This is a genomic window from Streptomyces albus subsp. albus (genome assembly GCF_000725885.1).
GTDB lineage: Bacteria > Actinomycetota > Actinomycetes > Streptomycetales > Streptomycetaceae > Streptomyces > Streptomyces albus.
Window position 1 is genome coordinate 113308 of the sequence record NZ_JODR01000008.1, and the last position, 57671, is coordinate 170978.

Genomic DNA, 57671 nt, shown 5'->3' on the forward strand with positions numbered 1-57671 from the left:
ACCCCCGCACGGAGTCCAGCTCGCCCGCGAGGGCCCGCAGTTCGGTGTGGTCCCGCAGGGTCACCACGGCGCCGCGCCCCGGCACGGGCGAGCTGTTGACCACGATCACCCGCTCGTCGGTCAGATGGACCTCGTCCACCCGCGGCGCCGCACCGGAGAGGGCTTCCGTCAGCTCGCGGGGCAGCCCCAGGCCGGTGACCGGCCGGCCCACGGGGTCCGCCGTCGCGGCCAGGCCCAGCAGTTCCCGGGCCCCGTCGTTGGCGAGCGCCACCCTGCCCCGCCCGTCGAGCAGCAGGAGGCCCTCCCGTACGGCGTGCAGCGTCGCCTGGTGGTAGTCGTACATGCGGCTCAGCTCGGCCGCGTTCATGCCGTGGGTGTGGCGGCGCAGCCGTGCGTTGATCACGTAGGTGCCGATCCCGCCGACGGCGAGGGCGGCGCCGGCGACGGCCAGCAGTGCGGTCAGCTGCTCGCGGACCTGTTCGCCGATGGTTTCCACGGCGATGCCCGCGCTCACCAGCCCGATGATGCGGCTGTGCGGTCCGGCTTCGCGTACGGGGGTGACGACCCGCACCGACGGGCCGAGGGTGCCGGTGTAGGTCTCGTCGAAGGTGCGGCCTTCGAGGGCGGGGCCGATGTGGCCGACGAAGCGCTCCCCGATCCGGTCGGGGTCCGGGTGGGTCCACCGCCTGCCGTCCGTGTCCATGATCGTCACGAAGGTGACGCCCGTGTCGCGCCGTACCCGCTCCGCGTACGGCTGGAGCCGGCGGGTGGGGTCCGCTGAGGCGATGGCCTCCCGCACGGAGGGGGAATCGGCCACCGCCTGCGTGGTCGCCCGGGCACGGTGCGTGGCGGCGTCCCTGGCCTGCGACTTCCCCGACAGGTAGGCGAACAGGGCGCAGCCGGCGACGACGGCCGCCACCAGCACCACCTGCATGGCGAAAAGCTGCCCCGCCAGGCTGCGCGGGCGGGACCGCACTTTGGAGGTCGGAAGGGGGACGCGCACCCCCACAGTCTGCCGTGGCCGATTTCGTGCACGTAATGCACGTAAGGGTGACGCCCGTCGCACCGTGGTGCATAGTCACCGGGACTCAACACGATCGAAATTCCCGATGAACGTTTCCGGCACGGACCGTCACACGGGAACGACGTGACATGACCCAGCAAAGAGGAGCCGCCGACGTGTCGAAGAAGACACCGCAGCAGGCCGCAGCGGCGACTGCGCCTGACGGACCACGGGTGAAGCGGGACCGCACCCACTACCTCTACATCGCGGTGATCGCCGCGGTGGTGCTGGGCGTGATCCTCGGTCTGACGGCACCCGGTGTGGCCACCGAGCTCAAGCCGCTCGGCGAGGGCTTCGTCAACCTCATCAAGATGATGATCTCGCCGATCATCTTCTGCACGATCGTGCTCGGCATCGGTTCGGTCCGCAAGGCGGCGAAGGTCGGCGCCGTCGGCGGACTGGCGCTCGCCTACTTCCTGACCATGTCGCTGGTCGCGCTCGCCATCGGCCTGGTGGTCGGCAACGTGCTGGAGCCCGGCCACGGACTGCACCTGACCGAGGCGGCACGTGACGCGGGCGCCTCGCAGGCCAAGGGCGGCGAGGGCATGACCGACTTCCTGCTCGGCATGATCCCCACCACCATGGTCTCCGCCTTCACCGAGGGCGAGGTCCTCCAGACGCTGCTGATCGCGCTCCTCGTCGGCTTCGCCCTCCAGGCCATGGGCAAGGCCGGGGAGCCGGTGCTGCGCGGCATCGGGCACATCCAGAAGCTGGTCTTCCGGGTGCTGGCGATGGTCATGTGGGCCGCCCCGATCGGTGCGTTCGGCGCCATGGCCGCGGTGGTCGGCGAGACGGGTGTGGACGCCCTCAAGTCGCTGGCCGTCATCATGATCGGCTTCTACGTCACCTGTGTGCTGTTCGTCTTCGTCGTCCTCGGCCTGATCCTGCGGCTGGTCGCCGGGGTCAACATCTTCGCCCTGCTCAAGTACCTGGGCCGGGAGTTCCTGCTGATCCTGTCCACGTCCTCGTCCGAGTCGGCGCTGCCGCGGCTGATCGCCAAGATGGAGCACCTGGGCGTCAGCCGGCCCGTCGTCGGCATCACGGTGCCCACCGGGTACTCCTTCAACCTCGACGGCACGATGATCTATCTGACGATGGCCTCGATCTTCGTCGCCGAGGCCATGGGCGACCCGCTCAGCATCGGCCAGCAGATCTCGCTGCTCGTCTTCATGTTCATCGCCTCCAAGGGCGCCGCCGGGGTCACCGGCGCCGGTCTGGCCACCCTCGCGGGCGGTCTCCAGTCGCACCGCCCGGAGCTGGTGGACGGTGTCGGCCTCATCGTCGGTATCGACCGCTTCATGAGCGAGGCGCGGGCGCTGACCAACTTCGCCGGCAACGCGGTGGCCACCGTGCTGGTGGGCACCTGGACGAAGGAGATCGACAAGGCGCGGGTCGGTGAGGTCCTCGCCGGGCACCTGCCCTTCGACGAGCGCACGCTGGCCACGGAGCACGGCGAGGAGTCCGGCGAGGAGCTGCCGGCGCAGGCCCGCCCCCAGGTGGAGGCGAAGGTCTGAGCCGGTCGCGGTGAGTCGGCCGCGGGCGGGTCAGGGCTTCGTGAGCCGGAACCAGTAGAAGCCGTGGCCCGCCAGGGTGAGCGGGTAGGGCAGGGCGCCGACGGGCGGGAACCGCACCCCGCCGATCAGTTCGACCGGCACCCTGCCCTCCCATTCGCGCAGGTCCAGCTCGGTGGGCTGGGGGAAGCGCGAGAAGTTGTGCACGCACAGCACCAGGTCGTCCCCGCCCTCCGGCAGCCGCACCTCGCGCAGGAAGGCCAGGACGGCGTGGTTGGAGGAGGACAGCTCCTCGTAGGAGCCGAGCCCGAAGGCGGGGTTCTGCTTGCGGACCTGGATGACGTGCCGGGTCCAGTGCAGCAGGGAGCTGGGCGATCTCATCGCCGCCTCCACATTGGTGACCTGGTAGCCGTGGACGGGGTCCATGACGGCGGGCAGGAACAGCCGCCCCGGGTCGCAGGAGGAGAAGCCCGCGTTGCGGTCGGGCGTCCACTGCATCGGGGTGCGCACGGCGTCCCGGTCGCCCAGCCAGATGTTGTCGCCCATCCCGATCTCGTCGCCGTAGTAGAGGATCGGTGAGCCGGGCAGGGACAGCAGCAGGGCGGTGAACAGCTCGATCTGTTTGCGGTCGTTGTCCAGCAGCGGGGCGAGCCGTCGTCTGATGCCGAGGTTGGCGCGCATCCGCGGGTCCTTGGCGTACTCCGCGTACATGTAGTCGCGTTCCTCGTCGGTGACCATCTCCAGCGTCAGCTCGTCGTGGTTGCGCAGGAAGATGCCCCACTGGCAGCCGGCGGGGATGGGCGGGGTCTTGGCGAGGATCTCGGAGACCGGGTAGCGGGACTCCCGCCTGACGGCCATGAAGATGCGCGGCATGACGGGGAAGTGGAACGCCATGTGGCACTCGTCGCCCCCCTTCGCGTAGTCCCCGAAGTAGTCGACGACGTCCTCGGGCCACTGGTTGGCCTCGGCCAGCAGCACGGTGTCGGGGTAGTGGGCGTCGACCATCCGGCGCACCCTCTTGAGGAAGGCGTGCGACTGCGGGAGGTTCTCGCAGCTGGTGCCCTCCTCGGCGTAGAGGTAGGGCACCGCGTCCAGCCGGAATCCGTCGATGCCCAGGTCCAGCCAGAACCGCAGGCCCGAGAGCATCTCGTCCTGGACCCGGGGGTTGTCGTAGTTGAGGTCGGGCTGGTGCGAGAAGAAGCGGTGCCAGTAGTACTGCTTGCGCACCGGGTCGAAGGTCCAGTTGGAGACCTCCGTGTCCACGAAGATGATCCGCGCGTCCTCGTACTGCTTGTCGTCGTCGGCCCAGATGTAGTAGTCGCCGTAGGGGCCCTGCGGATCGCGCCGGGACTCCTGGAACCACGGGTGCTGGTCGCTGGTGTGGTTCATGACGAAGTCGATGATCACCCGCATGCCGCGCCGGTGCGCGGCGTCCACGAACTCGACGAAGTCCGCCAGGTCGCCGAACTCCGGCTGCACCGAGGTGTAGTCGGCCACGTCGTAGCCGCCGTCCTTGAGCGGCGAGGTGAAGAACGGGGGCAGCCACAGGCAGTCGACGCCGAGCCACTGGAGGTAGTCCAGCCTCGATGTGAGCCCTTTCAGATCGCCGATGCCGTCCCCGTCGCTGTCCTGGAAGGAGCGGACGAGCACTTCGTAGAAGACCGCGCGCTTGAACCAGTGCGGATCGCGGTCCTTGGCGGGTGTGTCCTCGAACATGTCGGGGACGGGCTCATTGACGATCATGAGTGGAGTTGTCCCTGCCCCAGTGGTAGTTCTCTCCGGTGCGCTCCCGCACACCGGGAACGCCGCTGAACCGCTCATCTGAGCGGCGCGGGGTCCGGATGCTGCGAGATGCGTCCTGTCCAACGACACCGTGGCCTCACGGGTGTGGTGTGCACCCGGGCGGGCCGGGCCCGCACCGGCAGGCGGAGGCGGCGGCGGAGGAGAGGGCGCAGACGGAAGGGCCCCGCCCCCCGGAGGGACGGGGCCCGTGCACCGCTGGGCGGGACCGGCTCAGCCGGTGACGTTCACCGCGGTCCAGGCCGCCTCGACGGTCTTGACCTCGGCGCTGTCGGCGCCGTACAGGTCGGTGGCGGCGGCGACCGTGGCACGCCGCGCGTCGGCGTAGTCCGTGGTCGAGGTCATCTGCTCGGTCAGCGCCTTGAACCAGATCTTCTCGGCCTTCTCGATGCCGATCCCGTCCACCGTGGAGCCGTCCTTGGTGGGCGAGTTGTACTTCACGCCGTTCACCTCGCGCTCCCCGCTGCCGACCGACAGCAGGAAGAAGAAGTGGTTGGCGATGCCGGAGGAGTAGTGCACGTCCACGTCACCGGCGTCGGCCGACCAGTAGTCCAGCGAGGTGCCGTCCTTGCTGGGCTCGTCCATGTAGCGCAGCGGGGTGCCGTCGCCGTTGATGTCGATCTTCTCGCCGACGAGGTAGTCCGGCACGTCCTCGGGGCTGTTGGCGTGGAACTCGACCGCCGCGGCGAAGATGTCGGAGGTCGCCTCGTTCAGGCCGCCCGACTCACCCGCGTAGATCAGGTCGGCGGTCGTCGAGGTGACGCCGTGGGACATCTCGTGCGCGGCGACGTCCAGCGCGGTCAGCGGCTTCTTGTTGCCCTCGCCGTCGCCGTAGGTCATGCAGAAGCAGGAGTCGTCCCAGAAGGCGTTGACGTAGTTGTTGCCGTAGTGGACCCGGCTCAGCGCCCCCTTGCCGTCGCCCGCGATGCCCTCGCGGCCGTGCACCTCCTTGTAGTAGTCCCAGGTCTGGCCCGCGCCGTAGTGGGCGTCCACGCCTGCGGTCGCCGGGTCACCTGCGGTCCCGTCGCCCCAGGTGTCGTCCTCGTCGGTGAACAGCTCGCCCTCGCCGCTGCTGCCGTTCTTGAGGTCGGTCGTGCGGTTCCCGCCGCGGGCCTCGTCGGTCATCGTGAACTTGCCGGACGAGCCCGAGGTGCCGATCTCGACCTTGCCGCTGTACTGGCTGTTGCCGGTGCCCTCCTTGATGCCCTGGAACTCGAAGAGCTTCTTGCCGGTCTTCGCGTCGGTGATGACGTGGAGTTCGTTGGGCGCGCCGGACTTCTGGACGCCGCCGATCACGGTCTCCCACGCCAGTACGGGCTTGCCCTCGGCGGCCCACACCACCTTGCGGGGCGCCTTGCTGCCCTTCGCCGCGGCGGCGGCCGGCTTGTGGGCGGCCGGTGCGTCGGTCTTCACCGCGATCTTCGCGGAGGTGGCCTTGGTGGTGCCGGTGCGCTTGCCGCTCGCCGACTTGTGGACGATCAGGTCGCCGCCGAGGACGGGCAGCCCGTCGTAGCTGCGCTCGTAACGGACGTGTGTGGACCCGTCCTTGTTCTTGATGACGTCCTTGACGTGGAGCTTCTCCTTGGCGCCGAGGCCCAGGGCGCGGGCGTCGGCGGACTTGGCGGCATCCGTGTCCGCGGACTCGACCAGCCGGCTGTGCTGGGCCGCGGACAGCTTCGCGGGCAGCGCGCCGTCGGCGGCACCCGCCGAACCGGTGTCGGCGCCCGCGGTTCCCGCGGTGACACCCGCCGCCACCAGGGCCGCGGTGGCGGCCAGGGCGGACATCCGCTGCTTCGAGGTGAGGGGTCTCACGTCAATGGCTCCTTCTGCCGTGGGGGCCGGACGGCATGGGTGAGCAGCCGTCCGGGCAGAACCGGGGTGCGGCGAAGATCGGATGTTCCGCCGCCCCTGCGGTCGGCAGCCTGCCATCATGTGCATGTACATGTCACCGGTGCGTCATTCTCTGCCCATGGTTTGGCCGAATTCTTGTTCGTTACTACGAACCCGCCGTGCACATACCGGACGTCCGGCCGACGGGCCCGCGCGGCGCGCTTCCTGGGCCGCGGCACCCTGGACCGGCGCCGGGTGGGCCGCCCTCCGCTCAGGCGGCGGCCTCGGCCCGGAACCCCGGACAGGACAGCCGGCCGGAACCGGGCCGCCCCACCACGCCCACCAGCAGGCCCGTCCCCGGCGCGGTCCGTCTCTCGCATCCGCCCGCGGCCCCGCGGCGTCCGGCTCTTCCGCGGTGGTGCGGTGCCGCTCCACGCACCGTGCGGCGACCGCGCTTCGCACCGCCCTCATGACGACTGGCCACGTCCGTGCCCGCGAGGTCCTGCCGCCCTGAGCCGGACGCCCGCGCCCCCCCCGGAGCCGGACGGCGGTCTGCCGGTGAGCCGGTGAGCCGGGTGGCGGGCTCGAGGCGGCTCGTTCAGCCCTTGACGTCCGTGACCCGGCCGCCGCGGTCGTCATGGTCGTCGCGGCCTGTCGGGGTGCCGGCCCGGGCCGGGGCGAGTCCCGGCGCCGTGACGGCGCGCAGGTTGCGGATCGCCGGTACCGACAGGAGGGCCGCGCCGATCCCCACCATGATGAAGCCGCCCGCCAGCAGCACCGTCCGGCCGCCCAGCAGTTGCGCCGCCGGGCCCGCCAGGGCCTGCCCGACCGGCATCATGGCCAGGGAACCGGCCACTTCGTAGGCGTGGATGCGGTTGAGGACGGCACCGGGCACCTGCGTCTGCACGCTGGTCGCCCACATGACGCTCCAGACGCCGCCGCCCAGCCCCCACACGGCCGCCGCCGTCATCATGGCCCACGGCGGCAGGCCCAGGCCGACGGCCGCCGGGAAGAAACAGCAGCCGAGCAGTGCCACCGAACCGGCGCGCAGCTGTCTCACCGGACGGAACCGCAGCGCCAGCAGGCCGCCCAGCGCGGTGCCGCCGCCCAGCGCCGAGTTGACCAGTCCGTAGACGCCAGGACCGTCGGACGGGATGATCTCCGAGGCCGTCAGCGGCACCAGCGGCCCGGACACCGTGACCATGTAGGCCATCCAGATGAGGATGACGCTCCACATCCAGGTCCGGGCCCGGAACTCCCGCCAGCCCTCCGCGAGATCGGCCCGGTAGCTGGCGCCCCGCACCACCGGGTGCGCGGGCGCGGGCAGCCGCAGCAGCGCCAGGCACAGCGCGCTCAGCGCGTAGGTGGCGGCGTGCGCGGCGAACACTCCGCCGGGGGAGAAGGCGCCCACCAGAGCGCCGGCCAGTGCCGGCCCCAGCAGCATCGCCAGTGACTCGGCCGTGCGTATCAGTCCGTTGGCGCCCTGCACGTCGGCGGCCACCCGCGGGATGGTGCTGGCCACCCCCGGCTGGAACAGCCCCGCGCAGATGCCGTTGACCGCGCCGATCGCGCACACCTGCCACAGCACCACGTGCCCGGTCAGGAAGAGCCCGGACATCACCGCCTGGGTGCAGACCCGCACCAGGTCCGAACCGATCATCAGGGCCCGGGTGTTGAACCGGTCGCAGAAGACGCCGCCGAAGATGACGAAGCCCGCGAGGAAGACCGTCAGTGACGCCAGGGCCGCCCCGATCGCGCCGGGGCCGTGGCCCTGCTGGATCAGACCGGCCGACAGGGCGATGGGCAGCATGGCGTCGCCCAGCTTGGCGACGGCGCGCCCGGTGAAGAACAGGGCGAAGTTACGGGAACGGAGAGAGGCCGCTGGGGCATCGGGAGAGGTCACGTCTGTCCAGTGTGGCCTCGCCCGGGGCGCCGGGCGACCCGTTTACGCCGCCCGGGCGTTTGGCGGACGGTGCCGGCTCCGCCGCGTCCGCCCGGTGGCCGAAGCTCGCTCGCTCGTGTGATCAGCAGGTGTCCCTGTCGCGGGCGTGTCGTTGGTCCCCACGTCCGCGGGCACACCGAAGCTCCCGGCAGCCGCGGGGCGGCTTCGGCGACAGACAGGAACGGGAAGGTCATGGAACGGGGCGCAGGGCGCGGGACGGCAGGGGGCGGCGGGGTGCGGGGCGCCGTGGGGACGGTGCGGTTTCTCGCGGCGGGGCTGGCACTGCTGTGTGCCGCAGCCGCCGGCTGCGGGGTCATGGACGACGCGAAGCCGCCCCAGGACGCCGTCCGGGTGACGCCGCGCGACGGTGCGCGGAACGTGTCCACAAACGCCCGCGTCCGGGTGTCCGTTCCCGAGGGCAGGCTCCGCAGTGTGCGGATGCAGCCCAAGGGGAAGGACGCGGGCCGGCCCGTCGCCGGCCGGTTCTCCGCCGACCGGCGCAGCTGGCGACCGCTGCCCCGCCGGGCGGCCGGATCGGCGGGGCAGCGGTACGAGAAGCCGCTCCAGCTGGCGACGACCTACGTCGTGGATGTGGTCGCCGTGGACGGTGAGGGCGATCGGGTGATCCGGCACGCGACCTTCTCCACCCGCACCCCGCCGCACCGCTTCGTCGGCTACTTCCGGCCCGAGCACAACCAGACGGTGGGCACCGCGATGATCGTCTCGCTGGAGTTCAGCCGCCCCGTCACCGACAGGGCGGCGGTCGAGCGGGCCATCGGCGTCACCGCGAGCCCGCAGGTGCCGGTGGCCGCGCACTGGTTCGGCCGCAGCCGTCTCGACTACCGGCCCCGCACCTTCTGGCGGCCCGGCACCCGGGTCACCCTCGATCTGCGGCTGCGGGATGTGCGCGGGGCGCCCGGCGTCTACGGCACGCAGCGCAAGAAGGTGCGGTTCACGGTCGGCCGGGACCAGCGCAGCGTCGTGGACGTGGGCCGCCGCACCCTGACGGTGGTGCGCGGGGGCCGGACCGTCGAACGGCTGCGGATCACCGCCGGTACGAAGAAGAACCCCACCTACAACGGTCACATGGTGATCAGCGAGAAGTTCCCCGAGACGCGGATGAACGGGGAGACCGTCGGGTTCGGCGGCGAGTACGACATCAAGGATGTGCCGCACGCGATGCGGCTGACCCGCAGCGGCACCTTCCTGCACGGCAACTACTGGGCGCCCAAGCGCATTTTCGGCGAGAAGAACACCAGCCACGGCTGCATCGGGCTGGCCGACAAGCGCGGCGGGGACGAGAAGTCGCCCGCCGGCCGGTTCTTCCGCGCCTCGCTGGTCGGGGACCTGGTGACCGTGCGCGGCTCCGGCGACCGGACGGTGCGGCCCGACAACGGGCTGGGCGGCTGGAACATGTCCTGGGAGTCGTGGCTGGCCGGCTCCGCCCTCCGGTGACCGCGCGTCCGCCGCATCGCGCCCGCCGCACCCGCACGGTGCGGGCCGGTACGGCGGGGCGGCACACTCCCAGCCCTCCTCGTGACCTACCCGAAACCGCGACCGAACGGTGACCGGACAGGCGTGTGACCTGTCACACCCATGTGGTTATCTAACACAGCGGATACGCGCCCTTGTCCGGCCGCCGTTCACGCTGCGGACGGTTTCCGGTCGTCGGCGCGTCCGCGTTCGGGGGCGCACACGGGTGCGCGCAGCCGTGTGAGGACGTAAGGGGTGGGACCGTCGTGGACCTGAGAGCCATGGCCAAGGACAAGCTGAAGTGGGACACGCTCCGCGGGGACGGCCGCGCCAAGGCCATAGGGGGCTCGGCCGCCGCCTTGGTGGTGCTGCTCGTCGTCCTGCTGCTCACGCTCGCCACCTGTCAGGGCGGCGGCGGATCGGGGGCCCGCGCCAAGGGCAAGGAGGACGAGCCGGCCAAGGGCCCGTCCGAGGCCGTCGTGCGCATCACACCGGAGGACGGCGCGGACGGGGTGCGCACCTCGGGCGCGCTGAAGGTCACCGCGGCCAAGGGGAAGCTCACCGAGGTGACCGTCAAGGACGCCAAGGACAACGAGGTCGAGGGCGCCCTCTTTGGCGGCGGGTCGGTGTGGCGTCCCGCCACGCACCTGGCCGCCGGGACGAAGTACACGGTGGACGCGGTGGCGAAGGACTCCGAGGGCCGGGCGTCCGCCAAGCACGCCTCGTTCACCACATTCGTGCCGCGCGACACCTTCGTCGCCTACTACACGCCCCATGGCGGCGATACGGTCGGCGCGGGCATGCCCGTCTCGGTCACCTTCAACCGCCCGGTCACCGACCGGAAGGCGGTGGAGAAGGCGATATCCGTCACGGCCGATCCGAAGGTCGAGGTGGCCGGTCACTGGTTCGGCGACCAGCGGCTGGACTTCCGCCCGGAGAAGTACTGGAAGTCCGGGACGAAGGTCACCCTCGATCTCAACCTCAGCGGTGTGGAGGGTGCCGAGGGGGTCTACGGGACCCAGCGCAAGAAGGCCGAGTTCACCATCGGCAGGCAGCAGGTCAGCGTGGTGGACGCGAAGAAGAAGACGATGACGGTCACCCGGGACGGCAAGCGGATCAAGACGATCCCGATCACCTCGGGCAGCCCCGCGACCCCCACCTACAACGGCAAGATGGTCATCAGCGAGAAGCTCCCGGTCACCCGGATGAACGGGGAGACCGTCGGCTTCGGCGGCGAGTACGACATCAAGGACGTGCCGCACGCGATGCGGCTGAGCACGTCGGGCACCTTCATCCACGGCAACTACTGGACGCCGAAACCGCAGTTCGGCCAGGTCAACGCCAGCCACGGCTGCGTGGGCCTGCACGATCTGCGCGGCGGCGGCGACAACGGGACGCCGGGCGCGTGGTTCTTCGAGAACTCGATGATCGGCGATGTGGTGGAGGTCAGGAACTCGCAGGACGAAACGATTCGGCCCGACAACGGCCTCAACGGCTGGAACATGTCCTGGGAGAAGTGGACGGCGCCGCAGTAGGACCCGCCGGCGATCCGGACCGGCCCGGCCGGTCGCAATCGCCGTAACGCCCGTTAACCTTCGGCCATGACGAATGACGAATCCAGCGGCGCCACCGCGCGCCTGGAAGTGGCCGACGGCGTCGGCACGATCCGGCTCGACCGGCCCAAGATGAACGCCCTGGACGTCGCCACCCAGGACCTGCTGGGCGAACTCGCCCGGGAGGCGGGGCGGCGCGAGGACGTACGGGCCGTGGTCCTCTACGGCGGCGAGAAGGTCTTCGCGGCCGGCGCCGACATCAAGGAGATGCGCGCCATGGACCACACCGCCATGGTGCTGCGCGCACGCGGACTCCAGGAGGCGTTCACCGCCGTCGCCCGCATCCCCAAGCCCGTCGTCGCGGCCGTCACCGGCTACGCGCTCGGCGGCGGCTGCGAGCTGGCGCTGTGCGCGGACGTTCGGTTCGCGGGCGAGGGTGCCAAGCTCGGGCAGCCGGAGATCCTGCTCGGGCTGATCCCCGGCGCGGGCGGCACCCAGCGCCTGTCCCGGCTGGTGGGCCCGGCCAAGGCGAAGGACCTGATCTTCACCGGGCGGACGGTGACCGCGGCCGAGGCCCGCGAGATCGGTCTGGTCGACCATGTGGTGCCGGACGCCGAGGTGTACGAGAAGGCGCACGCGTGGGCGGCCCGGCTGGCGCGCGGCCCCGCCCTGGCGCTGCGGGCCGCCAAGGAAGCGGTCGACTTCGGTCTGGAAACGGACATCGACACCGGCCTGGCGATCGAACGCAACTGGTTCGCGGGCCTGTTCGCGACCGAGGACCGCGAGATCGGCATGCGCAGCTTCGTCGAACAGGGGCCCGGCAAGGCCGAGTTCCGCTGAGCACTCCGGCGGCGGGGCGCGAGGCCCGCGCGGAGGGCGGGGTGGTGCAGGGTGGCGTGCCACCGGTGCCACCCCGCCGTGCGCGGTGTGCGCCCTGCCCGCCCCCGGTGCCCCCGCGCCCGCTTGTGGCCTGTTGTGATCACCCGTGTACTCTTTGTCGCGCCAGGTCAGAGCGCTCCCGCCCGCACAAAGCGGGCCGGTTGCCGCCGTGCGCGGTCGGCACGAGAGCGTGGCGGTCCCGCCGCCGACACCCCTGAACCACGCCCGAGCGCCGCTGCCTGACGTCATCATGGGGTCCATGGCGGCTCAGGGAGATGTGGCGAGCGTGACCGAGAGGGTGCCGGGCGAGCCGGCGCAGATGTGGGACGCCGAACCGGTGAGCACCGTCCTCGACCGGGTGGGGGATCCGACCGCGGCGGAGGTGCCGTTGCCCAATCTGCCGGAGTCCGCACGCCTCGCCCGCCGTCTCACCCAGGCCGTCCTGCGCCACCGCTGGGCCGCGTCCACGCAGGTCACCGAACACACCGTGCTGCTGGTCTCCGAGTTGGTCGGCAACGCCGTACGCCACACCGGGGCGCACACCATCGGCATCCGCCTCCTGCGCCGCTCCGGCCACATCCGCGTCGAGGTCCGCGATCCCTCCCGCGGGCTGCCCTGCCGGCTGCCCGTGAGTGAACTGGACACCAGTGGCCGCGGTCTCTTCCTGGTGGACACCCTCGCCGAGCGCTGGGGCGTGGACCTGCTGCCGCGCGGCAAGACCACCTGGTTCGAGATGCGGGCGGACGGCTGACCATGCCCCACGGTGCGCCACCGCCGTCCGGTCCCGGTGCACGTGCCGCGCTCGACGCCCGGCTGTTCGGCACCTGGAGCGACGAGCCGGGCGGCGCCATGGAGGCGAGCACGGTGTTCTTCGCCCCGGACGGGACCGGCAGCAGCACCCTGCTGAACGCCGCCGGCGCCGATGACACCACCCGCTTCCGCTGGAGCTGCCCCGGCCCGGGGCGGCTGCTCCTGGAGGAGGAGTCCTTCAGCGAGTGCGGCGGCCCGCCCGTCCCGGCCACCGGGACGCTCCTGACCGGCTACCGGATCCTTGAGGCGGACGGTACGGACGGCGCGGGCGGTGCCGCGGTGGTGCTGGAGTTCGCCGAGCCTGTCGAGTCCGCCTTCCGCTACCGCCGCCTCCCCGGCGCCTGCCCCGGCCCGGGGCCCGCCGCGGGCACGTCCCGCTGACGGGACCGGCGGCGCCCTGCTCGGTGCCGTAGGCGCCCGCTGCCGGGCGGGCAGGCCGGTCGTGCGGCTGAGTGGCTGTTCCACGTGTGGCGCCGTTCGCGCGTGGAACCCGGTCGTCGTGCCCGCCGGTGCGGTCGCCGTAGGGCCCGCGAAGGCGGAGGATGGAGAAGGATCAAACGGACCAAAGCCGTGAAAGCCACCAACGCCACTCGGCGAGTACGGAGGAACCATGCCTGCAGGGTCGAACTCCAAGCGCGAGCGCCAGTACGAGCACATCAAGGAAGGTGCCAAGAAGCGCGGCACGTCCACGGGCCGGGCCAAGGAGATCGCGGCCCGCACGGTCAACAAGGAGCGCGCCCAGAAGGGCGAGTCCAAGACCGCGAGCCGCACCTCCGTACGCGACAAGTCCGCGCCCAAGCGGGGCGGCCAGCGTTCGGGCAGCGGCTCCGGCGGCCTCACCCGCGACCAGCTCTACAACGAGGCCAAGAAGCGCGGGGTCGAGGGCCGGTCGCACATGAACAAGCAGGAGCTCCAGCGGGCCCTCGGCCGCTGACGGGCCCGGCGGGGCGGCGGCCCCCACGGGCCGCCGGCCGGCGCGTGGGGGCCGTGCCGTGGGCGACCCGGTGAGCTGCGTTTCGGTGCTGTGAGTTTCACCGGGCGTGGGGCGGGCACCCGAAAACGCAGGTTATGGGAGGTGGACGCCGTATGCCGGGTATGTCGCGTACGCCCCGCGAAGTGCTGCGGGACCACGAACACCGCTACGCGCCGGAGAGCGACCGGCCGCTGGGCGGCTATCTCGCCGTGCTCTCGTCCTTCGGCACCGGTGTCCTGGGAGCCGCGCTCGCCGCGCGCCGCGCCGGACGCCGTGCCCCGCAGGACCTGAGCAACCGCGAACTCGTCCTGCTCACCCTGGCCACGCACAAGCTGGCCCGGATGGTCGCCAAGGACGCGGTGGCCAGCCCGCTGCGCGCCCCCTTCACCCGCTACGAGGGCACCAGCGCCCCCGCCGAAGTGGCCGAGGAGGTCCGCGGCACCGGCCTGCGGCACGCGGTCGGCGAACTGCTGACCTGCCCGTTCTGCCTGGCGCCCTGGGCGGCCTCCGCACTGCTCATCCTGCGCGCGGCCTCCCCGCCCACCGCCCGCACCTGTTACAGCGCCCTCGCGGCCGTCGCCGGCTCGGACTTCCTCCAGTTCGCGTACGCCGCCGCCCAGGAGCGGCACTCGCCCGGCGACTGACCGGCGCCCACCGACCACCGAGACCGACCAGTACCCATGGGGAACCCGCGACGGGTGCCCCAGGATTGGAGTGCACCGTGGCAGCCAACGCATCGAAGAACGGGTCGACCCCGGCCTACACCGTGCCCGGAATGTCCACGAGCGACGGCAGGGACGTCATCCAGCTCCTGCGGATGCGGCTGCACGCCCTCAACGACCTCGCGCTGACGCTCAAGCACGTCCACTGGAACGTGGTGGGCCCGCACTTCATCGCCGTCCACGAGATGCTCGACCCGCAGGTCGAGGCCGTCCGCGAGATGATCGACAACACGGCCGAACGCATCTCCACCCTCGGCGGCTCGCCCTGCGGCACCCCCGGCGCTCTCGTCGCCGAACGCACCTGGGACGACTACGCCCTCGGCCGCGCCGAGGCCATCGAACACCTGGGCGCCCTCGACGTCGTCTACACCGGCATCATCGAGGACCACCGCAAGGCCGTCCAGGCCACCGAGACGTCCGACCCGGTCACCCAGGACCTGCTGATCGAGCACCTGCGGCAGCTGGAACTCTTCCAGTGGTTCGTGCGGGCACACATCGAAAGCGGCGGCGGCAAGCTGGCCACCGGCGCCGACGACACCGAGGAGGCCGCGGCGGGCAAGGCCGCGAGCCAGGCCCGCGGCAAGCCGTGACGCCGCCGGGCGGCCCGGCGACGGACCGCCCGCCGGCCCCTCACCTGTACGTACGGCCGCTCCACGGCCCCGCACACCGCCGGGGCCCGCGGGGCGGCCGTACGTACGGGCGGGCCAAAGGTGCTGGCGGGAGCGCGCCCGTGCGCCCGCCCCCGTGTGCGGCGTGCGGCCCCCGTACCGCGAGTGCCCCGCCCGACAGGCGTACGCCGGGCGCCGAGCCCATCATGGGGAGGCGGCCCCGGCCGAGGGACCGCCGCGGCCGTCGCCGGCAAAGCCGCCGCGGGGGCCGCGCGACCGGGAGACAGCGATGCACGGCTTCCGCGAACCGAACACGGGCCCCGGCCGGCAGAGCGACTCGCCGGTCCCCGCGCACGTGGCCCTCGCCGTCAACGGCATGGGCAGCTTCACCTGGGACCTGACCACCGGTGAGATGCGGTACGACGAGGCCGGTCTCGCCGTGATGGGCCTCAGACCGGAGGAGTACGACAACCGGCCCGCCACTCTCGCCGGCCGCATGCTCGCCCAGGAGCTGCCCGAGATCCAGGCCCAGGTGGGCCGGGCCCTCAAGGAGCGGACCGGCTACAGCCTCTACTTCCGGGTGCGGCACCGCGACGGCGCGGTGCGCTGGACCCACACCCAGGGCACCGTCCTGTGCGACGAGAGCGGACGGCCCCGCCACGTCGTCGGCGTCATCCGCGACGCCGACCAGGAACTGCGGGCCCTCGACCAGACGCGGGAGCTGCGCCAGGCCAAGAGCGACCGGCGCCGCCAGGCCGACATCGTGGCCCACGTCAACGAGGCCCTCGCCCCGACCGTGACGGTCGACGACGTGGCCGAGGCCCTCACCGCCGACCGGCTGCTGTACCGGCTCGGCGCCGCCAGCGTCCTGGTCGGACTGCTCGACCAGGGCCGGATGGGACTCGTGGGCGCCAACGGGGCGCCCGACGACCTCCTGCGCGACTTCCACCTCGCCCGGATCGGCGATCCACTGCCGCTCAGCGAGGCCGTCCGCACCCGCGAACCGGTCTTCATCACCGACCGGGAGGAGTTCGCCCGCAGATACCCGGGGCTGCGCCCCTATCTGCACCGGGTGCCGCTGGCCACCGCAGCCGCCTACCTGCCGTTGATCGCCCACGACGTGCCCATCGGCGCACTCGGCCTCACCTACCACGGCAAGGGACGCTTCACCCACGACGAACGCACCGTGCTGACCGCGCTCAGCAGCACCATCGCCCAGTCCCTGCAGCGGGCACTGCTCTACGACCAGGAACACGAACTGGCCACCGGACTCCAGACGGCGATGCTGCCCGGCCACATCCCGCACGTCCCCGGACTGACCATGGCCACCCGCTACCGGCCCGCCCGCGCCCGCGGCGGCATCGGCGGCGACTGGTACGACGCCGTCGCGCTGCCGGACGGCCGCATCGTCGCCGTCGTCGGCGACGTCCAGGGCCACGACGTGACGGCGGCGGCCGTCATGGGACAACTGCGGATCGCACTGCGCGCCTACGCCGCCGAAGGCCACCCGCCCGCCACCGTGATGGCGCGCTCCTCCGCCTTCCTCGCCGAACTGGACACCGACCGGTTCGCCACCTGCCTCCTCGTCGTCCTCGACCCCGACACCGGCCTGATGACCAGCGTGCGCGCCGGACACCTCGGACCGGTGCTGCGCCGCCCGGACGGCAGCTGCGTATGGCTGGACACCCCCGCCGGACTGCCACTGGGTCTCGCCGCCCCCGCCGCGCACCCCGCCTACACCACCGCCGAGACGATGCTGGAACCCGGCTCCACGCTGCTGCTGTGCACCGACGGCCTCATCGAGTCCCGCACCAAGGACATCGACCAGGGCCGCGACCAGCTCATCGACGCCGTCCGCGGCGGCCCGGCCCGCCCCGACCGGCTGGCCGACCACCTGCTGCACACCATGCGGGCCTACACCGGGCAGGAGGACGACGTGGCGATGCTGCTGCTCCACCGCGCCTCCGGCCGGCAGCACACCGCCCCGCAGATGGCCGTCACGATCACCCCCGGCGACCCCGACTCCCTCCAGGCGGCCCGGCAGGCACTGCGGACCGCCCTGCACCGCTGGTCGCTCGACTCGCTCAGCGACACCGCCCAGCTGCTCGCCAGCGAGATGGCCACCAACGCGCTGCTGCACACCGAGGGCGACGCCACCCTCACCGCCCGTCCGGTACGCGACGGGGGACGGGTGCTGCGGCTCGCCGTCACCGACACCTCGCCCGCCTCGCCGCAGCGCAGGGCCGCCACCGAGCAGTCCACCTCCGGCCGGGGCCTCATGCTCATCGAGGAACTGGCCACCGACTGGGGCGTCGAGCCCCGCGGCAACGGCAAACGCGTCTGGTGCGAGATCCCCCTCCACCCCGGCTGACCGGCCGCCCTCCCGCCCTGCGGGCCTGCGCCCCACAGGGGGCATGAACCCCGCCGCGCCCGGGCACCCGCCCCGGACGCCGGCCGGCCGCAGGGGGCCGCCACCGCCGGCACAGGCCAGCCATGTGAGAGGACGCAGTGCCCACCACCGCCACGGACACGGGTCAGGAGCAGCCCAAGGTCAGCATCGTCGTACCCACCTGCAACACGGGGGAGACGGTCCTGGTCGGCCTGCGCTCCTTCCTGGCCCAGACGATGCCCCGCTCCGAGTTCGAGATCATCTACGTGGACGACGGGTCGAGCGACGACACGGTCGCCCTGCTGGAGGAGGAGATAGCCCGGCAGGGCGCACAGCGGACGGCACGCGTCCTGCGCACCGAACACTCCGGCTGGCCCGGCCGCCCGCGCAACATCGGCACGGACGCGGCACGCGGCAGGTACATCCACTACGTGGACGACGACGACTGGCTGGCGCCCGAAGCGCTGGAGCGCACCTACGCGCGGGCCCGCGAAACCGGCGCCGACATCGTCATCGGCCGGACGGCCGGACACGGCAGGCAGGCGCCGCGGGCCCTGTTCGAGAAGCCCATGACCTCCTGCGACCTGCGCACCGACACCACGCTGCTGGCGTCCATGACGGTGCACAAGCTCTTCCGGCGCGCCTTCCTGCAAGCGCACCGGCTGCGTTTCCCGGAGGGCAAGGTCCGCCTGGAGGACCACATGTTCACCCTCCGCGCGTTCCTGCTCACCGACCGGGTGGCCACGGTGCACGACTACACCTGCTACCACTGGGTGCGGCACCACGACGGCAAGCACAACATCAGCTACTCCGAGATCGAACCGGACTCCTACGTCGCCAGCATCCGCAAGGTGCTGGCCATCCTCGACGCACCCGAGACCCGCGTACCGGCCGGCCGCCACCGCCACCGGCTGGCCGCACGGTGGTACGGCAAGAAGGCCCTCGACCGCATCTCCGGCAAGCGGCTGCTCGACCAGCCCGCCGAACGCCGGGCCGCATGGGCCCGGGCGGTCGGCGCCCTCGCCGCCGAGATGCCCGAGAAGGCGGACGCCGCGCTGCCCACCCGGCTGCGCATCGTGGCCGCCCTCGCCCGGCACGGCGACCTCGCCCTGCTGGAGGAGCTGGCCGCGTTCGAGGCGGGGATCGGCCACCGTCCACGTGTCGAGTCCGCCCGGTGGCAGGACGGCCGGCTCCACGTGCGCTGCGAGACCTCGCTGGTGCGGGAGCGCGGCAGGGGCCGCGGCGCGGCACCGCTGGTCTTCTCCCGCGCCGACCCGCGACGCCTGATGCTGCGCCTGCCGCCCGCCGTCGCCGCCGTGCCCCGCGCCGCCGAGACGGCCGACTTCGCCAAGGCCGTGCAACGCAGCAACGTACGCGCGCAGTTGCGGCACCGGGAGGACGGCACCGTCCTCAACCTGCCCGCGACCTGGCGCGTCGTCGAGGAACCGGTCGGCGCAGGCGCCGGCGCCGGAGGGGCCGGCGGCCGGGACCGCGCCGCGGCCGGAGAGGCGGGTGACGGCCAGAACCATGCCGCGGCCGGAGGAGCGGGTGGCGGCCAGGGGCGTGCGGCGACCGGAGGGACTGGTGGTCAGGGCCGTGCCGCGGCCGGAGAGGCCGGTGGGCAGGGGCGCCGCGCCGGCGACGACGGCTCGGGGGACGGCCGGCGCGGCCTCGCCCGCCGGCTGCGGCACCGGCTGCGCCGCCTCCTCGGACGGTCCACCGCCGGCACGGACCAGCAACTGCGCACCCTGCGCTACGAGGCGGAGTTCACCGTCGATCCCGCCACCGCCGACCACGGCCGCCCCCTGGCCCCCGGCACCTGGGACCTCCGCTTCCAACTGGGCGTCGGCGGCTGGCGCACCGCCCGGCCCCTGTCCGGCCAGACCCTGCGCGTCCCCGACCGCCCCGGCACCCCGCACCCCGAAGAACCCGGCGTCCCCCACCGCCGCGAACCCGCGGAGGCGGCGGCCCGCTCCTGACGGCGGGGGCGGCACGCACTCCGACTGTCAGAGGGGCGTGTGAGGCTGCCTGGGACTCACCCGTACGAATCTCGGAGTCCAGGTATGACAAAACCTCTGACGGTCGGGGAGTGGCGTGCCTTCCTCACCGACTACAACGCCAGGCACATCGACTCGGAGGAGGTCCGCGAGGCGATCGCGGAACACCGGCAGGTCATCAGCGAGGAGCGGCTGAAGGCCGGATGGGCCGGGACCGAACCGGCGGGCGAGGAAGCGATCCTGTCCGCCGAGAAGCGACTCGGGGTGCAACTTCCCCCCTCGTACCGGAACTTCCTGCACGTCAGCGACGGCTGGGAGGACATCGGCCTCGTGGACCTCCACCGGGTCGGCGACATCGGCTGGTTCACCGACCTGGAGCCAGACCTCCTCGAAACATGGTCCCGGTTCGCTGTCTTCACGGACCAGTTCCCCCTGCTCAAGCGGTCCCTGCTGATAGGCCAGGACGACGGTGGCAGCGGCTGCTACTGGCTGCTGCACGCCGACAGCGTCCGGGAAGACGGCGAGTGGACCGCCTACGAATGGTGGCCCGGCGACGGCGACGACCCCGAACCGTACGACGACTTCGCCACCCTGGTACGGGAAGCGGCGAGCACGTAGCGATTCGGAGCTGAAGGGAAACCCTCACCCGTCGCAACAGACGCTATGGTCAGCAAGCGTCGGCCCCGCGCCTGCGGGGATGGACCCATCGGGTCGCTTGTCGCCTGGGCCGGCATGCCTTCGACCCCGCGCTCGTGGGGATGGCCCTGCGGTGCAGGTCGACGGCGGTGGTAGGCACGGTCGGTGGACCTGGCGCCCGCAGGTGGCCGGCCACCGCAGATCGGGGGAGGCCCAGTTGCCCTGGGCTCGGGGGCACGCACAGCAGGAGCGCCCCAGGGACCTCCCAGGAGCGTTCCGCCGTATAGAAGGGTGCCCGTGTCAGCGCTGGAAGACCCGTATCACCTGGTCGTACCAGGCGCGCTCAGCACTCGATCACGTTCACCGCGAGCCCGCCCCGCGCCGTCTCCTTGTATTTGACCTTCATGTCGGCGCCCGTCTCGCGCATGGTCTTGATGGCCTTGTCGAGGGAGACGTGGTGGCGGCCGTCGCCGCGGAGGGACATGCGGGCGGCGGTGACGGCCTTGACCGCCGCCATGCCGTTCCGTTCGATGCAGGGGATCTGTACGAGCCCGCCGACGGGGTCGCAGGTGAGGCCGAGGTTGTGTTCGATGCCGATCTCGGCGGCGTTCTCGACCTGTTCGGGGGAGCCGCCGAGGATCTCGGCGAGGCCGCCGGCGGCCATCGAGCAGGCGGAGCCGACCTCTCCCTGGCAGCCGACCTCGGCGCCGGAGATGGAGGCGTTCTCCTTGAAGAGCATGCCGATCGCGCCCGCCGCCAGCAGGAAGCGGACGACGGCGTCGTCGTCGGTGCCGGGCACGAAGTGGTGTGCGTAGTGGAGGACGGCGGGGATGATGCCGGCGGCGCCGTTGGTCGGTGCGGTCACGACCCGGCCGCCTGCGGCGTTCTCCTCGTTGACGGCCATCGCGTAGAGGGTGGTCCACTCCATGGCGTGGGCCTCGGCCCGGCCCTCGGCGCGCAGTTGGCGGGCCGAGGTGGCGGCGCGGCGGCGTACTTTGAGGCCGCCGGGCAGGATGCCCTCCTGGGTGAGGCCGCGGGCCACGCAGTCCTTCATGACCTGCCAGATCTCCAGCAGGCCGGCGCGGATCTCCTCCTCGGTGCGCCACGCCTTCTCGTTCTCCAGCATCAGCCGGGAGACGGACAGGCCGGTCTCGCGGGTGAGCCGCAGCAGGTCGTCGCCGGTGCGGAAGGGGTGCCGCAGGACGGTGTCGTCCAGTTTGATGCGGTCCTCGCCGACGGCGTCCTCGTCCACGACGAAGCCGCCGCCCACCGAGTAGTAGGTCTTCTCCAGCAGGGGCGTGCCCGCCTCGTCGTAGGCGAAGAGGGTCATGCCGTTGGCGTGGTACGGCAGGGAGCGGCGGCGGTGGAGGATCAGCTGGGTGCGCTCGTCGAAGGCGATCTCGTGCGCGTCCCCTATCTCGGTGGCGAGCAGCCGCAGCCGGCCTTGTTCGCGGATGCGGGCCACCCTCTCGTCGGCGGTCTCGACGTCGACGGTGCGGGGGGACTCGCCCTCCAGTCCGAGGAGGACGGCCTTGGGGGTGCCGTGGCCGTGTCCGGTGGCGCCGAGGGAGCCGAAGAGTTCGGCGCGGACGGCGGCGGTGTGGGCGAGGGCGCCTTCGTTCTTGAGGCGCCGGGCGAACATCCGGGCTGCGCGCATGGGTCCCACGGTGTGGGAGCTGGAGGGGCCGATGCCGATCGAGAAGAGGTCGAAGACCGAGATTGCCATGGTGCGGCTCTCCTTGCCCTTGTGGGGCGCGTGGGATTGCTGTGGTGCGGCGGGTGCGAGTCGCGGGCCCGTCGGCCTCGCCCTCGCCCTTGCGCCCCGTCCTCCCGGACCGCCGGGGGGCGGGGCCGGGAGGACGGGACGGAGGTGAGGGCGGAGGGGACTACTTGCCCAGTGTGGGGTAGAGCGGGTGCTTGGCGGCGAGCGCGGAGACCCGCGCGGCCAGTGCCTTGCCCTTCTCCTCGTCGAAGGTGGGCAGCAGTGCTTCGGCGATCACGTCGGCGACCTCGGTGAAGTCCTCGTCGGTGAAGCCGCGGGTGGCCAGTGCGGGCGTGCCGATGCGCAGGCCGGAGGTCACCATCGGGGGCCGCGGGTCGTTGGGGACGGCGTTGCGGTTGACGGTGATGCCGATGTCGTGGAGCCGGTCCTCGGCCTGCTGGCCGTCCAGCTCGCTGTTGCGCAGGTCGACCAGGACGAGGTGCACGTCCGTGCCGCCGGACAGGACGGAGACGCCCGCGTCGACCGCGTCCTGGCGCAGCAGGCGCTCGGCGAGGATGCGCGCGCCGCTCAGGGTGCGGCGCTGCCGCTCCTTGAACTCCTCGCTGGCCGCGATCTTGAATGCGACGGCCTTGGCGGCGATCACATGCTCCAGCGGGCCGCCCTGCTGGCCGGGGAAGACCGCCGAGTTGATCTTCTTGGCGTGCTCCTTCTTCGACAGGATCACACCGCCGCGCGGGCCGCCGAGGGTCTTGTGCGTGGTGGTGGTCACCACGTCCGCGTACGGCACCGGGCTGGGGTGCAGCCCGGCGGCGACCAGGCCGGCGAAGTGCGCCATGTCCACCATGAGCAGGGCGCCGACCTCGTCGGCGACGCGGCGGAAGGCGGCGAAGTCGAGCTGGCGCGGGTAGGCGGACCAGCCGGCGATGATCAGCTGCGGGCGGTGCTCCTTGGCCAGCCGCTCGACCTCTTCCATGTCGATCCGGCCGGTGTTCTCGTCGACCTTGTAGGCGGCGACGTTGTAGAGCTTCCCGGAGAAGTTGATCTTCATCCCGTGGGTGAGGTGCCCGCCGTGCGCCAGGTCGAGGCCCAGGATGGTGTCGCCCGGCTTGAGCAGCGCGAACATCGCTGCCGCGTTCGCCTGGGCGCCGGAGTGCGGCTGGACGTTGGCGGACTCGGCGCCGAAGAGGGCCTTGATACGGTCGCGGGCCAGGTCCTCGACCACGTCCACGTACTCGCAGCCGCCGTAGTAGCGGCGGCCCGGGTAGCCCTCGGCGTACTTGTTGGTGAGGACCGAGCCCTGCGCCTCCATGGCGGCGACCGGAGCGAAGTTCTCCGAGGCGATCATCTCTAGCGTGGACTGCTGACGGTGGAGTTCGGCGTCGACGGCGGCGGCGACGTCCGGGTCGACCTCGTGGAGAGAGCCGTTCAGAAGCGACATGGAAGAACCATCCCTGGGAAAATGGCGGGGCGGGCAGGCGGCCCCGGGCGGCCGGGTCGGGCCCGGCCGGACCGGGGCGTGAGCATCAGGCGCCGGCGGCGAACGCGGTGTACTCGTCGGCCGTCAGCAGGTCGTCCGGCACCTCGGAGACCTTCACCTTGAACAGCCAGCCGCCTTCGAAGGGGGCCGAGTTCACCAGGGCCGGGTCGTCCACGACGTCCTGGTTGATCTCGGTGACCTCGCCGGAGACCGGCGAGTAGAGGTCGCTGACGGACTTGGTGGACTCCAGCTCACCGCAGGTCTCGCCCGCGCTGACGGTGTCCCCGACCTCGGGGAGCTGGACGAAGACGACATCGCCGAGCGCGTTGGCGGCGTGCTCGGTGATCCCGACCGTCGCGACGCCGTCCTCGGCGTCCGACAGCCACTCGTGCTCCTTGCTGTAGCGGAGCTGCTCGGGGTTGCTCATGGGTCGATTCTCCCGGATGCGGTAGGTGGGGCGGAAAGCGGTCTTGGCAGGTGAACACTCCTGCCGCCGCCGTGGCCGCCTGCCGGTGCGGCAGGGGCAGGCGGCGGCGGGGTGCCGGCCCGCCGCGGCGTACGGTTCGCGGCGCGGGGTGCCGCGGGCCCGGGGCGCGGGCCGGCCCTGTTTGCGGAAGGGCTCGGCCCCGTTCGTCAAAGGGCTCGGCCCCCTGCTTGTGGGAGGGCTCGGCCCCGTTTGTGGAAGGGCTGAGCCCTGCCTGCGGAAGGGCTCAGCCGCGCTTGCGGATCAGCCGCGCTTGTAGAAGGGCAACGCCACGACGTCGTACGGCTCGTGGGAGCCGCGGATGTCGACCGCGACGCCCTCGGTGCCGGGGGCGGCGTACGCCGGGTCGACGTACGCCATCGCGATCGGCTTGCCCAGGGTCGGCGACGGCGCCCCGGAAGTGACCTCGCCCACAACGGTGCCGTCGGCGGCCACGACCGGGTAGCCGGCGCGCGGCACCCGGCGGCCCCGGGCGACGAGCCCCACCAGTTTGCGCGGGGGAGCGCTCTCGGCACGCTCGGCGGCGGCGGCCAGCGCTTCCCGGCCCACGAAGCGGCCCTCGTTCGTGGTCTTCTCGAACTTGACGGTCCGGCCCAGGCCGGCGTCGAAGGGGGTCAGCGAGGTGGACAGCTCGTGGCCGTACAGCGGCATGCCGGCCTCCAGCCGGAGGGTGTCGCGGCAGCTGAGCCCGCACGGCACCAGCCCGGCGTCCCGGCCCGCCTCGGTCAGCGCCTCCCACACGGCGACGGCGTCCTCGGCGGCGGTGAACAGCTCGAAGCCGTCCTCGCCGGTGTACCCCGTACGGGCGATGAGGGCGGGCTTGCCGGCCACCACGTCGCGTTCGCCCGCGTAGTAGCGCAGCCCGTCGATGTCGAAGCCGGTGAGCTTCTTGACGATGCCGGCGGCGGCCGGGCCCTGGACGGCGATCAGGGCGTAGGTGTCGCGGTCGTCGCGGACCTCCGCGCCGAACCCGTCCTGCCGCTCGCGCAGCGCGTCCAGGACGGTCTGCGCGTTGGCGGCGTTGGCGACGACCATGTACTCCTGCTCCGCCAGGCGGTAGACGATCAGGTCGTCGAGGATGCCGCCGTCCGCGTCGCAGATCATCGTGTAGCGGGCCCGGCCCACGGCCAGCTTGGACAGATTGCCGACCAGCGCGTAATCGAGCAGTTCGCCCGCCTGCGGTCCGGTGAGGGTGATCTCGCCCATGTGGGAGAGGTCGAAGAGGCCGGCCGCGGAGCGCACCGCCAGATGTTCCTCACGCTCGCTGCCGTAGCGCAGCGGCATGTCCCAGCCGGCGAAGTCGGTCATGGTCGCGCCCAGCGCCCGGTGGGTGGCGTCCAGCGCGGTCTTGCGGGTGGCCGGTGGCTCTGTCATTCAGGCTCCCTGGGTTCCGGAACGGGGACCGCCCCGAGGACGGGGCCCCGCGAGGGGGTACGACACGGATGTCCTCCCCATCTGTCATCGGAACCTGAGAGGTTCGCCGCGAGCCATCGGGCTGCTGAGTGCGGCTTGCACCTTGGGTGGGGCCGCCCGCGCCGGAGCGCGCGGCGGACCGCTTTTCAGATGTGCCTCGCCCGCACGGTGACGGGGCCTGAGAGATTCAAGGGAGGATCTTGCTCCTTCGGCGCCCTGGTGTGCGGCATGACCTGCTGCGCACCGGGGACTCTCCCGCGCGGGTTCGAACGGCCGGTATGGAATTGGCCCGGACATCATCGCACGGGTGAGCGGGCCGTGGCTGCCCCTGAGCGGAAGCCGACGACCTAGGCACGGCATTACCTCTTCTTTACACTTGGCGCGAGGCGGCCGACAGGCCGCCGCCTCCGGGAGGGGAGAGCTGTTGAGCAGCCTGCGCGGTGCTGACGTGACACTGACGAGCGCCGGGGCGCGAGCGGCGGAGAGAGCGGAACGGGACCCGCGCGGAGGGCGGGGACTGCCCCCGGTGGGGCCGCCGCGCGGACCGGGGGAGCCGGGCGGGGCGGGGGAGCCCCGTGGTCCGGGGGAGCCGGCCTGCTCCACCGCGTATGCCGTGGTCCGCCACGACCTGCGGGGCGGCGGCGCAGCACGGACGCTGCGCTACCGCCCGGGGGACGTAGTGGTGGTCTCCGGTCTGCCGGGCGGCGGCAAGTCCACCCTGATGCGCAGGGCGGTACCGGCCCGTGCCGGGGTGATCCGGATCGATTCCCAGGACATGCGGGAGCGCTGGGAGCGGCGCATGCCGCGCCGGCTGCCCTACGGCCTCTACCGGCCGCTGGTCCGGCTCGCGCACTACGCGGCGCTGCGTGCCGCGCTCGCCTCGGGCGCCTCGGTGGTGGTGCACGACTGCGGCACCCAGAGCTGGGTGCGGCGCTGGCTGGCGCGGGACGCGCTGCGCCGGGGCCGGTCGCTCCACCTGCTGCTGCTCGACGTCTCCACGCGGGAGGCGCTGTCGGGGCAGGCGGCCCGTGGCCGGGGTGTGTCCGGGTACGCCTTCCGTCGTCATCTGCGCGCCGTGCGCCGGCTGCGGGCCGCCGCTCGGGCCGGCCGGCTGCCGCGCGGCTGTGTCTCGTCCGTCCTGCTGGACAGGGCCGCCGCGGGCACGGTGCGTGCACTGCTGTTCGAGCCGTTGCCCGGCGGGGTGCCGATGGCGGTCACGGCGCACGTGCGTCCCGTCCCGAAGCCCGCGCCGGCGGACCCGCCGCCCCTGGGGGACGGCGGGCCCGCGGACGGACGGATGCCGGAACCGGGGCCGCGGGCGGCCCGCGCGGGCGGCCCGGCACACCGCTGACCGGCGGCCCCGGCGACGGACCCCGTCAGCGGAGTCCGTCAGTGGCCCTGGCAGCGGCCTTCGCCGGGGTCCGCCCGGTCAGGTGTCCCGGCCGCGGTCTGGACGGCGGTCAGGGGCCTGGCCACTGCCTTGTCGGCGGTCAGGGGGCCCGGCCACTGCCTTGCCGGCGGCTCGGTCAGCGGCCCTCGTCGATGCTGAGGGGCTGGGCCGGGCGCTGCGGTGCCGCCGCGTCCGTGCCCGGCTGGGCGGGGTTCTGCTTGCCGAGCAGCTGGTCCAGCGGGCTGCTCGCCGGCTTGCCGGGCTTGCTGGGCTTTCCGGGCTTTCCGGGGGTGGCCGGCTTGCCGGGCTTCGCCTGCTGCTTACCCGGTTGCTGGCCCGGCTTCTGCGCCTGCTGGCCGGGCTGCGGTACCGGCTTGCCCGGCTTGCCGGGGGCCTGTTCCTTCTTCGGGCTCTGGGGAGAGGCCGGCTTCTGCTGGTCGGAGGGCTTCTGGGGCCGGGGCGGCTGCTGCTGGTCGGAGGGCTTCTGCTGGGGGCGGGCCGGCTTCCCGGCCGACGGCTTCTGCGGCACCTGGGTGTCGGGGTCGTCCGACGGCTCCGGCTTCACCTGGGTCCCTGCCGCGTGCGTGGCGGTGTGGCCGGCGGGCGCGGCGAAGGCGGCGCCCGCCGCTCCGACGGCGAGTGAGCCTGCCAGGGAGACGGTGACGGCGGCGGCGGTGATCCTGTTCACGCGCATGTGCTTTCCTCCAGTCAACGTGCCGGGCGGCACGTAAGGGGACGTTCCCCACTTTTCGGTCACGTGGTGCGGCATGCAACCGGAGGGTCGCCGTCTGTGCACTACCCGGCGGACGGACGGTGCCCCGGCCCCCGGGGGCGGGCGGGGGGCCATGGATAGGCTTGTGCGCATGACAGCTCCGTCGCACCCCTCACAGCCCCAGCAGCCGCAGCACTTCGGGCCCGGGCACGGCGGCGGCTGGCCGGCCAACGAGCTGGAGGAGACCCTCGCCGCCTCGCTCCAGACGCCCCACGCCGGTGCCCGGCTGCTGGAGGTGATCGGCCGCAGCAGCCTGTGGGTGCCGCTGCCCGAGGGCGGCAGCCAGGAGAGCCGTGAACTGGACCTGCCCACCATCGAGTTGGACGGCGCCGTCTTCGTGCCGGTCTTCAGCTCCGAGGAGCAGTTCCTCGCTGTCGCCGGCTCGCACATGTCCTTCACCATCGCGCCGGCCAGGGAGTTCGCCCGGGGGCTGCCGCCCGGGGTGGGGATCGCCGTCAACCCCGAGGGCACGGTCGGGATGCCGCTGCCGGCCGAGGCTGTCGCCGAACTGTGCGGCAACACCCCCGCCGAGCAGGCGGCGGCCGGGGTCGCGCGGGGGGCGCGGGTGCGGCTGTTCGAGCCGGACTGGCAGGACGATCCGCTGGCGTTCCTGGCCGCGGCCTCCGCCGAGTTCGCCGCCCTGCCGTACGTACGGACCGCCCGCCGGGGGCTGGCCAGCATCGAGGGGGACGCGCCGGCCCTGTTCGTCGGGCTGGAACTCGACCTGCTGGAGCCCGAGTCGCGGCAGGCGGCGCACGACGCGCTCGGCCGGGCGCTGCACCAGGCCCAGGTGCGCTGGCCGGTGCAGATGGTGCTGCTGGATGCGGCGAACGACCCGGTGGTGGACTGGATGCGGCAGTGCGTCCGCCCCTTCTACACCCGCGAGGGGCATGTCTGAGCCGTACGTGCCCGAAGGGGCCGGACCGAGTACGAGTACGGATACCGCGTCCCGCTCTTAAGCTGGTGGGATAGCGTGCGGAGCGACGTGACGAGCAGGGACGGCGTCAGTGGTGGAAGGGCGGCCCAGGTGAGCGCGGGTGAAAGCGTCGAGCAGCTCCTGCGGCGGGTGTCGCCGGGGGCGTACGACACCTTCGAGAGCTACGAGGCTCTGCTCCGGGCGCTCGCGGGCAGCCGGCTGTGGATGCTGCTGTGGAACGGCCAGGCCGGTTCCCCGGACGCGCAGTACGGCAACATGGAGGTCGCCGGATACGGTTACGCACCGTGTGTGACCTCGGCCCAGGAGCTGACGGCCTCCGGGTGGAGCCGCGCCCACGAGGTCGTCGTCGGGCGGGACATCGCCGCGGCCCTCTTCCCCGACCGCTGGGGGATCTGGCTGAATCCGCACGCCCCGGGCGGGGGAGTCGGTATCCCGTGGCTGGATCTGCGCCGTATCGCGGTCGGCCTCGACCAGCTGCCCGCCGGGCCGCTCCAGATCAGTGAACCCACGCTGGACATCCCGCAGTTCTACGCGCTGCTGACGCAGAACGCCCACCACACGCCCGCCGTCCGTTCGCTGCGCCGGGCCTGGGTGCGGCCCGCCCTGGGGGTGCCGTACCTGGCCATCGGGCTGGAGCTGTACGACGGCAGTCCCGCCTCCGTGGAGGCGGCGCGGCGGATGATGGCCGGATCCGTCGCCGCGGCGCCCGAGGGGCTGCCGGTCTCCAGCGTCGCCATGGCGGACGACTACGACCCGGTGGCGATGTGGCTGCGCCGCCAGTCCCGTCCCTTCTTCGACCGGGACGCGCACGCCAGGGCCCCCTACGGCGCCGTGCGGCCCGAGGCCGGCGGCTTCGGCTACGGCTACCCGCGCCCGCTCTGACCCTTTCCCACGCCCGGCGTTCGCCGGGCCCGTCCGGTTGCCGAAAACCGACGCCGGACACGGTCCAGATCAGGACATACCCCTCGCTCCGGCACCGCTGAACGTCAATTTCCGTCCGCATAACGGAACATGACGCGTCACATCACAGTTGCGCATCCTTTCCCCGGGAGGTCTGGCGACTGATCGTGACCGCGATGAAGACTCCCGAGCCATAAGCCACAGGGAGGCCGTCGTCGTGCCTTCCATACGAACGGCTTGCGAACGTCCTTCACAACTTCGACCGCTACAGCGGTGTGCGTGGACTGGTCAACTGCCGGTCGAGAAGGGGTCCCCACCACGATGACGGCACCACTGCACGAGGAGACGACCGCGAAAACCGCGGTCGCGGAGCCCGCGCCCGGCAAGACCGAGACGTCGATCGAGGGCCGCTCGCTCGGCCGGATCGCCTGGGAGCGGCTCAAGCGTGACAAGGTGGCGCTGGTCGGCGGCGCGATCGTGCTGCTGCTGATCCTCGTCGCGATCTTCGCCCCGGCGCTCACCGCGCTGACGGGCCAGTCGCCGAACGAGCGTCACGAAAACCTCATCGACCCGCTGTTCAGCACGCCCAAGGGCGCGTTCGGCGGTATGTCCGGCGAGCACCTGCTGGGTGTCGAGCCGGTCAGTGGCCGCGACATCCTCGCCCGCATCCTGTACGGGGCCCGCGTCTCGATCCTGGTCGGCTTTCTCTCCGCGTTCGTCGCCGTCGTCTTCGGCACCATCCTCGGCACCCTCGCCGGCTACTTCGGCGGCTGGCTGGACGCGGTCATCAGCCGTGTGATGGACATGCTGCTGGCCTTCCCGCAGCTGCTGTTCATCATCTCCCTGATCTCCGTCATGCCGAACAACATGTTCGGGCTGACCGGTACGGGTGTCCGGCTGCTGGTGATGATCGTGGTCATCGGCTTCTTCGGCTGGCCGTACATCGGCCGTATCGTGCGCGGCCAGGTGCTCTCGCTGCGCGAGCGGGAGTACATCGAGGCGGCCCGCAGTCTGGGGGCCGGCCGCGGCTACATCATCGGCAAGGAACTGCTGCCGAACCTGGTCGCGCCGATCACCGTCTACACGACGCTGATGATCCCGACCAACATCCTGACCGAGGCCGCGCTCAGCTTCCTCGGCGTGGGTGTCAAGCCGCCGACCGCTTCGTGGGGCTCGATGCTCTCCGACGCCGTGACGTACTACGAGTCCGACCCGATGTACATGATCATCCCAGGCGTCGCCATCTTCATCACCGTGCTCGCCTTCAACCTCTTCGGCGACGGCGTTCGCGACGCACTGGACCCGAAGGGGACCCGTTGACCCCCCAACCCAGACCCCGGCCCCGCCCAGCCCGTGCGGGCCGTGACCTACCACGGAGGTTGCGAGACGTGACAACCCTACGCACATCGAGGCGCCGACTGGCCGCGGTATCGGCCGTCGCCGCCGCAACGCTGCTGGCCACCTCGGCCTGCGGCGGGGGCAACAGCGACAACGAGGGCGGCGGCGAGTACAACGCGGGCGTCAACAAGGTCGCCAACGCCTCGAACAAGAAGGGCGGGACCCTCAAGTTCGTCGGCGTCCAGGACGCGGACTCCTGGGACACCACCCGTATGTACTACGCGTTCGCGCTGGACTTCGCCCGCTTCTACAGCCGCCAGCTGGTGAGCTACAACCCCAAGCCGGGCAAGAAGTCCCTGGACCTCCAGCCGGACCTGGCCACCGACACGGCCCAGATATCCGACGACGGCAAGGTCTACAAGTACACCCTCAAGGACGGCCTCAAGTGGGAGGACGGCAAGCCGCTCACGGCTGAGGATGTCAAGTACGGCATCGAGCGCCAGTGGGCGCAGAAGACGCTGTCGGGCGGTCCCACCTACATCAAGGACGTGCTGGACCCGGACGGCAAGTGGAAGGGCCCCTACGAGGACAAGAAGCCCTTCGCCAACATCAAGACGCCGGACAAGAAGACCATCGAGTTCCACCTGCCGAAGCCCAACGGTGACTTCGAGCAGATGCTGGCGATGCCGACGAACTCGCCGGTGCGCAAGGACAAGGACACCAAGTCCAAATACACGCTGCACCCGTTCTCCTCGGGCCCGTACAAGTTCAAGTCGTACACGCCCAACAAGTCGCTGCTCCTGGTGCGCAACAAGGAGTGGGACCGCAGTGGCGACCCGCTGCGCAAGGCGCTCCCGGACAAGATCCAGGTGACGCTGCTGACCAACCCGGACGAGCGGGACAAGCGGCTGATCAACGGTGACGCCGACCTCGACCTCAACCAGCGCGGTATGGAGGTCCAGGGCCGGCAGACCGCTCTCAAGCAGCACAAGGGCAACGTCGACAACCCGCAGTCCGGGTTCATCTCGTACGTGGCCTTCCCGCAGAGCGTGAAGCCGTTCAACAACATCCACTGCCGCAAGGCGGCCATCTACGGCACGGACCACAAGTCGGTCCAGACGGCGCGCGGCGGCCCGACCGCCGGTGGCGCGCTCGCCCACAACATGCTGCCGCCGGTCATCCCGGGCTACGACAAGAGCGACGACCAGTACGGCATCCTGACCAACGGCGGCAAGGCCGATGTGGCCAAGGCCAAGGACGAGCTGAAGAAGTGCGGCAAGCCGAACGGCTTCAGCACCACGCTGGCGGTGCGCAACACCGACAAGGCCGACGTGAAGTCCGCCGAGGCGATCCAGGCGTCCCTCAAGAAGGTCGGGATCAAGGTCGAGATCGACCAGTTCGACGGTGCCCAGGGCCCCTCGATCGTCGGTAACCCGGCCAACGTCGAGAAGAAGAACTACGGCATGATCCTCTACGGCTGGGGCCCGGACTTCCCCAGCGGCCAGGGGTACGGCATCGAGCTGTGGCACAGCAGCAAGATCCGTGACAACGGCAACAACAACTACGCCCTGATCGACGAGCCGAAGATCGACAAGGGCCTGGCGGACGCCATCGCCGAGCTCGACCCCGACAAGGCGGCCCAGATGTACGCCGAGGTCAACAAGGAGGTCATGGCCGGCGCCTACTACCTGCCGCTGACCTACCTGAAGGTCGTCCAGTGGCGGTCGGACCGGCTGACCAACGTCTACGCGGCCGACTCCTACAGCGGCTGGTACGACTTCGCGTCCCTCGGCGTCAAGTGACCCTGACGGTCACCCCGACCGCCACCGACTCCACCATCTGACGGCGCCACCCGCCGCTGGCACGAAGGGCAGGTGAAGGCCGCCTGGGCGGCCCGGCCGCCGACTCCCGGACCGGGAGCGGGGCCGGGCCGCCGGAGGGCGGCCGGAGAGCAGTGCTCACATACCTCATCAGGCGGCTGTTCGCCGTCGCAGTGATGCTGGTCGTCATCATCCTGGCGGTCTTCTGCATCTTCTTCCTGATCCCCAAGTGGGCGGGGATAGACCCGGCCACCATGTTCGTCGGCAAGCAGGCCGACAAGGCGAGCATCGAAGGCGTACGAGAGAAGCTCCAGCTCGACGAGCCGGTCCTGGTGCAGCTCTTCGAGTTCTTCAAGGGCATCTTCGTCGGCCGGGACTACACCGGAGGCGGCACCACCACGCACTGCGCGGCGCCCTGCTTCGGCTACTCCTTCCGCACCGAGCAGGCCATCTGGCCGGTGCTCACCGACCGGCTGCCCGTCACGCTCTCCCTGGCGCTGGGTGCCGCCGTCGTCTGGCTGTTCATCGGTCTGACCGTCGGCGTGCTCTCCGCTCTCAAGCGCGGCAGCCTGTGGGACCGGCTGGCCATGACCGGCGCTCTGGCCGGCGTCTCGCTGCCCATCTACTTCACCGGCCTGCTGGCCCTGGCGGTCTTCGCCTACCAGCTCGACCTGGTGAGCAACACCTTCACCCCGTTCGGCGAGAACCCGGCCAAGTGGTTCAGCGGCATGATCCTGCCCTGGATCACCCTCGCCTTCCTCTTCGGCGCCATGTACGCCCGGCTGACCAGGGCGACGATGCTGGAGGTGATGGGCGAGGACTACATCCGCACGGCGCGGGCCAAGGGGCTCAGGGAGCCGGTCGTCATCGGCAAGCACGCGATGCGCTCCACCATGACGCCCGTCCTCACCCTCCTCGGCGTCGACATCGGCGCCCTGATGGGCAGCGCGATCCTCACCGAGACCACCTTCTCCATCCCCGGACTCGGCCAGGCCGTGCTCAAGGCCATCAACGACCGCGACCTGCCGCTGATCCTGGGCGTGACCCTCATCACCGCCACGTCCGTAGTCATCGCGAATCTCGTCGTGGACCTGCTGTACGGCGTGATCGACCCACGAGTGAGGCTGGGATGACCGACCACGAGCACAAGTCCCACAAGGACACCGGGCCCACCGCCGCGGCGGCCACCGATCTGACCGCCACCGGCACCGCACCCGGCGAGGTCACCACGGACAGGAAGCCGCCCAAGGCGTTCCTCGAAGTCCGCGATCTGCGGGTGCACTTCCCCACCCAGGACGGCCTGGTCAAGTCCGTCGACGGGCTCTCCTTCACCCTGGAGAAGGGCAAGACCCTCGGCATCGTCGGCGAGTCCGGCTCCGGCAAGTCGGTCACCTCGCTGGGCATCATGGGCCTGCACACCGTCGGCCAGTACGGCAGGCAGCGGCCCCGGCTGTCCGGTGAGATCTGGCTGGCCGGCCAGGAGCTGCTGGGCGCCGACCCGGACGAGGTCCGCAAGCTGCGCGGCCGTGAGGTCGCCATGATCTTCCAGGACCCGCTCTCGGCGCTGCACCCCTTCTTCACCGTCGGCCACCAGATCGTCGAGGCGTACCGCGTCCACCACAACGTGGACAAGAGGACCGCGCGCACACGTGCCGTCGAACTCCTGGACAGGGTCGGCATCCCCGAGCCGGACAAGCGGGTGGACAGCTTCCCGCACGAGTTCTCCGGCGGTATGCGCCAGCGCGCGATGATCGCCATGGCGCTGGTCAACAACCCCGAACTGCTCATCGCCGACGAGCCGACCACCGCCCTGGACGTCACCGTGCAGGCGCAGATCCTCGACCTGATCCGGGACCTGCAGAAGGAGTTCGGCTCGGCCGTCATCATCATCACCCACGACCTGGGCGTCGTCGCCGAACTCTCCGACGACATCCTGGTGATGTACGGCGGCCGGTGCGTCGAGTACGGCAGCGCCGAGCAGGTCTTCTACGAGCCGCAGCACCCCTACACCTGGGGCCTGCTCGGCTCCATGCCGCGCATCGACCGGGACCGGGCCGAGCGCCTCATCCCCGTCAAGGGATCGCCGCCCAGCCTCATCAACGTCCCCTCCGGCTGCGCCTTCAACCCGCGCTGCCCGTACGCGGACGTGCCCAAGGGCGACATCACCCGCACCACGCGGCCCGAGCTGCGCGAGGTGAAGCCCGGACACCTGTCGGCCTGTCACATGGCGCAGGAGGACAGGGAGCGCATCTGGAACGAAGAGATTGCCCCGAAGCTGTGAGCTCCGTGAGTGAGGACGACGAGCCGATGACGAACCCCGCCAAGTCCCCGGCCGGGGGCTCCGAGCCGGCGGCCGGCGCCGAGCAGCCGGCCGGCGCCGCGGAGTCCGGAGCCCTGGGCACGCTCACCGAGCCGCGTGAGGGCGAGCCGCTGCTGAAGGTCAGCGGTCTCAAGAAGCACTTCCCGATCACCAAGGGCCTCTTCAAGCGGCGGGTCGGGGCCGTGCTCGCGGTCGACGGCCTCGACTTCGAGGTCAGGGCCGGCGAGACGCTCGGCGTGGTGGGGGAGTCCGGCTGCGGCAAGTCCACCATGGGCCGGCTGATCACCCGGCTCCTCGAACCGACCGACGGGAAGATCGAGTTCGAGGGCAAGGACATCACGCACCTGGGCGTGGGCGGGATGCGCCCGCTGCGCCGCGATGTGCAGATGATCTTCCAGGACCCGTACTCGTCGCTGAACCCCCGGCACACCGTCGGCGCCATCGTCAGCGCACCGTTCAAGCTCCAGGGCGTGGTGCCCGACGGCGGTGTCAAGAAGGAGGTCCAGCGGCTGCTCCAGGTGGTCGGGCTCAGCCCCGAGCACTACAACCGCTATCCGCACGAGTTCTCCGGCGGCCAGCGCCAGCGCATCGGCATCGCCCGCGCGCTCGCCCTCAACCCCAAGCTGGTGGTCGCCGACGAGCCGGTGTCCGCGCTGGACGTCTCGATCCAGGCGCAGGTCGTCAACCTGCTGGACGACCTCCAGGCGGAGCTGGGCCTCACCTACGTGATCATCGCCCACGACCTGTCCGTCATCCGGCACGTCTCGGACCGGATCGCGGTGATGTACCTGGGCAAGGTGGTCGAGCTGACCGACCGGCAGTCCCTGTACGACCGGCCCATGCACCCCTACACCCGGGCCCTGCTGTCCGCGGTGCCGGTGCCGGACCCGCGGCGCAAGTCGGCGGGAGGCCGCGAGCGCATCCTGCTCCAGGGCGATGTGCCCTCGCCGATGAACCCGCCGTCGGGCTGCCGGTTCCACACCCGCTGCTGGAAGGCGACGGAGGTGTGCCGGACGAAGGAGCCGCCGCTGGTTCCGCTGGCCACCGGCCACCAGGTGGCCTGCCACCACCCGGAGAACGCCCCCGACCAGGAGCCCGGCGACACCAAGCTCCTCAAGGACCTGAAGACGAAGTGATCCGCAGCGGCCCCGCCTGCCCCACGGGCCCGGATTCCCGTGGGGCGGGCGGAGCCGGGAGGGCCGGCGCCGCGCGGGTCCTGCGGCCCGGCGCCGGGGTCCGGCCGCCGCTCCGGGACCGGGGCGGGGAACGGCGCACCGGGCGGGGCGGTACAAAGGGGCCGTGGACACCGTTTTCAGCCCCCCGCTCCAGCACTGGCTGGACATCGTCGGCATCTTCGTCTTCGCCATCTCGGGCGCGCTGCTGGCCGTACGCCGCAATTTCGACGTGTTCGGCATGGCCGTGCTGGCGGAGGTCACCGGGCTGGGCGGCGGGCTGTTCCGGGACGTGGTCATCGGCGCGGTGCCCCCGGCGGCCTTCACCGACCTGGGCTATTTCCTCACCCCGCTGGTGGCGACCGTTCTCGTCTTCTTCCTCCACCCCGAGGTGGAGCGGATCAACAAGGCGGTGAGCGTCTTCGACGCGGCGGGCCTGGGCCTCTTCTGCGTCACGGGCACCCTCAAGGGCCATGAGTTCGGGCTGGGGCTGACCTCCTCGGTGGTGATGGGCCTGGCGACCGCGGCGGGCGGCGGCGTGCTGCGGGACGTGCTGGCCAACGAGGTGCCGTCGCTGCTGCGCTGGGACCGGGAGATCTACGCGGTGCCCGCGATCGTGGGCTCCAGCGCGGTGGCGCTGCTCATCCACCTCGACGCCGTGCGGCCCGTCACGGCGGTGGGCGCCGCACTGCTCGCTTTCGGGCTGCGTCTGCTGGCGCTGCGCTACAACTTGCGAGCTCCGCGCGCCTGGAAGCGCAGCAGCGCCACGGTGGACGCGGAGAGCGGCGGGGCCACGGGCTGAGGGGCCCGGCCGCGCGGGGAGGGCGGTCCACCGGGGAGCTACCCACCGGTAACAAATTCGGTGTACGGTGCCCTCATGTCCGACGCTCCCTCTCAGGTCACCGCACCGCCGGCACCGGCCGCCCCCGGCGACAGCGAGTTCGACCGCGACACCACGGTCCGCACCCGCGAGGCTGGTGTCCACGAGGTCCGGCTCTCGCCCGGCTGGGCGATAGGCAAGGCCCTCAACGGCGGCTACCTGCTGGCCGTCCTCGGCCGGGCCCTGCGCCAGGCCCTCCCGCACCCCGACCCCTTCACCATCACGGCCCACTACCTGACCGCCACCGTCGCCGGACCCGCCACCATCCGCACCGACGTGGCCCGCAGCGGCCGTACCGTCTCCACCGCCTCGGCCGGGCTCTTCCAGAAGGACGCCGACGGCACCGAGGCCGAGCGCATCCGCGTCCTGGCCACCTACGGCGACCTCGACGCGCTCAGCGACGACGTGCGCACCAGCGCCCGGCCGCCCGCCATGCCTCCGCGCGAACAGTGCTTCAGCGCCACCGACCACCCCGGCGGCGACGCGGCCGTACCCGAGATGGGACACCGGCTCGATTTGCGGCTCGACCCCGAGACCTGCGGCTGGGCCCTGGGCGCGCCCAGCCTCCGCGGCGAGATGCGGGCCTGGCTCGCCCTCGCCGACGGCCGGGACCCCGACCCGCTCTCCCTCCTGATGGCGGTGGACGCCCTCCCGCCCACCGGCTTCGACCTCGGCCTGACCGGCTGGGTGCCCACCGTCGAACTCACCGTCCACGTCCGCGCCCGCCCGGCCCCCGGCCCGCTGCGGGTCGCCATCACCACCCGCAACCTGGCCGGCGGCTTCCTGGAGGAGGACGCGGAGATCTGGGACTCCGCGGACCGCCTCGTCGCCCAGTCCCGCCAGCTCGCCCGCGCCTGACCGGCCCGCCCCGGTCACGGCACCCCGCCCCCGTCCCCACGCGGCCGGGGGCGCTGTCATGAGCGGCCCGGGCCCGGCCGGACGCCCGGTGCCGTACCGCCCCCACGGAGCCGCCCCTCCGGCCGGACCCGTCCCGCCGTGCCGGGCGCCCCGCCGGGTACCGTGGTCCGATTCCGTGGTCGCCGCGCCGGTCCCAGGGAGGGCGGACGATGAGACAACTGGTGGCCCGCACCTGGCGGGCCCTGCACGGGCCGCTGCAATGGCGCCTGCTGTGGGTCGCCAACGCCAAGTTCATGGTCGGCGTCACCGGCGTGGTGCGGGACGAGGACGGCCGGGTCCTGCTGCTCCGCCACCGGCTGTGGCCCGAGGACCGGTGCTGGGGGCTGCCGACCGGATTCGCCCTCAAGGGTGAGGAGTTCACCCGTACCGTCGTACGGGAGGTCCGCGAGGAGACCGGCCTCGACGTACGCTGCGGCCCGCTCGTCCGCCTGCGCAGCGGCTACCGGCTCCGTCTGGAGGTGGCCTACGAAGCCGTCTGCGTCGGCGGCACCCTGCGCCTCGACCCCATGGAGATACTCGAAGCCCGCTGGTGCACCCCCGACGCCCTCCCCGCCGGCCTCCAGCCCTCCCACCGCGAACTCATCCTCGGCCCGGTCAGCCCCGCTTGAGCCGGGCGCGGACAGCGAGCACCGCGAGGCCCAGCAGCGCGGGTTCCGTCAGCCGGGCCGCCTTCTCGATCCAGCCGCCGGCGCGCGTCAGCTGCGTTCCGCCCGAGCGGAAGACGACCGAGTTGAGGACCACGTCCACCGCCTTGCCGGCCCGCTCGGCGGTGAAGCGCTCCGTGAGGGGGCTCTCCAGCGTGGGCGGCCGGCTGCCCGTCAGACGGGAGTCCGCGGGGTAGGGGCGCGCGGGCGTGTCCGGCAGCCCGAACGCCGTCAGCGCCACCGCCGTCACCAGCATCGTCGCGGCCAGCCAGACCAGGGCGCGGGACGCGCGCAGCCCGTAGCCGGAGACGGCCCAGTAGACGGTGAGCAGCCAGCGTTCGGCGTGCCGCCGGCCACGGCTGTAGCGGCGCATCTCCATCTCGCCGTAGTAGAAGTCCGCGGCCCCCGGCTCGTCCTTGGCGTCCTCCCGCGCCTTGCGCAACTGCCGGTAGGTCGTCGTCAAAGTGGCCAGGCCCGGAACGGTCTCGGGGGAGGGCGGCGCGTCCCCCCAGTCGTGCCGGGAGGCCGGCCGCCGGCGGATCGCCCGCCACTGCCGTTCCTCCTCGATGACCTGCCGCTTCGTGCACCAGTACGGCCTGCCCCGGTGCCAGCGCACCCCGCTGGGTGCCTGGCCCAGGTCCCAGCGTCCCTCCAGCCGCAGCTGGTCGAGGTGGTGGGTGCCCGCGAACAGACACCGGCGCAGGTCCACGTCGGACAGCAGCAGCATCGAGGCGTCCACCCCGCGCAGCGAGAGCACCGCGACGGTGACCGGCCGCGCCGGCTCCGCCTCGCCGGGCAGCGCCCAGTCCCGGCTCGTCCCCACCGCGCTCGGCTGCTGGAAGTGCGCCCCCGCCAGGCCCAGTTCGGCGTACCGGAGCTGGAAGGAGGCCGGCCCCTCGAAGCGGGCATCGGCGCACAGCACCCGGTGCGCCGCGATCCGCAGCCGCGCCGCCCCCTCGAAGGCGGCACCGGTCAGGTCCACGGTGTCCGTGCACAGGAGCGGCCCGACGAAGACCGGCGCCGCGAACACGGCCTGCCGCATCCCGAGCACCCCCTCCACGCGGGCGCCGTCCAGCCACACCTCCGCGGCGAACCGCACGCGGTCGAAGGACACCTCGCGCCCCGCACGGAACGACGCCCCCGCGAAACGGGCCCGCCCCTCGAAGACCGCCCCCGCGAAGGACACCGGCATCCCGGTCTCCGTGAAGCGGGCCTCGGAGAAGTCGGCGTTCCCGAAGCGCGGGCCCCCGCCCTCCGCCGGCCGCAGCCGGTCGCACACCTCGGCCAGCAGCTCACCGGTGACCGGCGTCCCCCGCAGATCCACGTCCGCCCCCGGACCCAGCCCGCCGAGCCACGCGTCCCGCTCCTGGGAGGACAGATGCGCCGCGCACCGCTGTGCGCCGACACGTATCCCCCGGCAGCCGACCGGGTCGGTGCCCGAAGCCCCCGTGCCGCAGTGCTGCCACCCCTGCGGCGGTGTCGTCTCGTCCATGGGCAGATCCCATCAGGACAGCCGCGCCCCGGACAGCCCCGTGCGCCGGCATACGTCCCGGCCCGCCCCCGGTGCGTTCCCGCTCCCACGCGCCGGTCGTGCGCCCCGGGGCGGACCGTAGAATCGGGGAATCATGGCTGACACCGCCCACCCCGCCTATCTCGACCACGCCGCCACCACGCCCATGTGGCCCGAAGCGGTGCGGACGATGACCGAACAGTTCGCGGTCGTCGGCAACGCCTCCTCGCTGCACGGCGCGGGGCGGCGGGCGCGGCGCACCGTCGAGGAAGCCCGCGAATCGCTGGCCGCCTCCCTCGGCGCCCGCCCCAGCGAGGTCGTCTTCACCGGCGGCGGCACCGAGGCGGACAACCTCGCCGTCAAGGGGCTGTACTGGGCCCGCCGCGACCAGGACCCGCGGCGCACCCGGGTGCTGGCCAGCCCCGTGGAGCACCACGCCGTGCTCGACGCCGTCGAATGGCTGGCCGAGCACGAGGGCGCGCGGCTGGAGTGGCTGCCCGTCGACCGGTACGGACGCGTCCACCCCGAAGCGCTGCGCGAGGCGATCGATCGGGACCCCTCCGACGTCGCGGTGGCCACCGTCATGTGGGCCAACAACGAGATCGGCACCGTCACCGACATCCGCGAACTCGCCGACGTGGCCGCGGAGTACGGCGTACCGCTGCACTCCGACGCCGTCCAGGCATGCGGACAGCTCGACATCTCCTTCGCCGACTCCGGCCTGGCCGCCATGGCCGTCACCGGGCACAAGATCGGCGGCCCCTACGGAGTCGGCGCCCTGCTGCTGCGCCGCGACCAGACCCCCGTGCCCCTGCTGCACGGCGGCGGCCAGGAGCGGCAGGTGCGCTCCGGCACCCTCGACACCCCCGCCATCGCCGCGTTCGCGACGGCCGCGCACGTGGCCACCGAGCGGCGCGAGGACTTCGTACGCGAGGTCGGGGCGCTCCGGGACGCGTTGATCACCGCCGTCCGGGACGCCGTACCCGACGCCGTCCTCAACGGCGACCCCGACCCGGCCCGCCGGCTGGCGGCCAACGCCCACTTCTCCTTCCCCGGCTGCGAGGGCGACTCCCTGCTGCTCCTCCTGGACGCGCAGGGCATCGCCTGCTCCACCGGGTCCGCCTGCACGGCCGGTGTCGCCCAGCCCAGCCATGTGCTGCTCGCCACCGGCACCGACCCGGACCTGGCCCGCGGCACGCTCCGCTTCTCCCTCGGCCACACCTCCACCAAGGCGGATGTGGAGGCGCTGGCCGAAGCGATCGGCCCCGTCGTGGAGCGGGCCCGCAGCGCGGGCCTCAGCTAGCGTCCGCCCCCGGGGCCGGGGCCGGGGGCCGTACGTCCACAGGCCGGCGCCTGTTCGTCGTCCCCCGGGCCCGGCGGCCGGCCAGGACGGGCGGGGCGGGTGCCCACACGGGCGGGGCCGTCTTCCGGCCCCGGCTCAGTGGTCCCCGGACGTGCTCTCCGTCTTCAGCTGCGCGCGCACCAAGCGGAGGTACTTGTCCCAGTCCCAGTGGCGGCCCGGATCGGTGTGGTCCGCGCCCGGGACCTCGTTGTGGCCGATGATGTGCTTGCGGTCGGCGGGGAAGCCGTAGCGGTCGCAGATCCCCGCTGTCAGCTTGGCCGACGAGCGGTACATCTCCTCCGTGAAGTCCTGCGGACGGTCGATCCAGCCCTCGTGCTCGATGCCGATGCTGCGCTCGTTGTACTCCCGGTTCGCCGCGTGGAAGGCCACGTCCAGCTCGCGGATCATCTGGATGATCTGCCCGTCCCGGCAGACGATGTAATGGGCGGCGGCCCGGTGCGCCGGGTCCCGGAAGACCTTCACCGCAGACGCGGCGCTGCCCTGGGTCACATGGATGATGACCCGGTCTATCCGGAAGTCCGAGGGGCGGTCCCCGCGGCGCATGTTGCCGTCGGCGGCGGCCACCCAGCGCGCACGGGCGTCGTCCACCTGCCCGGCCACCCGGGGCTTCTCGTTCCCCGGCACCTGCCACCACCACCGCTGCAGCTCCTGCTTGGTGGCCAGCCCCAGCACCCCCAGCCCCACGGCGGCCGTCCCGGCGAGCAGCACCCGCCGCCGGCCGATGCCCCGCCGCCCCTCCCCGAGAGGGTCCCCCGGCCCCAGCCCCCCGGGCCCGCCACCCGACTCCGGCGGCCCGTCACCACTCGCACCCAACCCGCTCTCCCTCCCTCCGGACCCGCCGCCCACCGCGCCGGTTCCGCTGTCCCTCCCGCCGGGGCTGTCGCCTGTCGCGCGGGTTCCGCTGTGTCTCCGGTCGGGGCTGTCGCCTGTCGCGCCGGAGCCGTTGTCCCCCCGGTCGGGGCCGTCGCCTGTGATGTCGGCCCTGCTGTCTCTCCCGTCGGGGCTGTCGCCCGTGGCGCCGGTCCCGCTGTCTCTGCCGTCGGGGTCGCCGGAGCCGCCGCCCGCCGCTCCGGAGGTGGTGCCCGGCTCCCCGGGATCGCCGTCACGCGCTCGGGAGCCGTCCGGGACGGCCGGCCCGGAGCGTCTGCCGTGGGTGCCCGTCCGCCCCGGGCCGGTGCCGGGCGGGGCGTGCGGGCCCGGTGGGGCGTCGGGGCCGGCGGAGCCGTCGGCGGGGGAGTCCGCGCCGTGGGCCGGTATGTGCGTGTCCGGACGTATCCCGCCGCCCGTGCCCTCCGCAGCGCGAGCAGCGCCCGCAGCACCGCCGGGGGAGCCGGGGCCCGGCCCGCCGTGCGCGGTGCCGGTTTCCCGTCCCGAGGGAGCGTCGTCGCCGGCGGGGGTCGAGGCGTCGGCGGCGGAGCGGCCCCGTCCCCGCCGGGCTCGGTCGCGCAGCGCCCGCAGGCCGCGGCTGCCGACGCCGCCCGCGCCGGCGTGACGGCGGCCTCGTGCCGGAGCGCGCCCGGTGCTGTCGCCGGACGTGGACGGGGCGTGCCGCTCCCCGCCGTGGCCGGGCGAGGGGGTCTCCCCGGGCCCGCCGTTCCGTCCTTCGTCAGCCGCCTGTCCCATGTGCTCCCCAACGCGTTCGGGCCACCAGGTGGTTCCGTCTACCCTGGAGGGCGCTATGACTACTGCATCCTCGCGGGGGACAGCCTCCGCGCGCCCGCTGCGTGTGCTGGCCGCCATGTCCGGCGGTGTCGATTCCGCCGTCGCGGCGGCCCGTGCCGTCGAGGCCGGGCACGACGTGACGGGCGTGCATCTGGCTCTGTCAGCCAACCCTAAGTCGTTCCGGACGGGTGCGCGCGGCTGCTGCACCGTCGAGGACTCCAACGACGCGCGCCGGGCCGCCGACGTGATCGGGATCCCCTTCTACGTCTGGGACCTGGCGGAACGGTTCCGTGAGGACGTCGTGGAGGACTTCGTCGCGGAGTACCAGGCGGGACGTACGCCGAATCCGTGCCTGCGCTGCAACGAGAAGATCAAGTTCGCCGCACTCCTCGACAAGGCCCTCGCACTGGGGTTCGACGCGGTCTGCACCGGCCACTACGCCACCGTTGTGACGCGCGAGGACGGCAGCCGCGAACTGCACCGTGCGAGTGACGCGGCCAAGGACCAGAGCTATGTCCTCGGCGTACTGGACGAGCGGCAGCTCGCGCACGCCATGTTCCCGCTCGGCGACACCCTCACCACCAAGGACGAGATCCGCGCGGAGGCGGAGCGGCGTGGTCTGTCCGTCGCCCGCAAGCCCGACAGCCACGACATCTGCTTCATCGCCGACGGCGACACCCAGGGCTTCCTCGCCTCCCGGCTGGGCCGCGCCGAGGGCGACATCGTGGACGAGTCCGGCGCCAAGCTGGGCACCCACGAGGGCGCGTACGGGTTCACGATCGGCCAGCGCAAGGGGCTGCGTCTGGGGCACCCGGCGCCGGACGGCAAGCCGCGCTACGTGCTGGACATCTCCCCGGTCGACAACACCGTCACGGTGGGCCCCGCCGCGTCCTTGAACGTGACGGCGCTCACCGCCGTGCGTCCGCGCTGGTGCGGCGAGCCGCCCGCCGGCGGCCCCCGCCCCTACACGGCGCAGCTGCGGGCCCACGGCGCCGAGACGCCCGTCGAGGCGGAGCTGGTCGACGGCGAGCTGCGGGTCCGGTTCGCCTCTCCGGAGCGCGGGGTGGCCCCCGGCCAGGCGATCGTGCTGTACGACGGCACCCGGGTGGTGGGCTCCGCCACCATCGACCGGACCGAGCGCGCGGTCCCGGCCGCGTGACCGCGCGCGGCTCTCAGGCCCCCAGCAGTTCCAGGGCCTGGGGGCCGTCGTCGGCGAAGGTCACCAGATCGGCCAGCGGGACGGGCAGGAAGCCCTCGGCCTCCATCCGGGCCATCTGCTGGCGCAGACCGTCGTAGAACCCGGCGGTGTTGAGCACCACGACGGGCTTGGTGTGCATGCCGTGCTTGCGCAGTTCGAGGATCTCGGTGGCCTCGTCCAGGGTGCCGGTGCCGCCGACCATGACGACGACGGCGTCGGCCCGGTCGAGCAGCATCGCCTTGCGCTCGGCGAGGTCGGCGGTGACGACCATCTCGTCCGCGTTCGGCCTCGCCACGTCGCGCAGGAACTCCACGGAGATGCCGATGAGCCGCCCGCCGGCGCTCTGCACCCCGTCGGCGACGACCTTCATCAGCCCGGAGTCCGAGCCGCCCCACACCAGGCTGTGGCCGCGCTTGCCGATCAGCTCGGCGAACTCGCGGGCTGCGTCGGTGTAGACGCTGTCCAGTTCGGCGGCGGAGCAGAAGACGCAGATGTTCATGGGGGAGGGCGCGGCGGAGCCGGGTGCGGAAGAGGTCATGACGGACAGCCTAGAACCGCCCCCGCGCGTCCGGCACCGGGCCCGTCCCCGTACCGGACACCTGCCCGGGGCGGGCCCGTCTCCGGCCTTTCTCCCGCCCGGGACGGCGAACACGTGGACCGGCTCTCGCACCCGGGACGGCGAACGCGCGGACCGGTCCGCGCACCCGGGGCGGCGCATGCGCGGACTCGTCTCCGCCCCTCCGGCGGCGAAGCGCACGAGCCCGCAGTCAGACCCCGCAGTCACACCCCGCCGCCACACCCCGGCGGCGCCGTGCGCGGGCCCGTCTCCTCCCCTCCGCGGGAAGCAGACGGGCCCTGTGCGTGCGGGCGGGAGGACCCGCCGCTGTCCGCGGGGCCTTCCGGGCCGGGGACCCGGTCATCAGGTCCGGGTCAGCCCTTGGTCAGGGTGAAACGGAAGATGCCCCAGGTGAGCCGGCGCTGTTCGCCGCCGTCGACCCAGTGGCCGAGGCCCTTCTTCATCTGTGTGAGGTAGTCCGAGCTGACCTTGGCCGCGAGCCCCTCGGCCTCCTGCCGTTCGGTCTCCTCCAGCACCCGCCCGTAGTGGGTGACCAGTTGTTCGCGCAGGTCCTCGAAGCCGCCGGCGACGCCCTCGTGCTCGGTGGGGACGAAGCCGAGCCGGGTCAGCTCCCGGGTGTAGAAGCCGGGCGAGCCCATGTCGTCGAGGTGGATGCGGTCGAGGATGGGCCGGATGCCCTTCAGATCGGTGCCGTCGGCGGCCATCGGGTCGGTGAAGACGAGCCGGCCGCCCGGTTTGAGGACGCGCCGGATCTCCTCCAGCACGCGGATGCGGTTGCCGCTGTGCAAGAACGCGTCCTGGGACCAGACGACGTCGACGCTGGAGTCGGCGAAGGGCACGGCTTCGAACGAGCCGTCCACGACCTCGATACGGTCGGTCAGACCGCGCTGCGCGTTGAGCTGCCGGTGCCGCTCGTTCTCCACCTCGCTGAGGTTGAGGGCCTGCACGGTGCAGCCGTAGGTCCCGGCCAGATAGCGTGCCGAGCCGCCGAACCCGGAGCCGAGGTCGAGCACCCGGGAGCGTTCGGTCAGCCCGAGCCCGGCTGCCATCCGCTCGACGGTGCGCCGGGAGGCATCCGCAATCGGCTCCGCGGGGTGCGCGTAGATGCCGACGTGAATGTCCTCGCCGCCCCACACCGAGGAATAAAAGGCGTCGGCGTCGGGGGAGTTGTAGTAACTCCGCGCCGTATTCACGGCTCCGCCGTAACTGCCTTCCTCCTCTTCCTCCATTCGGTATTCCTTCTCCGCGACATGCACGAAGAAGTCGGGTTGCTCGTCCCTGTAGGTGTGCTGGAAGTCGCCGTACGTCTCGATGCGCTGGAATCCGACCTCGGACATGAGGCGCCGCGTGTAGTCCTTGCGGAGCGGGAACATGTTGAGGTGGTAGACCGAGTCGTCCGGGAACCGGTACCGCATGCGACACAGGCCCTCGTCCACGTATTCCGGCTCGACCGCGACGTCCTCGCCGCAGTAGTAGTACGTGTGCTTGCTGGAATAGCCCCGGTCGAGGATCGCGTCGTAGTTGCGCTGATCCAGGATGAGGATTCCGTCGTGTTTCAGCATCGCGTAGAACTCGGCGAGTGCTTTGCGCCTGTCCCGTTCCGAGAACAGATGCGTGAAGGAGTTGCCGAGGCACACGATGGCGTCGTACTCACCGTGGACGTCGCGGTTCAGCCAGCGCCAGTCCGCCTGGACGACCCGCAGGATGTGGTCGCCGTGTTTCATTCCGTTCTCGAAGGCCATGGCGAGCATGTCGGCGCTGCCGTCCGCGCTCACCGTCTCGAATCCGGCCTCCAGCAGCCGCACCGAATGGAATCCGGTCCCCGTCGCGACGTCGAGGACGCTCCTTACTCCCCGCTTTCTCAGCAGGTCGATGAAGAAATTCCCCTCGCTCTCCGCCCGCTTCTCCCAGTCTATGAGCGAGTCCCACTTCTCGACGAAGCTGGGTACGTATTCCTCGGTGTAGTGCCCGGTCTCCCGGACCTCGACGGGGTTGTCTCCGAATTCCTGAGCCGGTCGCGCGGAAATGACGAAACCTCCAGTTGAAGAGACGGTGGCCCATGGCGCGGTCGCCGAGGACGCACCAGGCTTGGGCTCGGTGAACCGCGCGTGGTCTCCGGTGCATAGCTATCCACCGCCCGGAGATCTATGCCACCAACTCGCCCGGGTGCCCGTTCGATTGCGCGGAAAACGCGCTTTGACCAGCGCCTTTTCGTCTCCAGATTTCTGCCCGCTCAGTGGCGACCACCTGCCGCAGCAAACAGGACAGTTGGGTATGCTGCGGCTGGCAGCACCACAATTGGGCACGACTCGTACCACGTCGTACAACACAGCACCGAACATGGCGAGTACACATGGCTAAGCGCAGCTCTTCGACCGGTTCCCCCTCCTCCGCCCGCTCCAACCCCGCCGCGGCCTTCCGCGGCCGTGACATCGGCATAGATCTCGGTACGGCCAACACCCTGGTGTACGAGCGGGGACGCGGCGTGGTCCTCGACGAGCCCTCCGTCGTGGCGATCGACACGAACACCGGCAAGGTGCTGGCCGTCGGTACGGAGGCCCGGCAGGCGGTCGGCCGTACCCCCGGCTCGATCACCGCCACCCGCCCGCTCAAGGGCGGGGTGATCACCGACTTCGAGGCCACCGAGGGCATGCTGCGGCACTTCATCCGGGCCGCCCGCGGCGGCCGGGGCAGGTCGCCCCGCGTCGTGGTGTGCGTGCCCAGCGGTGTGACGGGAGTCGAGCGGCGGGCGGTGCTGCAGACCGCCAGCAGGGCCGGGGCCCGCTCGGTGCGGCTGATCGAGGAACCGATAGCTGCGGCCATCGGCGCGGGACTGCCCGTGCACGAGGCGCGCGGCTCGATGGTGGTGGACATCGGCGGCGGCAGCACGGAGATCGCCATCATCTCGCTGGGCGGCATGGTCGTCTCCCGCTCGGCGCGGGTCGCGGGCGACGCGATGGACGCGGCCATCGCCGCCTACGTGGAGCGCGAGTTCGCCATCGCCGTCGGGGAGCGCACCGCCGAGGAGATCAAGACGGCCTACGGCACCGCCGACTACATCCCCGTGCGCGGCAGGGACAAGACCACGGGCATGCCGAAGGTCGTGCAGCTGGTGCCCGAGGAGATCGCCGAGGCGCTGGAGCGTCCGGTGCGCGCGGTGGTGGGCGCGGTCCAGGCGGCGTTCGAGGAGTGCCCGCCGGAGCTGTACGGCGACATCATGGAGCGCGGCATCGTGCTGACCGGCGGCGGCGCCCTGCTGCACGGCCTGGACGAGCGGCTGCGCGACGAGACGGGGATGCCGGTGACCATCGCGGACGAGCCCCTCGGATGCGTGGCGCTGGGCACGGGCCGGTGCCTGGAGGAGTACGAGAAGCTGGAGTCGGTCTTCGCCGCCTAGCGGCCCGGGCGCGGCCGGCCGGGCACGCCGGTGACCGGCACCCCGTGCCCGGTGCCGTCCCGGCCCGGGGCGGTGCGGGATCATGGGGAGCATGGCAACACATGTGATCACAGGCGCCGGATCCGGCATCGGAGCCGAGGTGGCGCGGCGCCTCCTGGAGCGGGGCGACACCCTCTACCTGGTCGCGCGGGACGCCGGGCGGGCCGCTCAGCTCGCCGAGCGGTTCCCCGGCGCGCACACGCTGGTCGGCGACCTGGGCGAGCCCGCACGGCTGTCCTGGGCGTTCGAGCACCAGACGCTCCCCGACGAGGTGGACAGCCTCCTGCACATCGCGGGCGTCGTCGAACTCGGCACCATCGGCGACCTCACCCCGAAGCTGTGGAACGCCACCCTGGCCGCCAACCTGGTGGCGCCCGCCGAGCTGACCCGCCTCCTGCTGCCGCAGCTGCGGCGCTCCCGCGGGCACGTCGTCTTCGTCAACTCGGGCGCCGGGCTGCGCGCCAACCCGGAGTGGGGCGCGTACGCCGCCAGCAAGCACGGCCTCAAGGCGCTGGCCGACGCGCTGCGCGGCGAGGAGGCGGACAACGGGGTGCGGGTCACCTCCGTCTACCCGGGGCGGACGGCCACCCCCATGCAGGAGAAGGTCCACCGCCAGGAGGGCAAGGAGTACGAGCCCGGCAAGTGGATCCCGGTCGAGGCGGTGGCCACCACCGTGCTGACGGCCCTCGACCTGCCGAGGGGCGCCGAGGTCACCGACCTGACGGTGCGGCCCGGGGGCTGACGCGGTGAACGACACGCACACCGCCGTCCCCTGGGGTCCGGCGGCAGCCACCGGCATCGGTTCCCTGCCCGGGACCGACGCCCGCGAGGCGGCCAGGACGGCGCTCGGCTCCTTCGAGGACCCTGAGCACCTGCCGTTCCTGCCGGAGCTGCCCGCACGCGGACCCGGCGCCGACATGCTGGGCCGCACCGCCGGCATGCTGGCCGAGCTGTACGTCCAGCTGGAGCCCAGCGGCTGGCGGATCAGCGACCGGCCGGGCCGGGACACCCGGCGCGCCCGGGCCTGGCTGGGCGAAGACCTCGACGCCCTTGAGGAGTTCGCCCAGGAGCTGGGCGACGGGGCGGGCCCGCGCGGGCTGAAGGTGTCCGTCGTCGGCCCGTGGACGCTCGCAGCCGGTATCGAGCGGCGCAACGGCGAGGCGATGCTGGGCGACCACGGCGCCGTCCGCGATCTGGCCGCCTCCCTGGCCGAGGGCGTCTCCGCGCATCTGGCGCAGGTCCGGCGCCGGGTGCCGGGCGCCACACCGGTGCTCCAGCTCGACGAGCCCTCCCTGACCGCCGTGCTGCGCGGCAGCGTGCCCACGGCCAGCGGCTACCGCACCCACCCCGCGGTGGACCGGGCCGTGGTCGAGGCCACCTTGCGGCAGCTGGCCGACGTCCACGACGGGCCGGTGATCGTGCACTCGTGCGCCCCGGACGTCCCCGTCGCGCTGCTGCGCCGGGCCGGTGCCGACGGTATCTCGCTGGACGCCTCGCTGCTCACCGAGCGTGAGGACGAGGCGATCGGTGAGGCCGTCGAAGCGGGCGTGACCCTGTTCGCGGGTGTCGTACCGGCCACCGAGGGCGACGGCCCGGCATTGTCAGACCCTGCCGGTAGCGTCGGGGGTGTCAGGTCGTTGTGGCGCAGGCTCGGGCTGTCCCCGGGCCTGCTCGCCGAGTCCGTCGTGGTCACCCCCACCTGCGGGCTCGCGGGAGCCTCCCCGGCGTACGCACGCCGGGTGCTGGCCCACTGCGCCCGGGCGGCACGATCACTCGCTGACAACCCTCAGTGACGGGAGGACCAACGGTGGCTGGCGAAGAGGATGCGACACCCTCCGCCGAGGCGCGGGAGAAGCACCAGCGCCTCGCGGAGCAGATCGAGGAGCACCGCTTCCGGTACTACGTCAAGGACGCACCGGTCGTCAGCGACGCCGAGTTCGACCGGCTGCTGCGCGAGCTGGAGGCGCTGGAGGAGGAGTACCCCTCCCTGCGCACCCCGGACTCGCCCACGCAGAAGGTCGCCGGGCACTACGAGACGGAGTTCACGGAGGTCGCCCACCGGGAGCGGATGCTCTCCCTGGACAACGCCTTCGACGACGCCGAGCTGGGGGAGTGGGCCGACCGCGTCGCCCGCGAGCTGGAGGGCGTGGACTACCACTTCCTGTGCGAGCTGAAGGTGGACGGCCTGGCCGTCAACCTCACCTACGAGCACGGCCGGCTCACCCGTGCGGCCACCCGCGGCGACGGCCGCACGGGTGAGGACATCACCCCCAACATCCGCACCATCGCGGACATCCCCGAGCGGCTCAGCGGCGAGCGCCTGCCGGAGCTGGTCGAGGTGCGCGGCGAGGTGTTCTTCCCCATGGAGCGCTTCCAGGAGTTGAACGCCCGGCTGGTGGCGGCCGGTGAGAAACCGTTCGCCAACCCGCGCAACGCGGCGGCCGGCTCGCTGCGCCAGAAGGACCCGCGGGTGACGGCGACCCGGCCGCTGCACATGGTGGTGCACGGCATCGGCGCGCTGGAGGGCTTCGACAAGGAGGACTTCGCCCGCCTCTCCCACGCCTACGACCTGCTGCGCGAATGGGGCCTGCCCACCTCCGCGCACGCCAAGGTGGTGGACGGACTGGAGGGGGTGCGCGAGTTCATCGCGTACTACGGCGAGCACCGGCACTCGGTCGAGCACGAGATCGACGGCGTCGTCGTCAAGCTGGACGAGATCCGCCTCCAGGGCCGTCTCGGCGCCACCTCCCGGGCCCCCCGCTGGGCCATCGCCTGGAAGTACGCGCCGGAGGAGGTCAACACCAAGCTGGTGGACATCCGCGTCGGCGTGGGCCGCACCGGCCGGGTCACCCCCTACGCGGTGGTGGAACCGGTCACCGTCGCCGGCTCCGAGGTCGAGTTCGCCACCCTCCACAACCAGGACGTCGTCAAGGCCAAGGGCGTGCTCATCGGCGACACCGTGGTGCTGCGCAAGGCCGGTGACGTCATCCCCGAGATCCTGGGACCGGTCGCCGATCTGCGCGACGGCACCGAGCGGGAGTTCGTGATGCCCGCCGAGTGCCCCGAGTGCGGCTCGCCGCTCCAGCCGATGAAGGAGGGCGACGTCGATCTGCGCTGCCCCAACGCCCGCTCCTGTCCCGCCCAGTTGCGGGAGCGGCTGTTCTACCTGGCGGGCCGCAAATCGCTGGACATCGAGCACTTCGGCTACGTCGTCGCCAGCGCGCTGACCCAGCCGCTGGAGCCGAAGGAACCGCCGCTGCGGGACGAGGGCGGGCTGTTCGACCTGACCGTCGAGGACCTGCTGCCGATCGTGGCGTACGTCGTCGACCAGGACTCGGGACTGCCCAAGCGGGACCCGAAGACCGGCGAGGAGAAGACGGTCACCCTCTTCGCCAACCAGAAGGGCGAGCCCCGCAAGAACACCCTGGCGATGCTGGAGAACATCCAGGCCGCCAAGAGCCGGCCGCTGGCGCGGATCATCACCGGGCTGTCCATCCGCCACGTCGGTCCCGTCGCCGCCGAGGCACTCGCCCGCGAGTTCCGCTCCCTGGACCGCATCGCCGAGGCCGACGAGGAGGAGCTGGCCGCCACCGAGGGCGTCGGCCCCACCATCGCCGCCTCGCTCAAGGCGTGGTTCGCCGAGGACTGGCACCGCGAGATCGTGGAGCGCTGGAGAGCCGCCGGGGTGCGGATGGAGGAGGAGTCCACCGGCGAGGAGGGACCGCGCCCGCTCCAGGGCCTCACCGTCGTCGTCACCGGCACCCTCGCCAGCTACACCCGGGATGGCGCGAAATCGGCCCTCCAGGAACGTGGCGCGAAGGTGACCGGCTCGGTCTCCAAGAAGACCGACTTCGTCGTCGTGGGCGAGAACCCCGGCTCCAAGTACGACAAGGCCGTCCAGGCGAAGGTGCCGATTCTGGACGATGACGGATTCACCGTCCTGTTGGAGCAGGGGCCGGACGCCGCCCGCGAGGCGGCCCTGACTCCTGTGGCGGAGGAGGAAGCGGGCGACTGACGCGGAGCCGGTCACGGACGGCGAGTCCGGGGCGAACCCCCAACAGGCCCGCGACCGGCCGCCGTTCACGCACAGGCCACATCCAGCCACCCGGACCCCCTCCCTCACGGGGTCCGGGCGGCCGGACCTCCCCTCCCACCGGCCCCGCCCGGACCGGCAGTTGGGGTCGAGTGGCACAGACGCATTCAGGCAACCACGGCCGATCGCTGCCCCTCTTCCCAGGCGGCGGCCTACTGTTGACATAGACGCCTGTCGTGGCGAGGGGCAGGCGTGGACGGCTGCGAGAGGGACCAGGATGCTGGATTTCTCCGGGGGATCCGGGCCCCCGTTCTCCCACCTGCCCTCGGACGGCAACCGGGGCAGGTCGGCACGGAAGAGCGGGGCGGACAAAACGGCGGGCCGGGCCCGCACACCGCTCGGCGGCGCCGGGCCCGAACCCGGCACGCCGCCGGGCGCACCCGGCAGCGCCCCACAGGGCGGCGGCCGGAGTGACGATCCGCACTGGCTCCAGCGGCTGATCGCGCCACGGCCGCCGATGCTGCCCGCACTCGTCCTGACCGTCGCCGCCCTGGCACTGGCCGGCGGTGTGGCACGGCTCCTGTGGGAAGGGCACGCCCTCTTCCCCGGAGGCGCCGTCGGCTGGGCGTTCGCGGTGCTCACCGGGTGCGTCGTCGCCCACCTCGTCACCATGAGCCGGGACAGGTGGTGGGGCGGCACCGGATCGGGACCCGCGCTCACCCTCGCGATCCTGCTCCTGCACGGCTGGGTGCCGGCCCTGCTCGTCTCCCTCGCCGTCGTCGTCCTGGTCGGAGCCGCACGCCGCCACAAATGGCGCCAGGCCCTCGTGCACGGCGCCATCGACATCCTGGGCATCGGCGCCGCCAGCCTCTCCCTCTCCCTGTGCGGTGTCTGCCCCTACGTCGAGCAGCCGTGGCGCACCGACGACTGGGACCTGGCGGCCCTCGGCGAGATCCCCCTGGTGACCGCCGTCTACCTGGCGGTGACCCGCGCACTCCAGTGGTACTGCTTCGCCCCGCGCACCCGCTCCCTGCCCTCCGTGCTGCGCACCGCCCTGGTGCGGCAAGGACTGGTCGCCGTCGCCCTGCTGGGCATCGCCCCCCTGATCGTGGCGGTCGCCGACCACACGCCGTTGCTGCTGCCGCTGTTCGCCGTCCCGCTGATCGCGCTCGACTCCACCTTGCGCATCGCCCGCGCCCGCGCCGAGGAACAGCTGCGCGACCCGCTCACCGGGCTGCCCAACCGGCTGTGGCTGCTGGAGCGTACCTGGGCCGCGCTGGACGAGGCCGAACGCACCGGGACCCGCTCCGCGCTCGTCCTCATCGACCTCGACCGCTTCCGTTCCGTCAACGACACCCTCGGCCACCTGGCCGGCGACCGGCTGCTCCTCCAGATCGCGGACCGGCTCCGCGCCGCGCTGCCCCGCGGCGCCGAGGCCGCCCGGCTCGGCGGTGACGAATTCGCCGTCCTGCTGCCCGTCGCCGACTCCACCACCAGCGCCCAGCGCGTCGCCCGCGGTCTCGTCTCCGCCCTCAGCTCGCCCCTCGACCTCGACGGCCTCACCCTCGTCCTCGAAGCCAGCGCCGGCGTCGCCGTCTACCCCGAACACGCCACCGAGGCCGAAGGGCTCCTGCGCCGCGCCGACGTGGCCATGTACGAGGCCAAGCGCGACCGCACCGCCGTCGAGGTCTACGAGGCCACCCGCGACGGCAACACCCCCGACCGGCTCGGCCTCCTCGCCGACCTGCGGCGCGCGCTCGACGCCGGCGAGGTCGAACTCCACTACCAGCCCAAGGTCGGCTTCGACGGCACCGTCTCCGGGCTCGAAGCGCTCGTCCGCTGGGTCCACCCCGAACGCGGCCGGGTCCCCCCGGACGAGTTCATCGCCATCGCCGAGACGTCCGGCCTCATGCCCCGGCTCACCGAGTACGTCCTGGAGACGGCGCTGGCCCAGGTCGCGCTGTGGCGTGCCGCCGGCCTCACCGTGCCGGTCGCCGTCAACGTCTCCCCGCGCGACGTCCACTCACCGGGCTTCGCCGGCGCCGTCGCCGCACGGCTGGCCCGCCACGGGGTGCCGCCCGGGGCGCTCCAGTTGGAGATCACCGAACACGTGCTGCTGGAGGACCCGCAGCAGGCCGCCGACACCCTCGCCGGGCTCACCGGGCACGGCGTGAAGATGTCCCTGGACGATTTCGGCACCGGGTACTCCTCCCTCGTCCACCTGCGCCGGCTGCCGGTCAGCGAACTCAAGATCGACCGCTCGTTCGTGGCGCGGCTCGCCGTGGACACCGAGGACGCGGAGATCGTCCGCTGCACCGTCGATCTCGCGCACTCGCTCGGTCTGCTGGTGGTGGCCGAAGGGGTGGAGGACGACGAGACCTGGGAGCGGCTGCGGGACCTGGGCTGTGACGCGGTCCAGGGCTGGCTGGTGGCCGCGGCGATGCCGCCCGGTGAGACCACCGCGTGGCTGAGGGCCCGCGAGGTCCCCGCCCCCTTACCGACCAGCACCTCGTGAGGGTGCCGGCGTCCACGGCGGCCGGCAGCCGGGCCCCTGCCGCAAGGGCGCCGGGGGCCTGAGACCCGCCTGGCGGGGAAGCGGACAAGGACTGGTGCCCCGGTCATGGGGCACCAGTGGTGGAGTGTTTCGTCCGCACCGGTGCGGGCCCCATAGGATTGGGGCGGACAATCCGACACTCACCCATCAAGAGGACCGCTGCATGCCTGGCATCTCACGCGAGGAGGTCGCCCACCTCGCGAAGCTGGCGCGCCTGGAGCTGAAAGACGAAGAGCTCGACCACTTCGCCACTCAGCTGGACGACATCATCGGCGCGGTCGCCGCCGTCTCCGATGTCGCCGACGAGGACGTCCCGCCGACCTCCCACCCGCTGCCGCTCACCAACGTCATGCGACAGGACGAGGTCACCGAGTCGCTGACCCCCCAGCAGGCGCTCTCGGGCGCGCCGGCGCAGGAGCAGCAGCGTTTCAAGGTGCCGCAGATCCTGGGAGAGGAGTCGTGACCGGGATGTCCGGCGAACTGATCAAGCTGACCGCCGCCGAGCTGGCGGCGAAGATCGCGAGCGGTGAGGTCACCGCCGTGGAGGCGACCGAGGCGCATCTGGCCCGGATCGCCGCGGTGGACGAGAAGGTCAACGCCTTCCTGCACGTGGACCGCGAGGGCGCGCTGGCCCAGGCGCGCGAGGTGGACGCCAAGCGGGAGCGCGGTGAGAAGCTGGGCCCGCTGGCCGGTGTCCCGCTCGCGCTGAAGGACCTGTTCACCACGGAGGGGGTGCCGACCACCGCGGGCTCCAAGATGCTTGAGGGCTGGATCCCGCCGTACGACGCGACGGTCACCAAGCGGCTGAAGGACGCGGACGTCGTCATCCTCGGCAAGACCAACATGGACGAGTTCGCCATGGGGTCCTCCACCGAGAACAGCGCCTACGGCCCGACGGCGAACCCGTGGGACCTCACCCGTATCCCGGGCGGTTCCGGCGGCGGCTCGTCCGCCTCGCTCGCGGCCTTCATGGCGCCGCTGGCCATCGGCACGGACACCGGTGGTTCGATCCGCCAGCCCGCGGCCGTGACCGGCACGGTCGGCGTGAAGCCGACCTACGGCGGCGTCTCCCGCTACGGCATGATCGCCTTCTCCTCCTCCCTGGACCAGGGCGGCCCGTGCGCCCGCACGGTGCTGGACGCGGCGCTGCTGCACAGCGTGATCGCGGGGCACGACGAGAAGGACTCGACGTCCATCGCGCAGCCGGTGCCGGACGTGGTGGCCGCCGCGCGCAACGGCGACGTCAAGGGCATGCGCGTCGGCGTCGTCAAGGAGTTCCGCGGCGAGGGCTACCAGGCCGGTGTGATGCAGCGCTTCGACGAGTCCGTCGAGCTGCTGCGCGAGCTGGGCGCCGAGGTGGTGGAGCTGTCCTGCCCGTCGTTCACCAAGGCGCTGGCGGCCTACTACCTGATCGCGCCCTCGGAGTGCTCCTCGAACCTGGCCCGGTTCGACGCGATGCGTTACGGCCTGCGCGTCGGGGACGACGGCAGCCACTCGGCCGAGGAGGTCACGGCGCTCACCCGCGAGGCCGGGTTCGGCCCCGAGGTCAAGCGCCGTGTGATGCTCGGTACGTACGCGCTCAGCTCCGGCTACTACGACGCCTACTACGGTTCGGCGCAGAAGGTCCGTACGCTGATCACCCGGGACTTCGAGAAGGCTTTCGAGCAGGTCGACGTGGTGGTCTCGCCGACGACGCCCACGACCGCGTTCCCGATCGGGGAGCGGGTGGACGACCCGATGGCGATGTACCTCGCCGACCTGTGCACCATCCCGTCCAACCTGGCGGGCAACGCCGCCATGTCGATCCCGTGCGGTCTCGCACCGGAGGACGGGCTCCCGGTGGGGCTCCAGATCGTCGCTCCCGCCATGGCCGATGACAGGCTCTACCGTGTCGGTGCGGCCGTCGAGGCCGCCTTCCAGGCACGTTGGGGTCACCCGCTGCTAGAGGAGGCACCGTCGCTGTGAGTTCCAAGCTGGAGAAGGCCAAGGGATTCAAGAAGTCCAGGACCGGTCTGTACTTCTCGATCGCCACGTCGCTGATCGGTGTCCCGGGCACGATCAAGCGTGCCAAGGAGGCCAAGAAGGAAGGGGACACGCTGCAGCTGATCGATGTGGCGGTCTCCGCCGCCGGCATCGTCACGGGCGTCGTCCTGCTCGTGCGTGAGCTGCGGCGTCTGGACGTCGACGACATCCTCGACGACTGAGCGGGAGAGAAAGGTACGTTTTCCGTGACCGTCACCGAACTGGTGTCGTACGACGAGGCGCTGGCCTCCTACGACCCCGTCATGGGCCTGGAGGTCCACGTCGAGCTCGGCACCAGGACCAAGATGTTCTGCGGCTGCTCGACCGAGCTGGGCGCCGAGGCCAACAGCCAGGTCTGCCCGACCTGCCTGGGCCTGCCCGGCGCGCTGCCCGTGGTCAACAAGGCGGGCGTGGAGTCCGCCATCCGTATCGGCCTGGCGCTCAACTGCTCCATCGCCGACTGGTGCCGCTTCGCCCGGAAGAACTACTTCTATCCGGACATGCCGAAGAACTTCCAGACCTCCCAGTACGACGAGCCGATCGCCTTCGACGGCTATCTGGACGTCCAGCTGGAGGACGGCGAGGTCTTCCGCGTGGAGATCGAGCGCGCCCACATGGAGGAGGACACGGGCAAGTCCACCCACGTGGGCGGGGCCACCGGCCGCATCCACGGTGCCTCGCACTCGCTGCTGGACTACAACCGTGCGGGCATCCCGCTCATCGAGATCGTCACCAAGCCCATCGTGGGCGCCGGTGAGCGCGCCCCCGAGGTCGCCAAGGCGTACGTGGCCGAGCTGCGTGAGCTGATCAAGGCGCTGGGCGTCTCCGAGGCCCGGATGGAGATGGGCCAGATGCGCTGCGACGTCAACCTGTCGCTGCGTCCGAAGGGCACCGAGAAGTTCGGCACCCGCAGCGAGACGAAGAACGTCAACTCGCTGCGGA

Annotated in this window: 46 protein-coding genes, 1 pseudogene and 2 riboswitches (2 of these 49 only partly in view); of the genes and pseudogenes, 34 read left to right on the forward strand and 13 right to left on the reverse strand. The window is 72.1% G+C overall.

Annotated elements, in window-relative coordinates:
- Positions 1-934 carry the 5' portion of an ATP-binding protein gene (locus IO40_RS0109965; protein WP_106967407.1) on the reverse strand. 638 nt of this gene lie to the left of the window's left edge, so 934 of the gene's 1572 nt are visible here — the first part of the coding sequence; the start codon lies at positions 932-934; its stop codon lies off the left edge, out of view.
- A gap of 245 nt (positions 935-1179) precedes the next feature.
- Between IO40_RS0109965 and IO40_RS0109970 the strand changes: the two genes are divergently transcribed.
- Entirely contained in the window at positions 1180-2577 is a 1398-nt protein-coding gene (locus IO40_RS0109970) for a C4-dicarboxylate transporter DctA (protein ID WP_016469875.1), read from the forward strand.
- A 30-nt stretch (positions 2578-2607) separates the two neighbouring features.
- On the opposite strand, the gene treS is transcribed toward IO40_RS0109970, so the two are convergent.
- From treS to IO40_RS0109985, 3 genes are all read right to left on the reverse strand, one after another.
- Positions 2608-4317: a maltose alpha-D-glucosyltransferase gene (gene treS / locus IO40_RS0109975; RefSeq protein ID WP_031175282.1), complete on the reverse strand. Its 1710-nt coding sequence runs from the start codon at positions 4315-4317 to the stop codon at positions 2608-2610.
- Between the two features lie 270 nt (positions 4318-4587).
- On the reverse strand, positions 4588-6186 hold the full coding sequence (locus IO40_RS0109980; RefSeq protein ID WP_031175283.1) for a M4 family metallopeptidase: 1599 nt from the start codon (positions 6184-6186) through the stop codon (positions 4588-4590).
- A gap of 616 nt (positions 6187-6802) precedes the next feature.
- Positions 6803-8107, reverse strand: coding sequence for an MFS transporter (locus tag IO40_RS0109985; protein ID WP_031175284.1), 1305 nt, complete (start codon positions 8105-8107; stop codon positions 6803-6805).
- 231 nt (positions 8108-8338) lie between these two features.
- On the opposite strand from IO40_RS0109985, the gene IO40_RS0109990 reads away from it, so the two are divergent.
- The 11 genes from IO40_RS0109990 (at position 8339) to IO40_RS0110040 (ending at position 20168) form a co-directional block, all read left to right on the forward strand.
- Complete coding sequence (locus tag IO40_RS0109990; RefSeq protein ID WP_016469879.1) at positions 8339-9601, forward strand: L,D-transpeptidase; 1263 nt, start codon at positions 8339-8341, stop codon at positions 9599-9601.
- Positions 9602-9900: 299 nt separating this feature from the next.
- Positions 9901-11154: a L,D-transpeptidase gene (locus IO40_RS0109995; RefSeq protein WP_016469880.1), complete on the forward strand. Its 1254-nt coding sequence runs from the start codon at positions 9901-9903 to the stop codon at positions 11152-11154.
- Between the two features lie 66 nt (positions 11155-11220).
- The gene (locus IO40_RS0110000; RefSeq protein ID WP_016469881.1) at positions 11221-12012 is read left to right on the forward strand and encodes an enoyl-CoA hydratase/isomerase family protein; all 792 of its coding nucleotides are present in this window, start codon (positions 11221-11223) and stop codon (positions 12010-12012) included.
- Between the two features lie 289 nt (positions 12013-12301).
- Positions 12302-12802, forward strand: coding sequence for an ATP-binding protein (locus IO40_RS0110005; protein ID WP_016469882.1), 501 nt, complete (start codon positions 12302-12304; stop codon positions 12800-12802).
- A gap of 2 nt (positions 12803-12804) precedes the next feature.
- Entirely contained in the window at positions 12805-13242 is a 438-nt protein-coding gene (locus IO40_RS0110010; protein ID WP_016469883.1) for a hypothetical protein, read from the forward strand.
- 229 nt (positions 13243-13471) lie between these two features.
- On the forward strand, positions 13472-13795 hold the full coding sequence (locus tag IO40_RS0110015; RefSeq protein ID WP_016469884.1) for a hypothetical protein: 324 nt from the start codon (positions 13472-13474) through the stop codon (positions 13793-13795).
- A gap of 152 nt (positions 13796-13947) precedes the next feature.
- A complete protein-coding gene (locus IO40_RS0110020; protein ID WP_016469885.1) occupies positions 13948-14478 on the forward strand; it encodes a DUF1360 domain-containing protein in 531 nt (176 codons plus the stop codon).
- 131 nt (positions 14479-14609) lie between these two features.
- Positions 14610-15146 carry a Dps family protein gene (locus tag IO40_RS0110025; protein WP_041968453.1) on the forward strand — a complete coding sequence of 179 codons (537 nt, stop codon included), beginning with the start codon at positions 14610-14612 and terminating at the stop codon, positions 15144-15146.
- Between the two features lie 307 nt (positions 15147-15453).
- A complete protein-coding gene (locus tag IO40_RS0110030; protein WP_016469887.1) occupies positions 15454-17535 on the forward strand; it encodes a SpoIIE family protein phosphatase in 2082 nt (693 codons plus the stop codon).
- A 137-nt stretch (positions 17536-17672) separates the two neighbouring features.
- Positions 17673-19532: a glycosyltransferase family 2 protein gene (locus IO40_RS33390; RefSeq protein WP_051719248.1), complete on the forward strand. Its 1860-nt coding sequence runs from the start codon at positions 17673-17675 to the stop codon at positions 19530-19532.
- 84 nt (positions 19533-19616) lie between these two features.
- Positions 19617-20168, forward strand: a complete 552-nt coding sequence (locus IO40_RS0110040) for an SMI1/KNR4 family protein (RefSeq protein WP_031175286.1) — start codon at positions 19617-19619, stop codon at positions 20166-20168.
- A 361-nt stretch (positions 20169-20529) separates the two neighbouring features.
- Here the strand turns inward: IO40_RS0110040 and IO40_RS0110045 are convergent, their stop codons facing one another.
- The 4 genes from IO40_RS0110045 to gcvT form a co-directional block, all read right to left on the reverse strand.
- Complete coding sequence (locus IO40_RS0110045; RefSeq protein ID WP_016469890.1) at positions 20530-21912, reverse strand: L-serine ammonia-lyase; 1383 nt, start codon at positions 21910-21912, stop codon at positions 20530-20532.
- A 160-nt stretch (positions 21913-22072) separates the two neighbouring features.
- Positions 22073-23347: a serine hydroxymethyltransferase gene (gene glyA, locus IO40_RS0110050; RefSeq protein ID WP_030408222.1), complete on the reverse strand. Its 1275-nt coding sequence runs from the start codon at positions 23345-23347 to the stop codon at positions 22073-22075.
- 85 nt (positions 23348-23432) lie between these two features.
- Positions 23433-23813: a glycine cleavage system protein GcvH gene (gene gcvH, locus IO40_RS0110055; protein ID WP_016469892.1), complete on the reverse strand. Its 381-nt coding sequence runs from the start codon at positions 23811-23813 to the stop codon at positions 23433-23435.
- A 300-nt stretch (positions 23814-24113) separates the two neighbouring features.
- Positions 24114-25244, reverse strand: coding sequence for a glycine cleavage system aminomethyltransferase GcvT (gcvT, locus tag IO40_RS0110060; protein ID WP_016469893.1), 1131 nt, complete (start codon positions 25242-25244; stop codon positions 24114-24116).
- 71 nt (positions 25245-25315) lie between these two features.
- A riboswitch (glycine riboswitch) is annotated at positions 25316-25439 on the reverse strand.
- Positions 25440-25551: riboswitch (glycine riboswitch) on the reverse strand.
- 249 nt (positions 25552-25800) lie between these two features.
- Here gcvT and IO40_RS0110065 point away from each other — a divergent pair.
- Positions 25801-26466: pseudogene (locus IO40_RS0110065) on the forward strand (AAA family ATPase); the annotation flags it as partial.
- A 343-nt stretch (positions 26467-26809) separates the two neighbouring features.
- On the opposite strand, the gene IO40_RS0110070 reads toward IO40_RS0110065, so the two are convergent.
- The gene (locus IO40_RS0110070) at positions 26810-27367 is read right to left on the reverse strand and encodes a hypothetical protein (protein ID WP_016469895.1); all 558 of its coding nucleotides are present in this window, start codon (positions 27365-27367) and stop codon (positions 26810-26812) included.
- A 169-nt stretch (positions 27368-27536) separates the two neighbouring features.
- On the opposite strand from IO40_RS0110070, the gene IO40_RS0110075 reads away from it, so the two are divergent.
- The 10 genes from IO40_RS0110075 (at position 27537) to IO40_RS0110120 (ending at position 38338) form a co-directional block, all read left to right on the forward strand.
- On the forward strand, positions 27537-28343 hold the full coding sequence (locus IO40_RS0110075) for an enhanced serine sensitivity protein SseB C-terminal domain-containing protein (RefSeq protein ID WP_041968442.1): 807 nt from the start codon (positions 27537-27539) through the stop codon (positions 28341-28343).
- A 129-nt stretch (positions 28344-28472) separates the two neighbouring features.
- The gene (locus tag IO40_RS0110080; protein ID WP_030408224.1) at positions 28473-29264 is read left to right on the forward strand and encodes an enhanced serine sensitivity protein SseB C-terminal domain-containing protein; all 792 of its coding nucleotides are present in this window, start codon (positions 28473-28475) and stop codon (positions 29262-29264) included.
- A 339-nt stretch (positions 29265-29603) separates the two neighbouring features.
- Positions 29604-30602 carry an ABC transporter permease gene (locus IO40_RS0110085; RefSeq protein ID WP_016469898.1) on the forward strand — a complete coding sequence of 333 codons (999 nt, stop codon included), beginning with the start codon at positions 29604-29606 and terminating at the stop codon, positions 30600-30602.
- 68 nt (positions 30603-30670) lie between these two features.
- Positions 30671-32422 carry an ABC transporter substrate-binding protein gene (locus IO40_RS0110090; RefSeq protein WP_016469899.1) on the forward strand — a complete coding sequence of 584 codons (1752 nt, stop codon included), beginning with the start codon at positions 30671-30673 and terminating at the stop codon, positions 32420-32422.
- 152 nt (positions 32423-32574) lie between these two features.
- A complete protein-coding gene (locus IO40_RS0110095; RefSeq protein ID WP_016469900.1) occupies positions 32575-33573 on the forward strand; it encodes an ABC transporter permease in 999 nt (332 codons plus the stop codon).
- Complete coding sequence (locus IO40_RS0110100) at positions 33570-34721, forward strand: ABC transporter ATP-binding protein (RefSeq protein WP_016469901.1); 1152 nt, start codon at positions 33570-33572, stop codon at positions 34719-34721. The genes IO40_RS0110095 and IO40_RS0110100 overlap by 4 nt, the downstream gene beginning before the upstream one ends.
- A gap of 26 nt (positions 34722-34747) precedes the next feature.
- On the forward strand, positions 34748-35896 hold the full coding sequence (locus tag IO40_RS0110105) for an ABC transporter ATP-binding protein (RefSeq protein ID WP_016469902.1): 1149 nt from the start codon (positions 34748-34750) through the stop codon (positions 35894-35896).
- A 163-nt stretch (positions 35897-36059) separates the two neighbouring features.
- Positions 36060-36734 carry a trimeric intracellular cation channel family protein gene (locus IO40_RS0110110; protein ID WP_016469903.1) on the forward strand — a complete coding sequence of 225 codons (675 nt, stop codon included), beginning with the start codon at positions 36060-36062 and terminating at the stop codon, positions 36732-36734.
- Between the two features lie 75 nt (positions 36735-36809).
- Positions 36810-37670 (forward strand): thioesterase family protein, encoded by an 861-nt coding sequence (locus IO40_RS0110115; RefSeq protein WP_031175287.1) that lies wholly within the window; start codon positions 36810-36812, stop codon positions 37668-37670.
- 209 nt (positions 37671-37879) lie between these two features.
- A complete protein-coding gene (locus IO40_RS0110120) occupies positions 37880-38338 on the forward strand; it encodes an NUDIX domain-containing protein (RefSeq protein WP_016469905.1) in 459 nt (152 codons plus the stop codon).
- Here IO40_RS0110120 and IO40_RS33395 read toward each other — a convergent pair.
- Entirely contained in the window at positions 38325-39866 is a 1542-nt protein-coding gene (locus tag IO40_RS33395; protein WP_041968441.1) for a pentapeptide repeat-containing protein, read from the reverse strand. The two genes, IO40_RS0110120 and IO40_RS33395, sit on opposite strands and share 14 nt — an antisense overlap.
- A gap of 133 nt (positions 39867-39999) precedes the next feature.
- Here IO40_RS33395 and IO40_RS0110130 point away from each other — a divergent pair, with 133 nt between their 5' ends.
- Positions 40000-41187: a cysteine desulfurase family protein gene (locus IO40_RS0110130; protein ID WP_031175289.1), complete on the forward strand. Its 1188-nt coding sequence runs from the start codon at positions 40000-40002 to the stop codon at positions 41185-41187.
- A 135-nt stretch (positions 41188-41322) separates the two neighbouring features.
- Here the strand turns inward: IO40_RS0110130 and IO40_RS38705 are convergent, their stop codons facing one another.
- The gene (locus IO40_RS38705) at positions 41323-42060 is read right to left on the reverse strand and encodes an N-acetylmuramoyl-L-alanine amidase (RefSeq protein ID WP_030408230.1); all 738 of its coding nucleotides are present in this window, start codon (positions 42058-42060) and stop codon (positions 41323-41325) included.
- Positions 42061-42925: 865 nt separating this feature from the next.
- Between IO40_RS38705 and mnmA the strand changes: the two genes are divergently transcribed.
- Positions 42926-44068 carry a tRNA 2-thiouridine(34) synthase MnmA gene (gene mnmA, locus IO40_RS0110140; RefSeq protein WP_016469909.1) on the forward strand — a complete coding sequence of 381 codons (1143 nt, stop codon included), beginning with the start codon at positions 42926-42928 and terminating at the stop codon, positions 44066-44068.
- Positions 44069-44081: 13 nt separating this feature from the next.
- On the opposite strand, the gene IO40_RS0110145 is transcribed toward mnmA, so the two are convergent.
- On the reverse strand, positions 44082-44606 hold the full coding sequence (locus IO40_RS0110145) for an LOG family protein (RefSeq protein ID WP_030408232.1): 525 nt from the start codon (positions 44604-44606) through the stop codon (positions 44082-44084).
- Between the two features lie 431 nt (positions 44607-45037).
- Positions 45038-46711, reverse strand: a complete 1674-nt coding sequence (locus IO40_RS0110150) for a glycine/sarcosine N-methyltransferase (protein WP_439144754.1) — start codon at positions 46709-46711, stop codon at positions 45038-45040.
- A 326-nt stretch (positions 46712-47037) separates the two neighbouring features.
- On the opposite strand from IO40_RS0110150, the gene mreB reads away from it, so the two are divergent.
- The 9 genes from mreB to gatB all read left to right on the forward strand — a co-directional run.
- Complete coding sequence (mreB, locus tag IO40_RS0110155) at positions 47038-48081, forward strand: rod shape-determining protein (RefSeq protein ID WP_016469912.1); 1044 nt, start codon at positions 47038-47040, stop codon at positions 48079-48081.
- A gap of 91 nt (positions 48082-48172) precedes the next feature.
- A complete protein-coding gene (locus tag IO40_RS0110160; RefSeq protein ID WP_030408235.1) occupies positions 48173-48862 on the forward strand; it encodes an SDR family oxidoreductase in 690 nt (229 codons plus the stop codon).
- Positions 48863-48866: 4 nt separating this feature from the next.
- The gene (locus IO40_RS0110165) at positions 48867-49913 is read left to right on the forward strand and encodes a methionine synthase (protein WP_031175290.1); all 1047 of its coding nucleotides are present in this window, start codon (positions 48867-48869) and stop codon (positions 49911-49913) included.
- A 14-nt stretch (positions 49914-49927) separates the two neighbouring features.
- Positions 49928-52135 carry an NAD-dependent DNA ligase LigA gene (gene ligA / locus IO40_RS0110170; RefSeq protein WP_031175291.1) on the forward strand — a complete coding sequence of 736 codons (2208 nt, stop codon included), beginning with the start codon at positions 49928-49930 and terminating at the stop codon, positions 52133-52135.
- 295 nt (positions 52136-52430) lie between these two features.
- Entirely contained in the window at positions 52431-54668 is a 2238-nt protein-coding gene (locus IO40_RS0110175) for a putative bifunctional diguanylate cyclase/phosphodiesterase (protein WP_016469916.1), read from the forward strand.
- Between the two features lie 202 nt (positions 54669-54870).
- Positions 54871-55170 carry an Asp-tRNA(Asn)/Glu-tRNA(Gln) amidotransferase subunit GatC gene (gatC, locus tag IO40_RS0110180; protein WP_016469917.1) on the forward strand — a complete coding sequence of 100 codons (300 nt, stop codon included), beginning with the start codon at positions 54871-54873 and terminating at the stop codon, positions 55168-55170.
- Between the two features lie 5 nt (positions 55171-55175).
- Positions 55176-56672: an Asp-tRNA(Asn)/Glu-tRNA(Gln) amidotransferase subunit GatA gene (gene gatA, locus IO40_RS0110185; RefSeq protein WP_016469918.1), complete on the forward strand. Its 1497-nt coding sequence runs from the start codon at positions 55176-55178 to the stop codon at positions 56670-56672.
- Positions 56669-56911, forward strand: a complete 243-nt coding sequence (locus IO40_RS0110190) for a hypothetical protein (RefSeq protein WP_016469919.1) — start codon at positions 56669-56671, stop codon at positions 56909-56911. The genes gatA and IO40_RS0110190 overlap by 4 nt, the downstream gene beginning before the upstream one ends.
- A 24-nt stretch (positions 56912-56935) precedes the next feature.
- Positions 56936-57671, forward strand: partial view of an Asp-tRNA(Asn)/Glu-tRNA(Gln) amidotransferase subunit GatB gene (gene gatB, locus IO40_RS0110195; protein ID WP_016469920.1) — the 5' portion only. It continues 773 nt past the right edge of the window; 736 of the gene's 1509 nt are visible here — the first part of the coding sequence; it begins with the start codon at positions 56936-56938; its stop codon lies off the right edge, out of view.

What these genes read in the sequence shown, in the direction of transcription:
- treS (WP_031175282.1), bottom strand. Translation starts at nt 4,317, where the DNA reads ATGATCGTCAATGAGCCCGTCCCCGACATGTTCGAGGACACACCCGCC.
- IO40_RS0109990 (WP_016469879.1), top strand. Translation starts at nt 8,339, where the DNA reads ATGGAACGGGGCGCAGGGCGCGGGACGGCAGGGGGCGGCGGGGTGCGG.
- IO40_RS0109995 (WP_016469880.1), top strand. Translation starts at nt 9,901, where the DNA reads ATGGCCAAGGACAAGCTGAAGTGGGACACGCTCCGCGGGGACGGCCGC.
- IO40_RS0110000 (WP_016469881.1), top strand. Translation starts at nt 11,221, where the DNA reads ATGACGAATGACGAATCCAGCGGCGCCACCGCGCGCCTGGAAGTGGCC.
- IO40_RS0110005 (WP_016469882.1), top strand. Translation starts at nt 12,302, where the DNA reads ATGGGGTCCATGGCGGCTCAGGGAGATGTGGCGAGCGTGACCGAGAGG.
- IO40_RS0110010 (WP_016469883.1), top strand. Translation starts at nt 12,805, where the DNA reads ATGCCCCACGGTGCGCCACCGCCGTCCGGTCCCGGTGCACGTGCCGCG.
- IO40_RS0110015 (WP_016469884.1), top strand. Translation starts at nt 13,472, where the DNA reads ATGCCTGCAGGGTCGAACTCCAAGCGCGAGCGCCAGTACGAGCACATC.
- IO40_RS0110020 (WP_016469885.1), top strand. Translation starts at nt 13,948, where the DNA reads ATGCCGGGTATGTCGCGTACGCCCCGCGAAGTGCTGCGGGACCACGAA.
- IO40_RS0110025 (WP_041968453.1), top strand. Translation starts at nt 14,610, where the DNA reads ATGTCCACGAGCGACGGCAGGGACGTCATCCAGCTCCTGCGGATGCGG.
- IO40_RS0110030 (WP_016469887.1), top strand. Translation starts at nt 15,454, where the DNA reads ATGCACGGCTTCCGCGAACCGAACACGGGCCCCGGCCGGCAGAGCGAC.
- IO40_RS0110040 (WP_031175286.1), top strand. Translation starts at nt 19,617, where the DNA reads ATGACAAAACCTCTGACGGTCGGGGAGTGGCGTGCCTTCCTCACCGAC.
- IO40_RS0110045 (WP_016469890.1), bottom strand. Translation starts at nt 21,912, where the DNA reads ATGGCAATCTCGGTCTTCGACCTCTTCTCGATCGGCATCGGCCCCTCC.
- glyA (WP_030408222.1), bottom strand. Translation starts at nt 23,347, where the DNA reads ATGTCGCTTCTGAACGGCTCTCTCCACGAGGTCGACCCGGACGTCGCC.
- gcvH (WP_016469892.1), bottom strand. Translation starts at nt 23,813, where the DNA reads ATGAGCAACCCCGAGCAGCTCCGCTACAGCAAGGAGCACGAGTGGCTG.
- gcvT (WP_016469893.1), bottom strand. Translation starts at nt 25,244, where the DNA reads ATGACAGAGCCACCGGCCACCCGCAAGACCGCGCTGGACGCCACCCAC.
- IO40_RS0110070 (WP_016469895.1), bottom strand. Translation starts at nt 27,367, where the DNA reads ATGCGCGTGAACAGGATCACCGCCGCCGCCGTCACCGTCTCCCTGGCA.
- IO40_RS0110075 (WP_041968442.1), top strand. Translation starts at nt 27,537, where the DNA reads ATGACAGCTCCGTCGCACCCCTCACAGCCCCAGCAGCCGCAGCACTTC.
- IO40_RS0110085 (WP_016469898.1), top strand. Translation starts at nt 29,604, where the DNA reads ATGACGGCACCACTGCACGAGGAGACGACCGCGAAAACCGCGGTCGCG.
- IO40_RS0110100 (WP_016469901.1), top strand. Translation starts at nt 33,570, where the DNA reads ATGACCGACCACGAGCACAAGTCCCACAAGGACACCGGGCCCACCGCC.
- IO40_RS0110105 (WP_016469902.1), top strand. Translation starts at nt 34,748, where the DNA reads ATGACGAACCCCGCCAAGTCCCCGGCCGGGGGCTCCGAGCCGGCGGCC.
- IO40_RS0110115 (WP_031175287.1), top strand. Translation starts at nt 36,810, where the DNA reads ATGTCCGACGCTCCCTCTCAGGTCACCGCACCGCCGGCACCGGCCGCC.
- IO40_RS0110120 (WP_016469905.1), top strand. Translation starts at nt 37,880, where the DNA reads ATGAGACAACTGGTGGCCCGCACCTGGCGGGCCCTGCACGGGCCGCTG.
- IO40_RS33395 (WP_041968441.1), bottom strand. Translation starts at nt 39,866, where the DNA reads ATGGACGAGACGACACCGCCGCAGGGGTGGCAGCACTGCGGCACGGGG.
- IO40_RS0110130 (WP_031175289.1), top strand. Translation starts at nt 40,000, where the DNA reads ATGGCTGACACCGCCCACCCCGCCTATCTCGACCACGCCGCCACCACG.
- mnmA (WP_016469909.1), top strand. Translation starts at nt 42,926, where the DNA reads ATGACTACTGCATCCTCGCGGGGGACAGCCTCCGCGCGCCCGCTGCGT.
- IO40_RS0110145 (WP_030408232.1), bottom strand. Translation starts at nt 44,606, where the DNA reads ATGAACATCTGCGTCTTCTGCTCCGCCGCCGAACTGGACAGCGTCTAC.
- mreB (WP_016469912.1), top strand. Translation starts at nt 47,038, where the DNA reads ATGGCTAAGCGCAGCTCTTCGACCGGTTCCCCCTCCTCCGCCCGCTCC.
- IO40_RS0110160 (WP_030408235.1), top strand. Translation starts at nt 48,173, where the DNA reads ATGGCAACACATGTGATCACAGGCGCCGGATCCGGCATCGGAGCCGAG.
- IO40_RS0110175 (WP_016469916.1), top strand. Translation starts at nt 52,431, where the DNA reads ATGCTGGATTTCTCCGGGGGATCCGGGCCCCCGTTCTCCCACCTGCCC.
- gatC (WP_016469917.1), top strand. Translation starts at nt 54,871, where the DNA reads ATGCCTGGCATCTCACGCGAGGAGGTCGCCCACCTCGCGAAGCTGGCG.
- gatA (WP_016469918.1), top strand. Translation starts at nt 55,176, where the DNA reads ATGTCCGGCGAACTGATCAAGCTGACCGCCGCCGAGCTGGCGGCGAAG.